We start from the raw sequence: 44843 nt of genomic DNA, 5'->3' as shown, positions 1-44843 counted from the left end.
GCTGTCCAGTAACAATCTCAAAGGAAACCTCTTGACGAGGTTCATACAATTTACTGGCTATTCGGCACGCTGTTGAGTTCTCAAAGAACACGCGCTCACCATCTTGTCCCGCGTCTTACCGCAGTTCATTCCGGGGCTTTGTGTTTCGCTCTGGTTGAAGCTTAGCTCGTTCGTTTTCGCGGTGTCAAATCGGCCGGTTTCGGCTTCTCGGCTCCGCGAAGAACTCGCTTTGCATTCATTTTGTGCTGTTTCCAGGTCGGAGGCAGCACCCTGTGCTGCTTATTCGTTCCTGGGAGCTTGACGCCGCAGAAGTCTACCCGGCCCGATTCGCGGTGTCAACCGCTCGTTCCGAGGTTCTTGCTGGCGACTCGGTAAAAGTTACTCATGACCTTCGCCGGTGTCAAATCGCCTGGTCAGCGGGCTGCGGGAGCGGTGCGGACGGGCACCGCGACCTGCGGGCCGGCTCCCTTGGCCGCCACCGGGCGTGGCCGCAGCCACAGCGAGATCGTCCGCATGCCCTCCATCGCGGCCACGATCTGCTCCGGCCCGGCGGGTTCGCGGGTCGCCACCGGCACCAGGTCGTAGCCCCAGATCCGGAACTCCTTGAGGACCGTGACCGGATCGTCGCCGAAACCCTCCGTCGCGGAGGCGGAGAACTCGAGGAACACGTGCGGGCGATCCCGGCGCAGCAGGCGCACCAGTCCGGCCAACGCGCGGTGACCACGACCCGGCGCGTCCACCCGAACGACGGACAGCTTGCGGCCCTGCAACGACGGCACGGCCTCCAGCTCCTTGTCGAGCCTGGTCGCGCGCACGCGCGCCGTGTCCTCGCCGGCGTCGTCCGGCAGCGGCGCCACCGACACCCCTCCGGTCAGCGCCGGCTGGACGGCCAGCTCGCCGGTGCTCTCCCACGCCGCCGCGTCCACCAGGACGAGTTGCTGCGCCACCCGTTCGGGCAGGTTCACGTCGACGTTGTGCCGCAGCAACGCCCGCGCCGAGGGGCACGGCTCGACCGCGACCACCGCGCCGCCGGTGCCGAACCGGCTGAGCATGCGCACGGTCTGGTACCCGACGTACGCGCCGACGTCGAGGAAGATCCCGTCCGGCTCGACCACGGAGTCGATCAGCTCGGACACCTCGGTCTCCCACACCCCGTTGCTGGACAGCATCGGGAGCATGAACGCGTCGTCGGACGGCAGGCGGAGCAGGCCGACGTCCGTGAGGACGAGCGAGCTGCGCGGCACGGCCTCGTTGTGCCGCTCGTGCTCGCGGACCACGACGCGGCGCAGCGCGTCGGCGGTCTGCTGGGCCTGGTCGGCCGCGCGCAGGCCGCGGTCGAGCTTGGTGTCGCGGTCCCGCAGCACGTCCACGACCTTGGACTCCAGCGAGTCGATCCGGTCGAGGGTGCGTTCGAGCGCGACGGCGAGCTTGTCGATGCGCTGGGCGAGGGCGTCGCCCTGCTTGGCGCGCTTGGCGGCCTCGGCGACCACCGCGTCCTCGATCTCGCGCAGCCGTCGCCCCTGGCCCGCCATGTCCGCGCGGACCCGGACCACGCCGTCGTCCACGCCGACGAGCTGGTCGGCGAGGTGGCCCTGGTGCTCGGCGTGCTGTTCCAGCTCGGCGCGCAGCACCTCCAGCTCGCCGAGGCCGACGCCGGTGGAGAGGTCGTCCTGGCGGCGGACGACCTCGGCGACCGAGCGCTCCACCCCGTCGACCAGGGAGGTCAGCACGTCGCGCATGTGGTTGTCGTAGTGGTCGAGCACGCGCAGGACCATCTTGCGCAGCTGCGGGGCCATCGGCGTGCGGCTGGCCGTGCCGACGTCGGGTTGGCGCAGCAGGGCGTGCTTCGCGGCGACGAGCGCCTTCAGCGGGTCGGTGGTCGGCGCGGGCTTGGCCCGGCGGGCGCGCCAGCCGCGGTAGGCGTGCTCGACGCGTTCGCGGAGGATCTCGCCGACCTTGGCGACGTCACGCGTGGCGCGGACGTGTTCGCGGCCCTTGACGCCGATCGCGAAGGCCGTGGGCAGGTCGTCGGCGAGTGCGCGCAGGAGCTTGGCGGCGGCCTGGACGTCCGGCTCGACGCCCTGGCGGCACGGCACGAAGATCACCGCGGACTTGTCGAACAGCTCGGCGACCGCCCCGTGGTCGGAGGTCAGGATCGGCGTGGCCCGCGCGGCGTGCGTGGCGAGGGTGTGCGCGATCCGGTCGCACGCGCCGCCCCGGTGCAGGTGGACCAGGCAGTCCACGCCGCCCAGGGTGTCGACGAGCTGGATGCGGGGGTCGGCGGCGGTGGCGAGGCGGAGCCGTTCGGCGGCCTCGGGGTGGTCGTGCGCGTGGGTGACCTCGATGCGCAGCGTGACGTCGTTGCGGTCGGGGAAGGCGGAGAGGAACGCGGAGACCGCGCCCAGCACGTTGCCCGCGCGGTCGACGGCGTGGTCGGCGAGCGCGCCGAAGATCACCCCGTCGTGGTCCTCGGGCTCGACGGGGTCGGCTTCCGGGACGGGCAGCGGGAGCACGCGGACGGTCGGGCCGCCCTGGCGTTCGAGGGCGGCGCGGGTCGCCTCGGAGGGGACCCACAGCTCGTTGGCGTCGTTCGGCTGCTCGTCGTCCAGGAGGTAGTCGACCACGAAGCGGCTGTCCGGGACGCGTGCGGCGGTGCCGACGCGAATCACGACCGGGTAGCCGGCGGTGGTGGAGGTCGGCAGGCCGGAGGCGCGGGCGGCGGCGTGGACGAGGGCGGCGACCGGGCCCGTGCCGAGGACGGAGACGCCGAGCTGGTCGTGCAGGACCGGGGCGTCGAGGCGGGCGCGGGGCACGGCGGCGACCGGCAGCCTGCCCGCGGCCACGCCGACGCCGGCGCACCAGTCGCGGAACGCCGCGGCGTCCGCGCCGAACGGGTCGGGGAACTGGGCGCGCAGTGCCGGGTCGGAGCGCCAGAGGGCGGCGGACCAGCGGGTGCTGCCGGGCAGGCCGGGCGCGGGTTCGGCGGCCCAGGCCACGAACGCCGCCCCGCCGTCGGGGCCGAAGGCGGGGGGTGGGCCGGGGCGGGCGGTTCCCGGCTGTGTGCCGGGGCGGGCGGCTGGGGCCTGGCGGGCGGTTCCCGATGGCGGGACGGGCCGTTCGGGAGCGGCTGGGCCGGATGTCCCGGCGACGGAGGCGGTCGACCGGGCGGCCGCAGTCTCGGGCGCGGTCTCGGGCGCGGTCTCGGGCGCGGTCTCGTTCGGCGGCGACGGCACGGGGGTCGCCGGCTCGGGCGAGGTCGCCGCCGTCGGGTCGGCCGGCGCGGAGGGCGGAAGGCCGGGCGGGGTCACGGCCGACTCGGACGGGGTCACGGCCGAGGTGTCGGCCGGCGCGGGGGGCGTGGAACCGGGCGAGGTCGCGGCCGGCTCGGGCGACTCCGCCCGGTCCGGTGCGGTGGCCGCAGCCCCGGAGTCGGCCGGGGCCGGTGTGGTCGCCGGGTCCGGGAGGGCCGTGGAGGTGGGGGCGAGCGGGACGGGGTCGGACCGATCGGCGGCCGGGGTGCCGGTCGGCGCGGTGGGGGTCCCGGCTGCCGGGTCGAGGGCTTCCCGGCTGGCCCCCTCCCGGATGGACCCCTCGCGGTCAACCCCCTCGCGGTCGAACCCCTCGCGGTCGAACCCCTCGCGGTCAACCCCCTCGCGGTCGAACCCCTCCGGGCTGAACGCGGAGCCCGGCCTGGTCCGGGCGGCTTCGCGGTAGTCCGCACGCAGCTCGTCCGGGATCTGGGTGCCGTCCGGGAGCTGGCCGAAGCCGTAGCGCACCCGCTGCGCCGTGTGGCCCTTGCGCACCAGTTCCGCCCGGTACGCCGTGCACAGCTCCGCCAACTGGGGGTGTTCCGACAGCAGCACGCGGGGTCGGTCGGCGAAGTCGGCCGACAGCAGCCACGGCCGGTGCGGGTCGAAGCCCGCGAAGTGCACGGTGCGGACCGGCTCGCCGATCGTCGTCAGCACGCCGTCCGGGCTCCGGTGCAGGTCGCGTTGGGCGGCGTTCCACACCGACAGGCCGACCGTCGCGTCACGCAGCACGTGCACGTTGACCAGCGCGGGGGCCATGTCGAGCACGGCCTTGGTGGCGTCCGGCGTGCGGCGGAGCTGCTCGCCCAGCGAGCGCAGGAACGGTTCCGCGCCCGGCGCGACCAGCAGGAAACCCGGGTCGAAGACGCCGGTCTCCAGCAGCTCGGTCGGCGTGGGGCGCAGGCCGTCGTCCGGCAGCGGCCGCAGCGCCCGGGGCAGCAGCACGAGCGGTCCGCGCCGGACCGCGTTCTCGACCAGGTCGGTGAGCGGCCCGAGGACCTGCACCCACGGGTCCAGGTACAGCACCGGCACGCCCTGGCCGAGCAGCTGCTCCAGCAGCGTGGGCCGCAGCACGCCGCGCAGCTGCGCCGCGGTGCAGCCGGTGGCCAGCTCGGCCAGCTCGTCCTGGGTCATCCCCAGGTCGGCGGGGGTGACCAGGCCGGGACCGGAGTTCTCCGGCTGGGCGTCGACCACCAGCGCCAGGAACCTGGCCTGCGGGTGGTTGGCCAGGAACGAACTCGACAGGACCTTCACCGCGGGCAGCTCGGCGGCGGTCGCCACCGTGCAGGCGATGAACGTGGGACGGGATTCCGAACGCGCGGGCACCTCGGTCACGGTCTGCAAACCTAGCTTCTCCGAGCGCCCGGTGTGGACGACCCGCACGGGCGTCTCCCTCACAGGACCGGCAACAGGTTGCGCAGCTCGTACGGTGTCACGCTGCGCCGATACGCGTCCCACTCGGTCCGCTTGTTGCGCAGGAAGAAGTCGTACACGTGCTCGCCGAGGGCTTCGGGGAGCAGTTCGGAGTTCTCCATCTCGGTCAGCGCCTCGCCGAGGTTCTGCGGCAGGTTGTCGTAGCCGGCGGCGCGCCGTTCGCGGTCGGTCAGCGACCACACGTCGTCCTCGGCGGGCGGGGGCAGCTCGTAGCCCTTCTCGATGCCCTTGAGGCCGGCCGCCAGGATCACCGCGTACGCCAGGTACGGGTTGCAGGCCGAGTCCAGCGACCGGATCTCCACCCGGCGGGACGACGACTTGCCGGGCGAGTACATCGGCACGCGCACCAGCGCGGACCGGTTCGCGTGGCCCCAGCACACCGCCGTCGGCGCCTCGCCGCCCACGATCAGGCGCTTGTAGGAGTTCACCCACTGGTTGGTGACGCCGGAGATCTCGCGCGCGTGCTTCAGCAGGCCGGCCACGAACATCTTGCCGGTGTCGGAGAGCTGGTAGGGGTCCTCGGCGTCGTAGAACGCGTTGCGGTCGCCCTCGAACAGGCTGACGTGCGTGTGCATGCCGCTGCCGGGCTGGTCGGTGAACGGCTTCGGCATGAACGAGGCGCGCACCCCCTGGGTGATCGCGACCTCCTTGATCACGTACCGGAACGTCATGACGTTGTCGGCCATGGTCAGGGCGTCGGCGTAGCGGAGGTCGATCTCCTGCTGGCCGGGCGCGCCCTCGTGGTGGCTGAACTCGACGGAGATGCCCATCGCCTCCAGCGCCTCGATGGCGTGGCGGCGGAAGTGGGTGGCGGTCTCGTGGCTGGTCTGGTCGAAGAATCCGCCGTTGTCCGCCGGGATGGGCTCGCTGCCGTCGTCGGGCAGGCCCTTGAGCAGGAAGAACTCCATCTCGGGGTGCACGTAGCAGGTGAAGCCCGCCTCGCTCGCCTTGGCCAGGGCGCGCCGCAGCACGTGCCGCGGGTCCGCCCACGACGGCGAGCCGTCCGGCATGGCGATGTCGCAGAACATGCGCGCCGAGTAGTGGCTCTTGTCCGGCGTCTGCCAGGGCAGGACCTGGAACGTCGACGGGTCGGGCTTGGCCACCATGTCCGACTCGTACACGCGGGCGAAGCCCTCGATGGCGGAGCCGTCGAAGCCGATGCCCTCGTTGAAGGCGCCTTCGAGCTCGGCGGGGGCGATCGCGACCGACTTGAGGAAGCCCAGGACGTCGGTGAACCAGAGCCGGACGAACCGGATGTCGCGTTCCTCGAGGGTGCGGAGCACGAACTCCTGCTGGCGGTTCATGACCCGAAGCCTAGGTAAGAGCGGCGGGCCGTGCGCTGGCGACTCGGCCGAACGCGGTGCGCCGTTTGCCACCTCCCGGCGATTGCGCAGGTCACGGGCTTGCGTCGGCGTTCGGCCGTGCGGTCGCGGCACTGGATCTACGATTCACCCATGCTCTCTCGTCGCGCCCTGATCGGGTCGCTCGTGCTCGCCCTCGCGGCGGGCTGCACGTCCTCCGGCGGTGGCGGGGGCGGGCTGCCCGACGGGCCGGAGGTGCTGGCGAAGGCGTCGGCCGCGATGAAGTCGGTGACCAGCACCCACTTCACGATCAAGGTGGACGGCGAGCTGCCCGGCGTGACCGTGAAGGACGCCGAGGGCGACCTGAACGCCGACGGCGAGTCGCAGGGCCGGGCCAAGGTGGAGCAGTTCGGCCAGTTGATCGAGGTCGAGTACGTCCTCGTCGGGCAGGACCTCTACTTCAAGGGCCCGACCGGCGGGTTCACCAAGCTGCCCGCGGCGCTGGCGGGGCAGGTGTACGACCCGACCGCGATCCTCGACCCGGACGAGGGCGTGGCCCGGGTGCTCGCGGACGCCCGCGACGCGAAGACCGTGTCGGCCGACGACGGCGACACCGTGGTGACGGCGACCGTGCCGCGGGACGTGGTCGCCGGGCTCGTGCCGGGCATCGACGCGGACGTGGCGTCGGAGTTCTCGGTGCGGGAGGAGAAGCTGCGCAGGGCCCTGTTCACGCTGCCGGGCGGGGCGAAGGTGACGATCGAGCTGTCCGACTTCAACAAGTCCGTCACCGTCTCGCCGCCGGCGTGAGCGCCTCGGCGGTGCGGGCCCGGCGGCTCGCGATCGGGGCCGGCGCGGCGGCGGTGCTGCTGGGCGCGCTGGACGCGTACGTGGTCGTCGGCGTGCTCGTGGACATGGTGCGCGACCTGGGCATCCCGGTGAACCACCTGGAGCGCGCGACGCCCGTGGTGACCGGGTACCTGCTCGGGTACGTCGCCGGGATGCCGCTGCTCGGGCAGCTGTCGGACCGGTTCGGGCGGCGGCCGGTGCTGCACCTGTGCCTGGTCGGGTTCGCGGTCGGCTCGGCGGTGACGGCGCTGGCGGGCGACCTGCCGCTGCTGGTGGCCGGGCGGGTGGTGCAGGGGCTGGCCGGCGGGGCGTTGCTGCCGGTGACCATGGCGTTGGTGGCCGACCTGTGGGAGGAGCGGCGGCGGGCGTCGGCGCTGGGCGTGGTGGGCGCGGCGCAGGAGCTGGGCAGCGTGCTGGGCACGCTGTACGGCGTCGGGCTGGCGTCGTTGTTCAACGCCTGGTCGTTCTTCGAGTCGGTCGAGCCGCAGAGCTGGCGGTGGGTGTTCTGGGTGAACCTGCCGCTGGCCGCGGTGGCGATGGCGGTCGTGCAGCTGACCGTGCCGCGGTCGGCGCCGGCCGGGGCCGTGCGGATCGACGCGGTCGGCGGCGGGTTGCTGGCGCTGTCGCTGTCGTTGCTGGTGGTGGGGCTCTACAACCCCGACCCGGCGCGGTCGGTGCTGCCGTCGTGGGGGTGGCCCGCGCTGGGCGCGTCGGTGGTGGTGTTCGCCGGGTTCGCGTGGTGGGAGCGGCGGTCGCCGGTGCGGCTGCTGGACCCGGCCGGGGTGGCGATGCGGCCGTTCCTGGCGTCGTTGGGCGTGTCCCTGGCGACGGGTGCGGCGCTGATGGTGACGTTGGTGGACGTGGAGCTGTTCGCGCAGACCGTGCTGGGGCGCGACTCGGCCGCCGCGGCGGCGATGCTGGCCCGGTTCCTGATCGCGTTGCCGGTGGGGGCGCTGGTCGGCGGGTGGTTGGCGGCGCGGACGCGGCTGGGCGACCGGTGGGTGTCGTTCGGCGGGCTGGTGGTGGCCGCGGTCGCGTACGCGTTGATCGCGCAGTGGCCGGCCACGGTGTCGTCGTTCGTGGTGGGGCGGGACCTGGCGGTGGCCGGGTTCGGGTTGGGGCTGGTGATCGCGCCGGTGTCGGCGGCGGTGCTGCGGGTCGTGCCGGCGGAGGGGCACGGGGTGGCGTCGGCGGCCGTGGTGGTGGCGCGGATGACCGGGATGCTGGTCGGCGTGGCCGCGTTGTCGGCGTGGGGCCTGCACCGGTTCCGGGAGCTGACCGCGGACCTGGACACGCCCCTGCCGTTCGGGATGTCGCCGGAGGAGTTCGCCGAGAAGGCGGCGGCCTACAAGGAGGCGCTGACGGCGGCGCTGCTCACCGAGTACCACGAGATCTTCCGGATCACGGCGGTGATCTGCGGGGTGGGCGCGGTGGTGTCGCTGTGGCTGCCGCGCCCCGGTCCCGGCTCGGGGTCCTGACCCGGTCGGGACCACTCGGACAGGTGAATCGGCCCTGCGCCGGCGGAAGGGTCGGCGGACCATGGCCGCATGACGTATCCCGATGCCGACACCGCTGGTCAGGCCGGTCGTGACGAGTCGCCGGCCGGCGAGGCGAAGTCGTTGTGGATCACCTTCGGGGTGATCACCCTGTTGATCGGTCTGGCGGTCCTGCTCTGGCCCGGCCTGACGTTGCTCACCGCGGCCGTGCTGTTCGGCCTGGAGATGCTGATCACGGGCATCTTCTGGCTGGTCGGCTCGTTCGACTCGGACACGCGCGGACGGCCGCGCTGGTTGTTGGCGGTGTCCGGGCTGTTGGCCCTGGTCGCCGGCATCCTCTGCCTGCGCGCGCCCTTCCAGACCATCGCGGTGCTGGCGCTGCTGCTGGGCGTGACCTGGGTCGTCGGTGGCGTGGCGGAGATCTTCCACGGCGTCGGCCGGAGCGGCTGGGCCGTGTTCTCCGGCGCGGTCACGGCGGTCGCCGGGATCGTGGTGCTCGTGTGGCCGGTGGCGAGCCTGATCGCGCTGGCCTGGCTGCTCGCGATCGTGCTGCTGGTCCTCGGCGCGATGGCGATCGCGGGCGCGATCGGCCCGAGGCGGCGCACGTCGAGCCGGGCGGCGGCCACCCACACCGGGACGACCGCCACCGCCTGACCGTCAGCCCTCGCGCCAGCCGCTGGTGATCGGCAGCCGCCGGTCGCGGCCGAACGCCTTGAACGTGATCTTGGTGCCCGGCGGGTACTGGCGGCGCTTGTACTCCGCCTTGTCGACCATGCGCAGCACCTTGTCGACCAGCTCGTGGGAGAACCCCATCGCGATCAGGTCGCGGTAGCCCTTGTCGCCCTCCACGTAGTCGTCCAGCACCGAGTCGAGCAGCTCGTAGTCCGGCAGCGAGTCCGTGTCGACCTGGCCGGGCCGCAGCTCGGCCGAGGGCGGCTTGGTGATCGAGTTCTCCGGGATCGGCGGCAGCTCGCCGAGCTTCTCCGCCTGCGCGTTGCGCCACCGCGCCAGGTCCCACACCAGCGTCTTGAGCACGTCCTTGATCGGCGCGAACCCGCCGACCGCGTCGCCGTAGATCGTGGAGTAGCCGACCGCCAGCTCGGTCTTGTTGCCGGTGGCCAGCACGAGGTGCCCGTGCTGGTTGGACAGCCCCATCAGGGTCACGCCCCGGCACCGCGCCTGCACGTTCTCCTCCGCCAGCCCGGTGAGCCCGAGCTGGTCGACGAAGACGCGCACCATGTCGGCGATCGGCTGCTCCTCGTAGTGGCAGCCGGTGCGCTGGGCCAGGTCGTAGGCGTCGGACTTCGAGTGGTCCGACGAGTACACCGACGGCATCGACACGCCGTAGACGTTGTCCGGGCCGAGCGCGTCCACCGACAGCGCGGCCACGACCGCCGAGTCGATCCCGCCGGACAGGCCGAGCACGACCGAGCGGAACCCGTTCTTGTGCACGTAGTCGCGCAGGCCGGTGACCAGCGCGTGCCACACCTCCGCCTCGTCGGACAGCGGTTCGGCGGGCTCCGGCACGGGCAGCGGGTCGTAGGCGGGCAGCGGCTCGTGGGTCAGCGAGCGGCGGTGGACCGCGAACCCGCCGTACTCGCCCTCGGTGCGGGGCGCGCCGCCCGGCAGGTCGAGGTCCAGCACGACCAGGTGCTCCACGAACTGCGGCGCGCGGGTGATCAGCCCGCCGTCCGCGCCGACCACCATCGTGTCGCCGTCGAACACCAGCTCGTCCTGCCCGCCGACGAGGTTCACGTAGGCCAGCGGCGCGCCCGCCTCGACCGCGCGCCGCGCCACGAGCGGCAGCCGGGCGTCGTCCTTCTTCCGCTCGTACGGGGACGCGTTCGGCGAGACCACGAGGTCCACGCCCGCCTCGCCGAGGGCGGCGACCGGTCCGCCGTCCTGCCACAGGTCCTCGCAGATCACCATGCCGACCTCGACACCGTGGACGCGGACGACGTCCAGCGCGTCGCCGGGGGTGAAGTACCGGCGCTCGTCGAACACGCCGTAGTTCGGCAGGTGGTGCTTGTGCTGCCGCGCCACCACCTCGCCCCGGTGCAGGACGGCGGCGGCGTTGCGCATGCCGCGCTCGTCGCGGTCCAGGTAGCCGACGAACGCCACCAGCTCGCCGCACCCCGCCTCGTCCAACCGGGTGGCGAGCCCGGCGAGCGCCTCCCGGGACGCCTCCGCGAACGACACGCGCAGCGCGAGGTCCTCGACCGGGTAGCCGGTCAGCACCATCTCGGGGAAGACCGCGAGGTGCGCGCCCGCCTCCACGGCCTTGCGGGACCACTCGACGACGAGTTCGGTGTTGCCGGCCAGGTCGCCGACACAGGCGTTGACCTGGGCGAGGGCGAGTCGGAGCTGAGGCATGGGGGCATTGTCGCTCACTCGGAGCAACCGTGGCGGGCGTTGTGGCACACGAGTCACACCTACGATCGACCACGTGCGCCGTTCCGTGATGCTGTTCCTCGCCCTCCCGCTGCTCGCCTCGTGCACGAGCGTGCTGTCCGGCTCGCCGAGCGCCGGGACGGCGTTGGAGCAGAGAGGGCCGGCCGGTGCGGTGCCCGCCGGGTTGGAGCGGTTCTACGGGCAGCAGCTGGGCTGGGAGGACTGCGCGCCGTACGCCACGACGGGCACGACGACCACGCTGTTCCGGAGCAAGAAGTCGATCGAGTGCGCCCGGCTCGAGGTGCCGCTGGACTACGCGAAGCCGGACGGCCGGACGATCCGGATCGGGTTGCTGCGGCAGCGCGCGACCGGTGACCGGATCGGCTCGTTGATCATGAACCCGGGCGGGCCGGGCGCGTCCGGCATGGCCGCGGCGGCGAGCATGGCGTCGCAGCTCACGTCGTCCGAGGTGGGTGCGCGGTTCGACTTCGTCGGGTTCGACCCGCGCGGGGTCGGGGCGAGCGAGCCGCAGGTCCGCTGCCTGACCGACGCGGAGCGGGACGCCGATCGGCTGGACAACGACGTGGACGCGTCGCCGGCGGGCGTGGCGGAGACCGAGGCGGAGAACAAGGCGTACGCGGAGAAGTGCGCGGCGGTGACCGGGGTGGACGTGCTGGCCAACGTCGGCACCCGGGACGTGGTGCGCGACCTGGACGTCATGCGGTCGGCGCTCGGCGACGAGAAGCTGACCTACCTGGGCTACTCCTACGGCACGCACATCGGCGCGGCGTACGCGCAGGCGTTCCCCGGCAACGTGCGGGCGCTCGTGCTCGACGGCGCGGTGGACCCGACGCAGGACCAGGTGGAGTCGCTGATCGCGCAGGGCGCGGGGTTCCAGAAGGCGTTCGACGCGTTCGCCGCGTGGTGCGCGACGCGGCAGGACTGCGCGCTGGGCAACGACCCGTCGAAGGCGAACCAGGCGTTCCGGGAGCTGACGCTGCCGCTGGTGCAGCGGCCGGTGGCGGTGGGCGACCGGAAGCTGTCGTACAACGACGCGATCACCGGGGCGATCCAGGCGATGTACTCCGAGGAGCTGTGGGCGCCGCTGAACACGGGGTTGACCGAGCTGAAGAACAACCGCGGCGACGTGCTGATGCTGTTGGCGGACAACTACTTCGACCGGGACAAGGACGGCCGGTACTCGACCATCACCGACGCGTTCACGGCGGTGAAGTGCGTGGACGAGCCGCGGGTGACGGACCGGGCCGTGCTGGACGACGTGGCGCGCCGGTACAAGCAGGCCGCGCCGTTCCTGGACGACGGGCAGCCGGCGGCGGGCGCGCTGGACGCGTGCGCGTTCTGGCCGGTGCCGCCGAGCGTGCAGGAGCAGAAGCCGGTGACGGGCCTGCCGCCGGTGCTGGTGATCTCCACGACGGGCGACCCGGCCACGCCGTACGAGGCGGGGGTCAGCCTGGCCAAGGAGCTGGGCGGCGGGCTGCTCACGTTCGAGGGCAACCAGCACACCGTCTACCTCCAGGGCAACGACTGCGTGGACGAGGCGGGCAACGCGTACCTGGTCGAGGGGAAGCTGCCGGCCGAGGGCACGCGCTGCTCGTAGGCCGCGGTCAGGGGGTGGTCGACGGCACGGCGGACCAGCTCGCCAGCAGCTTGAGGCGGTCCTCGGTGGGCGAGCCGGCCCTGGCCGTGTAGACGGCCAGCACCACGTCCGGGTCGCCGGTCGGTTGCAGGCTCTCGTAGTCCAGATCCAGGTCGCCGACCACGGGGTGGTGGACGAGCTTGGTGCCGTGGGTCTTCTCCAGCACCTTGTGCTGCGCCCACAGCCTGCGGAACGTCTCGTCCTTGACCGACAGCTCCCCCACCAACGCCGCCAGCCTCGCGTCGTCCGGGTAACGGCCCGCGTCGAGCCTGAGGAACGCCACCGTGTCGGCGGCGACCGAGGGCCAGTCGCGGTAGAAGGTGCGCGACTGCGGGCGCAGGAACGTGTGCCTGGCCGAGTTGCGGTCCTCCGGCGCCAGGTCGTCGAAGCCGTACAGAGCGCCGGCCAGCGGGTTCCAGGCCAGGATGTCCGTGCGGCGGCCCATCACGAACGCGGGCACGTCGTCCACCATGTCGAGCAGGCGGCGCAGGCCGGGTCGGACGCGTTGCGGCGCGGGGCGCTTGGTCGGCGCGGGTCGCACGAGGTTGCGCAGGTGGGCGCGCTCGGTCTCGTCCAGGCGCAGCACGCGGGCGACGGCGTCGAGCACGGCGTCGGACACCGCCGGGGTCCGGCCCTGCTCCAGGCGCATGTAGTAGTCCACGCTCACGCCGGCCAGCAGCGCCAGCTCCTCGCGGCGCAGGCCGGGGACGCGCCGCCGACCGCCGCCGGGCAGGCCGACGTCGTCCGGGCGCACGCGGGCCCGGCGGCTGCGGAGGAATTCGCCGAGGTCGTGGTTCACCACCCCAGTATGGCCACCGGCCGGCCGCGCAACCTGGGTACTGGCAGACCCAGGAACCCGGGCCCACAGGATGACCAGGGCCTCTGGTACCCCTGGCCACCAGGTCCAATGTCGTTGCCATGACCTACGACCTGAACAACCGCACCGCCGTCGTCACCGGTGCCGCGAGCGGCATCGGCGCGGAGATCGCCCTCGTCCTGGCCCGGTCCGGGGCGAAGGTCGCGCTGCTGGCCCGCCGCGCGGACCGGCTCGCCGAGCTGGCCGACAAGATCGCCGCCGAGGGCGGCCGGGCGCTCGCGGTCGCCGCGGACGTCACCGGCGACCTCACCGAGGCCGCGGAGACCGTCCACACCGCCTTCGGCCGCGTCGACCTGGTGGTGAACAACGCGGGCGTCATGCTCGCCAACCCCATCACCGAGGGCCGCGACGACGAGTGGCACCGGATGATCGACACCAACCTCAAGGGCCTGCTGAACGTCACCAGGGCGTTCACCGCGGACCTGGTCGAGGCGGGCGCGACCGGCACCGCCGACCTGGTCAACGTCTCGTCCATCGGCGCGCACCTCACCTTCCCCAACTACGCCGTCTACACCGCCACGAAGGCCGCCGTCACCCACCTGTCGGCGAACCTGCGCACCGAGCTGGGTCCGCGGGGCGTGCGGGTGACGAACGTCGAGCCCGGTCTGGTGCACAGCGAGCTGGCCGACCACATCGACAACCCGGACGTGTCCGCGGACCTGACGCGGTGGCGCGAGGAGGTGCCGCCGCTGAACCCGGCCGACATCGGCGACGTGGTCGGGTTCGCCACCAGCCGGCCGAAGAACGTGAACCTGCGGCAGCTCGTGGTGCTGCCGACCGTGCAGGTCTGACGACGGCCGAGCCGCCCACCCCGTCGGGTGGGCGGCTCACGTCGACCGGCGGTGGCGGTAGGCGCGTTGCTGGCAGGCGCGCGAGCAGTAGGCGCGGGGCCGCCCGGACGCCGGCTGCTCGACCGGCGCGCCACACACCCGGCAAGTTTCATCACGCTTTACCTCACGCCGCTCGATCAGGATCTCGATGCCGTCGAGCACCCGGGCCAGGCCGAAGCCGAACGGGTCGGGCTCGTCGAAGCCACCCGCCTCCCACAGTCGGGTCAACGTCGGGAAGGCGTGGAAGTGGGCGTACAGCGAGTCCCGCGCGCCCCACCACTCCTCGTCGCCCACCCCGGTGTCCCGCTCCGCCCGCGCCGCCTCGACCAGCGCCGCCGCCTCGGCGTCCACGAAGCGGGCGACCAGGCCGACGGACGCGACCACCTCGGCCGGGGTCAGGCCGGTGTCGGCGAGGATCGCCAGCGCGTGCTCGAAGTGGGCCAGCGCGTTCGGTCCGGGCACGTGCCGGGCACCGCGCTCCTCGGCCAGCCACGGGTGGCGTTTCCGCAGTTCCCAGGCGTGCCGGGCGAACACCTCCAGCCGGGCGCGCCACCGGAGGTCCGCCGGTGGCGCGGGCGGGTCGCCCAGCACCGCGTCCCGCATGAGGTCGACCAGGTGCGCGCGGCCGGGCACGTGGCGGTACAGCGACATGGTGGTGAAGCCGAGCCGTTCGGCGACCTTGCGCATGGACAGCCCGGCCAGGCCCTCCGCGTCGGCCACCTCGACCGCCGCGGCCACGATCGCGGGCAGGCTCAGCCCCGGCCGCCCGTCCCACAGCAGCTCGACCGAGCGGTCCGGATCGCCGGCTTTCCCCATCACGCACCTCCGCGCACATGATATACATCCGGTCTGTTTACGGCATAAACAGCTAAGGATGTGGTCATGGTCGAGTTCCACGTCTCCCCGACCGGGGACGACGCAGCACCGGGCACCGCCGAGCGGCCGTTCGCCACGCTGGACCGCGCCAGGGCGGCGGCCCGGGACGCGGGTGGTGACGTCACCGTGCACCTCCGGGCGGGCACGCACCCGCTCACCGAGCCGTTCGAGCTGTCCGAGGAGGACTCGCGGGTCGTCTACCAGGCGTTCGGCTACGGCACCGACGCGCAGGAGGAGGTCGTCGTCAGCGGCGGGCGAACGCTCACCGGGCAGCGAGGGCCGGACGGCGTGTGGCTGGCCGAGGTCGACGACCTCGTCACCCGCCACCTCGTGGTGGACGGGCGGCGGGTCGAGCGCGCGGGGATCGACGGGCTGCCCGGCACGGTCCGCCGCACGGACACCGGGTACGTCACGGACGCGACGCTGGACTGGCGCAGCCCGGCGGGCGTCGAGTTCGTGCACCGGGGCGTCTACCCGTGGACCGAAGCGCGTGCGGCGGTCGCGGCCGCCACCCCGGACGGCGAGATCACCATGGCGCAGCCCGCGTTCGCCTGGTCGCGGGAGGTCTACAACTCCGAGTGGGACGGCCACGCCTCCACCGGCCTGCCCGAGCCGACCCGGGTCGAGAACGACCCCGCGTTCCTGACCCCCGGCACGTTCGCCCTGGATCGCGCGCGGCACGTCCTGCACTACCTCCCGCGCCCGGACGAGGACGAGCCGCACGTCGTCGCGCCCGTGCTGGAGGTGCTGGTGCGGGCCACCGGCGTGCGGGACGTGGCGTTCCGGGGCCTGACCTTCGCCGACACCACGTGGCTGCGACCGGCCGGCGACCGGGGGTTCCTGCACTACCACGCGAACGGCTTCCACGACGGCGGCGCGATCGGGCGGGTCGACGTGGCCGAGGGCGCGTGGCTGACCGTGCCCGGGGAAGCGGCGCAGATCCCCGCCGCCGTGCAGCTGCACGGCACGACCGGCGTGCGGTTCGAGGGCTGCCGGTTCACCCGGCTGGGCGCGACCGGGCTCGGCGCGACCGGCGGCGCGGACCTCGTGGTGCGCGGCTGCGACTTCGACACCCTCGCCGCGTCCGCCATCGCCGTCACCGGCACGCGCAAGGCGCTGGTCGAGGACAACCTCGTCGGGCACGTCGGGCTGGACCACTCCGGCTCGGCCGGCATCACGTTCCTGCACACCGAGGACGGCGTGATCGCGCACAACCACGTGCACGACGTGCCGCACAACGGGATCGTCGCCGGCCCGTCGCGCGGCGGCACCCGCATCACCGGCAACCTCGTGACCCGGGCGATGGGCGTGCTCGCCGACGGCGGCGGCGTCTACCTGTCCGGCCCGCAGGGCGACTCCGCCGCCACCGGCGCGGTGATCAGCGGCAACGTCATCGAGGACACCCGCACGCCGTACAACTTCGGCCTCTACACCGACTACGGGGCCACGTGGGTCACCGTCGAGGGCAACCTGGTCGCCCGCGCCGACAACACGGCCGTGCTGCACGTCAACCCGCCGCTGGAGCACGTCGCCTACCGCGGCAACTTCTTCGACGCCGACCCGGTCGGCAGCGACGCCGTGCCGGACGGCGTGACCTACGAGGGCAACACCACCATCACCGACCCCGTCGAGCTGGACGCCGCCACCGCGGACCTGCGGGCCCGCGCCGGCCTGCTCACGAGACGGGCCTGACGAACGGGAACAGCACGGTCTGCCGGATCGACGCGCCGGTGAGCATCATCAGCACCCGGTCCACGCCCACCCCCAGACCGCCGGTGGGCGGCATGCCGTGCTCCAGGGCGTCGAGGAAGTCCTCGTCCAGCTCCATCGCCTCCACGTCGCCGCTGGCCGCCCGCACCGACTGCGCCTCCAGCCTGCGGCGCTGCTCCAGCGGGTCGGTCAGCTCCGAGTAGGCCGTGCCGATCTCCGCGCCGAACGCGACCAGGTCCCAGCGCTCGGCCAGCCGGGGGTCGGCGCGGTGCGGCCGGGTCAGCGGCGACACCGAGGTCGGGAAGTCGGTGTAGAAGGTCGGCCCGGCGGTGTTGGGCTCGACCAGCTCCTCGTACGCCTCCTGCACCAGCGCGCCGTGGTCGGCGTCCTCGTCCGCGTCGATGCCGTGCCGCGCCAGCAACGCCCGCAGCTCCGCCACCGGGGTGTCCGGCGTGACGGTCGCGGACAGCGCGGCGGAGACGGCGGCGTGGACGCCGACCACCGGCCAGTCGCCCGAGATGTCGACCTCCACGCCGTCGCGCACCGCGACCGGGCGGCCGTGGGCGGCCACGGCCGCGTGCTGCACGAGTTCCCGCACCAGGTGCCGCATCGTGGTGTAGTCGGCGTAGGACTGGTACGCCTCCAGCATCGTGAACTCGGGGTTGTGGGTGGCGTCCGCGCCCTCGTTGCGGAAGTTGCGGTTCAGCTCGAACACCCGGTCCACGCCCGCCACGCACAGCCGCTTCAGGTACAGCTCCGGCGCGATGCGCAGGTACATGCGCATGTCGTAGGCGTTGATGTGGGTGACGAACGGCCGGGCGGTCGCGCCGCCGTGCACGGTCTGGAGCATCGGCGTCTCGACCTCCAGGTAGCCGCGGCCGTGCAGGAAGTCGCGGAGGGCGCGCACGACGTCGCTGCGCAGCCGCAGCATCCGCGCCGAGTCCGGGTTCACCGCGAGGTCGAGGTACCGCCGGCGCACGCGGGTCTCCGGGTCCGCCAGGCCCTTGCGCTTGTCCGGCATCGGGTGCAGGCACTTGGCCGTCACGGTCCACTCGTCGGCGAGCACGGACAGCTCACCCCGCCGGGACCGGACGACCTCGCCGCGCACGCCCACGTGGTCGCCCAGGTCGACGCCCGCCTTCCACGCGGCCAGGTCCACGCGCGAGGCGTCCAGCATGAGCTGCAACTCGCCGGTGAAGTCCCGGACCCGCGCGAAGACCAGGCCGCCCAGCTCGCGCAGCGCCACCACCCGGCCGGCCACCGAGACGGTCTCGCCGAGCAGTTCCCGGGCCTGCGCGAGGGAGTGGTCGCGCGGGTAGGCCACCGGGTAGGGGTCGATGCCGTCGGCGCGCAGCCGGTCCAGCTTGGCGATGCGGACCCGCACCTGCTCCGGGCGGCGCGGCTGCCTCGGCTCGACCTTGATCGCGTCGATCCCGGCCACGGCGGCGGCGAAGTCCGTGTCCGCCTGGTCGTGGCGCAGCGCGCGGGACGAACCCCGCCGGAACAGCGACCGCAGGCTCGGCACGAACCCCTCGGCGACCCCGGCCGCGACGCTCACCCGCGGCAGGTGGCGGGCGCGGGCGAAGCACAGGTAGCGGGGCAGCCACGCCGGGCCGTACTTGGCGTTGGACCGGTACAGCGACTCCAGCTGGAAGAACCGGGACGCGAGGCCCAGCACACCCCGCCACGTCCGCAGCACCGGTCCCGCGCCGATCCGCGCGCCCTCCTCGAACACCGCGCGGAACATGGCGAAGTTCAACGACACCCGCTGCACGCCCAGCCGCGCGGCGGCGGCCACCAGCTCGGCGACCATGAACTCGTTCAGGCCGTTCTCCGCCGCCCGGTCGCGGCGCATCAGGTCGAGCGACAACCCGCGCCTGCCCCACGGCACGAACGACAGCAGGCCGCGCAGGTCGCCGTCCGCGTCGTACGCCTCGACCATCACGCACCGGCCGTCGGCCGGGTCGCCCAGCCTGCCCAGCGCCATGGAGAACCCGCGTTCGGTGGCCGCGCCGCGCCACCGCTGCGCCAGGTCGAGGATCGACGCCAGCTCGTCGGCCGGGATCTCGGCGTGCCGCCGCACGCGGGCGGTGTACCCGGCGCGTTCCACCCGGCTCACCGCCTGCCGCACGGCCCGCCGCTCCGGCCCGGCCAGGCTGAACTCGCGCACGTCCAGCACGGCCTCGTCGCCGATCTCCAACGCCTTCAGGCCCGCCGCCGCGTACACGTGCGCGCCGCGTTCGCTCGCGCCCAGCACGCCGGGCAGCCAGCCGTACCGCCGCGCCTCGGCCAGCCACGCGGCCACCGCCTGCGGCCACGCCTCCTCGTCGCCGATCGGGTCGCCGCTGGCCAGCGTGGTGCCGGCGAGCACGCGGTAGGCCAGCGCGGCCCGGCCGTTCGGGGCGAACACCACGCTCTTGTCACGGCGGGTGGCGAAGTAGCCCAGCGAGTCCGGCTCGCCGTGCGCGGCCAGCAGCCGCCGCACCGCCAGCTCGTCGGTGTCGTCCAGCAGCCGGCTGGAGCGCTCGCCGCGGAAGAACACGTACAGCGCGCCGATCGCGACGAGCATGCCGCCGAACCCGAGCAGGACGCTCAGCCAGTCCGGGCCCTGGCCGCCGCGGCGCTGCGGCAGGACCTCGCCGGTGATCTGGTTGGCCGCCCACACGAGCTTCGGCCACGTGCCGTGCAGGTGACCGGGGAACAGCTCGGTCAGCCCCCAGCCCACCAGGCACAGGGCCAGGACGCCGGTGACCGACACGACCAGCGCCTGCCGCCACGCGCCCGGCGGCAGCTCGGCCGGGAACGCCTCCCGGATCGCCAGCAGGAGCGCGATGAGAGCCAGTCCCACGACGATGAACGCGCCCAGCTCGGCGGCGACCGCGCCGCGATCGTCCGGGAGACCGCTGCCGCGGAACCGGTGCGGGTGGATCCAGTAGACGACGAGGAACAGCGACACCGCCGTGACGTTGAGCGCTTCGAACAGCAGCAACGTCCCCAGCGCGGCCCGCTTGCGCCGGCGCAGCGCCGCGCCGAGCACCACCAGGACCAGGGCGATGAACAGGTTGGCCTCGACGGGTAGGCCCAGCAGCGAGGCGACCGCGAGAATGCCCTTGGCGAGGTGTGAGTCCTCGTCGATCAGGAACAGCAGGAGTGACGCCGCGGCCGCCGCCTGGACGGTGGTCGCGACCACCCCCGCCGTCCGCCACTTCCACCTGGCCACCGCCACGACACGCTCCAAGGGGACTCGGGTTGTCCACCATGGTCGCCTCACTCGCCGGTCGGGTGCACGTGCGCGCGTCCGGGCGTGTCGACGGTCCCGCGGTGGTGCTCGGCTCGGCGTTGGGCGGCGCGTGGTTCGACTGGGACGCGGTGGTGGCGCTGCTGCCGGACGCGCGCGTGCTGGTGTTCGACCGGCCGGGCACGGGGCTGTCCGACCCCGCCCTCGCGCCGGCGACGCTGGCGCGCGAGGTGGCCGTGCTGGACGCCGTGCTGGCCGGGGTGCCGTCGGCGGTGCTGGTGGGGCACTCGATGGCGGCGCTGCACGTGGAGGCGTGGGCGCGGCTGCGGCCGGCGCGGGTGCGCGGGCTGGTGCTGGTGGACCCCGACCCCGAGCACCCCGGCGCCGGGCGGCCGTTCGACCTGCCCGCGTCGGTGGCCCGGTGGGTGCTGCGGCTCGGGCTGGACCCGGTCGTGGCGACCCTGGCGCCGCGGTTGCGCCGGTGGGCGATGCGCGGGTCCACGCTCGGGCGGCGCGACCCGGCGTCGCCGGCGGCGCTGCGGTCGGTGTACGGGCGGCCGGCGGTGGCGCGGGCCGTGCTGGACGAGCTGGCGTCCTACCCGGGACAGGTGGCCGCGGTGGAGCGGCTGCGCGCGTTCCGGCCGCTGCCGGCCGTGCCGTTCACCGTGCTCACGGCGGGTCGGCGGGTGTCGGCCGCGCACGTCGCGCTGGCCGCCCTGTCCCCGACCGGGCGCACCGTGCCGGTGCCGGGCAGCCGCCACATGGTGCCCGTGGACCGGCCCGACGCGGTCGCGCTGGCCGTGCTCGACGCGCTGCGCGACGCCTGACGTGCCGCTGGTCGGGCCGTGTGAAGCTACTCGCACTCCGTGCAATTCCCCTTGCGCTGGTGTCACGCTGGGCGGGTAACCGTGCAACAAGGCCCGGGGACCCGCGACGGAGCGGGCCTCGAGGGAGGACGGTCGACGATGACCTCGACTGAGGTAACCGCGCCCTACGGCAGCGGGGCGGGCAGCGCCCCCACCGGCAAGAAGGTGCGGATCCACCACCTGCAGGAGCTGAAGGACCGCGGCGAGCCGTGGCCCATGCTCACCGCCTACGACATGTACACCGCGGAGCTGTTCGACGAGGCGGGCATCCCGGTGCTGCTCGTCGGCGACTCCGCGTCCAACAACGTCTACGGGTACGACACGTCGCTGCCGGTCACCGTGGACGAGCTGATCCCGCTGGTCCGGGGCGTGACCCGGTCCGTGAAGCGGGCCCTGGTCGTGGCCGACCTGCCGTTCGGCTCCTACCAGGTGTCGGTCGAGCAGGCCGTGGCGACCGCGGTGCGGTTCATGAAGGAGGGCCGCGCGCACGCGGTGAAGCTGGAGGGCGGCAAGCACTTCGCGCCGCACATCGAGGCCATCGTGCGGGCGGGCATCCCGGTCATGGCGCACGTCGGCTTCACGCCGCAGAGCGAGCACCAGCTCGGCGGCTACCGCGTGCAGGGCCGCAGCGACGCGTTCGACGCCGTGGTGGAGGACGCGCGCGCGGTCGAGGCGGCCGGCGCGTTCGCCGTGGTGCTGGAGATGGTGACCGCCGAGGTCGCCAAGCAGATCACGCACGACCTGCGCATCCCGACCGTCGGCATCGGCGCGGGGCCGGACACCGACGCGCAGGTGCTGGTCTGGCAGGACATGATGGGCCTGCGCCGCGGGCGCGCCCCCCGGTTCGTGAAGCGCTACGCCGACGTGGCGGGCGTGATGAAGTCGGCGGCGGAGCAGTTCGCGGCCGAGGTGAAGGGCCACCGGTTCCCCGGCCCCGAGCACACCTTCCACTGATCACCCGAACGCGGTCGCCGCGCCGGCTCCAGTCGGCACGGCGACCGCGTGCTTTTCGGCCGCCGAATTCCGCACCGCCCGGAATAACGGCGGCTTGATCACTTCTCCCCGTTCTCCGAATTAATGCGGACGGCCCGGCGCGTCCTCGTGCCACCATCGCGGCGAAATGCACGGGGACGATGCGCAGCGGGTGCCGGTGTCCGGTGGCGGGCCGTGGCGCGCCGGTGCTCAGAGCCCGTGCCGCCGCACCATCGGCGTGATCAGCTCCGCCTCCACCCGCCACACCGGCCGCCGTGCGGTGAGGACCGTCGCGAACAGCAGCGCGCTGCCCAGGACCGCGCTGACGACCACCGTCGTCACGTCCTCGTCGAGGCCGCCCAGCGCCGCCCCGCCGAGCGCCACGGCCAGCGCCGCCGCCCCGAGCGCCGTCGTGCGCACCGGGTCCGACCAGCGGAAACCTCGACGCGCCTCGACCTGCGCGATGAGGTCGCGCGCCCGTCGGGCGAGGTGCGGGTCGACCGGTTCCAGCCGGGCGAGCCGCTCGGCCGCCCTGGCGCACGCCACGAACTGCGCCGCGCTGGTGATCTCCGGCTCGCCGTCGCGGGTGGTCGAGCGACACGTGTCCGCGACCGCCAGCAGCCGCTCCGCGAGCCGGTCGACGGCGGCGGGCGCGCGTTCCGCCTCGGCCACCTCGGCCCACCTCGCGGCGACCGCCGAGTCGATGTCTTCCTCCACGTCGACCTCCGATCGTGTCCGCTCCGAAGAAGGTTCCCATGAGTGATCCGCTCGGCGCGAAGATAGCCGAGAACCGCGAAGAAGAGCCGCCGCCGGGTGAAATGGGACCGGGAAGGACACCGCGTGCGCCCGGTTCGTTCCGGTTCGCCGCGACCGCCGCCGGGACGTGCCTGCTGGCGAGCCTCGCGCTGGGGTTCGGGTTGATCCACGTGCCCCGGTGGTTCGAGGAGCCGCCACCCCCGCCGGAGGCGCAGTCCCCCGTCCCGACGCCGACCGGCACGCCCTCGTGGCAGTGGCCGACCGACGCGACCCCGACCACGACGCGCACCACGCCGGCCGGGTACACCCGGAGCACCGGCCCGGAAGGGCTCGTCACCGTGCTGCCGGACTCGTTCGAGGTGTCGGGCGGCAACGGCTCGGGCACCGCCGTCGCCCGCGACCCCGACGACCCGGAGGTCGAGGTGCGCTTCGGCGGCGCGGCTCCGGAAGGCTACGACGACCTCTACGACACGATCGCCCGGGCCGCCGCGGACACGTCCCGCCGCCCCGGGTACCGGCAGCACGCGCTCCGGTGGGCCACCCACGGTGACGTCGCCGCGGTGGACTGGGACTTCCAGCACGAGACGCCGCAAGGGCAGACGCGCCGCACGGCCGCCCACTACTGGCGCACCGGCGGCATCGAGTACGTGCTGCTCGTCCAGGCCCCGCCGGGCCGCTGGACCGAGGCGGCGCGGCTGCTCGCCACGATGATCGACCACAGCGACACCCCCTGAGGAGCGACACCGAAGATGGCCCTGGCCGACACGCGGTCCGCCCGGCGCGCCGGACCCGCCCGCGACGAGGGCACGCGCCACCTCTGCGCCGCCGCCCACCTCAGCCGCGACTTCGCCGACGCGGCCCTGCGGGAGCTGCTGGTGGTACCGACCCGCCCGGCCGCGCCCACGCCCGGCGTGGACACCGCGGCCGTGCTCACCGAAGCGCTCGCCGCACGGCTGCGCACCGACGTGGTGGACGTGCTCGTGCTGGTGCTGCTGGCCCTCACCGTCTACTTCGTGATGCCGCTCGCGGTGCTGTGGATCACCGTGGCGCTGCTGCTGAGCCTGCCCAAGCTCATCCGGCTGTGGCTCGCGGCCCGGGCCAGGCGCGGCACGCGCCCGATCCGGCCCGTCCGCCTCGGCGTCACCGTGCTCACCGTCGTGCTGTCCCTCGGCCCGGCGCTCACCACGTTCGGCAGCGACGCCGACACCGAGCACATCGTGGAGGCCGCGTTCGAGGACGTGACCGGCCTCGTGCTGCTCGGCGCGGCGCTGGCCGTGCTGCTGGCCAACCGCCTGGTCATCGCCCACCACGTGACCGCCCGCTTCGGCCGGGCCGGCGGATCCGCGCCGCCCCCGGTCGACCGCGTGCTCCTGCGGCTGGCGCCCGCCCGCCACGCCCGCATCGCCGAGCGGCACGGCGACCGCGTCCGCACCGCCCCGGACGTGTCCGAAGAGGACGGTCTGGTGCCGCTGCTGGTCCACCGCGGCTACCAGCCGTTCGTCGGCGCGGGCGACATCCACGAGCCGTGGACGGTCGCCGTGCCGCTGGAGCGGTCGGGCACGTCGCGCACCGACGTCACCCTGAGCACCGCGACCCTCCTGGAGGGGATCACCGCCAAGGTGTCCGACCTGCGGGCCGCGACGCCGCTCGCGCCCGGCGGCAGGCTCGGCGCGTTGCGGGTGGACGACTTCGTCGTGGTCGCCGCGCAGGGCCTGGTCGACCACCTGCCCGACCCGGTGTCGGCGCACTACCTGCGCCGACCGGGCGAGGCCCCGTACACGCACGTGTCCCGCGCGCACGCCGACGAGCTGCGCGACCACCCGCTGGAGTGGTCCCGGTACTACCGCCGGTTCTCGCTGGAGACCTGGGACGGCGACCTGGTGCTGTCGGTCTTCGTGCACGTGGCGATGGACGAGTCCACGCTGTACCTGGAGTGGACGCCGTGCGTGCTGCGGCCGATCAACGCCGAGCTGCGGTCCGTGGACGCCGGGCCCGCGTCCCCCTGGACGCCGGTGGGGCGTGCCGTCAAGGACCTCGTGCTGCTGCCCGCGAGCACGCTGTCGCGGGTGGTCCGGCTGGCGAACCACCCCCGTGCCCGCGCGCGGGCGGGCACCCGCGTGGACGCCGACGCTTACGGCGCCTCCGTGACGCTGCGCGAGATGGCGGCGGACGTCGAGCTGCACAGCTACTTCCAGCAGGCCGACGTGGAGCGGTACACGCACCTGCTGCGCACGCGCGTCACCCTGGCGGTGGCCGGGATCCTGCGGGACGCCGGCTACCGGACGTCCTCGTTCGACCAGCAGGCCGCGTCGATCGTGAACAACACCGTCAACACGGTCACCGTCGCCGACGGCGGCACGCTCACCGGGCACGTGCTGCAGACCGGGTCGCTGACCGGGGACGTGGACATCACCGGCTGACCGCGCTCCGGCACAGTGGTGCCATGTACCCCGAGATCGAACCGTACGACCAGGGCCTGATCGACGTCGGCGACGGCAACCGCGTGTACTGGGAGGTGTGCGGGAACCCCTACGGCAAGCCCGTGGTGTTCCTGCACGGCGGGCCGGGCGGCGGGTGCTCGCCGGTGCACCGCAGGCTGTTCGACCCGGCCGCGTACCGGATCGTGCTGGTGGACCAGCGCGGGTGCGGGCGGTCCCTGCCGCACGCCGCCGACCCCGGCACCGACCTGTCGGTCAACACCACCTGGCACCTGGTGTCGGACCTGGAGAAGGTCCGCGAGCACCTGGGGGTCGAGCGGTGGCAGGTGTTCGGCGGGTCGTGGGGTTCGACGCTCGCGCTGGCGTACGCCCAGACCCACCCGGACCGGGTCACGGAGCTGGTGCTGCGGGGCGTGTTCACGTTGCGGCGCAAGGAACTGGACTGGTACTACGGCGGCGGCGCGGGGATGTTGTTCCCGGAGCGGTGGGCGCAGGTGGTGGCGCGCGTCCCGGAGGGCGCGGACGTGATCGAGACCTACGGGCGGCTGCTGGAGGACCCGGACCCGGCCGTGCGCGAGCCCGCCGCGGTGGCGTGGAGCGTGTGGGAGGGGGCGACGGTCAAGCTGCTGGAGCGGCCCGAACTGGTGGCGGCGTTCGCCGAGCCCCGGTACGCGCTGGCGTTCGCGCGGATCGAGAACCACTACTTCCGCCACGGCGGGTGGCTGGAGGAGGGGCAGTTGCTGCGCGACGCGGGCAGGCTCGCGGGCATCCCGGGCGTGATCGTGCAGGGCCGCTACGACGTGGCCACGCCCGCGACCACGGCGTGGGAGCTGCACCGGGCGTGGCCGGGGTCCGAGCTGGTCGTGGTGCCCGACGGCGGGCACGCGTTCGACGAACCGGGCGTGCTGCGCGCGTTGCTGGCGGCGACGGACCGGTTCAAGGGCTGAGCGCCGCCTCCAGCGCGGGCCTCGCCTCCACCAGGGACGGGCCGTACCAGGTCAGGTGGCGGCCGGAGACGTGCACCGGGCGCAGGTCCGGGAAGAACTGCGGGCCGTCGTCCGGGGTGAACAGGTACGGCTCGTCCGGCAGCACGACGAGGTCCGCGTCCTGGAGGTCCGCCAACGCGGGGCGCGGGTAGCGCTCGGGGTGGTCGGCCAGCGCGTTGACCACGCCCAGGCGCAGCAGCACGTCCCCCGCGAACGTGTCGCGGCCCAGCGCCACCCACGGCTTGCGCCACACCGGGATCACGGCCCGCGCCCACGGCGGCGTCACCGCGCGCCACCGGCGTTCCGCCTCGACCAGCCAGTCCGGCTCCACGTCCCACGCCGTGCCGAGCAGGCGGCGCAGCGAGCCCAGCGCGGCGGGCACGGTGGCGGGCGCGGCCGTGACCCACACCGGGATGCCGTCGGCACGCAGCCGCTCCACGTCCTCCGGGCGGTTCTCCTCGCTGTTGGCCAGCACCAGGTCCGGCCGCAGCGCCAGCACCCGGTCCACCTTCGGGTACTTCGAGCCGCCCACCCGGGTCACGTCCAACTCCGGCGGGTGCGTGCAGTAGTCGGTGGCACCGACCAGGACGGCGTCCCCGACGGTCGCGACGGCCTCGGTGAGCGACGGCACCAGGCTGACCACGCGCCTCGGCGGGCCGGGCAGCGGCACCGGCTCGCCGAGGTCGTCCACGGGCAGCATCAGATGTCGGTGATCTTCAGGCCGGCGTGCGCCTTGTACCGGCGGTTGATCGCGATGAGGTTGGCGGTGAACGCCTCGACCTGGTGGGCGTTGCGCAGCCGGCCGCCGTAGACGCCGCGGAAGCCGGGGACCGCGTCGGCCAGCGCGCGGACCAGGTCGGTGGCCTCGCGGTCGTCGCCGAGGACCAGCACGTCGCCGTCCACCGACTCGACGGTCGGGTCGGCCAGGGTGACCGCGGAGACGTGGTGGAACGCGGCCGTGACGCGGGAGTCGGGCAGCAGCGCGGCGGCCTGCTGGGCGGCGCTGCCCTCCGGCACCGGCAGCGCGAACGGGCCCTGCTTGTCGAAGCCCAAGGGGTTCACGCAGTCGATCACGACCTTGCCGCGCAGGGGTTCCCGCAGCGACGCCACGAGGTCGGCGTGCCCGTCCCACGGCACAGCGATCAGCACCACGTCCGCCTGCGCGGCGCAGCCCTCGTTGTCCGCGCCGCTGACGTGCCCGACCCCGGCCTGCGCCCGCAACTCCTCGGCCGCGGCCTCGGCGCGCCCGGCGTCACGCGACCCGATGACGACCTTCAACCCCGCCTTGGCCCACCGCAGCGCCAGTCCCCTGCCCTGCGCACCGGTACCGCCCAGCACCCCGACGGTGAGCTCACGAATATCAGTCACCAGGCCATCACAGCACACGCGATCGCCGCCGGCCCCCGATGGCGTGCTCGATCACGCCGCGACCGCGGACGAGAGGCCGTGGAGCCGGTCGAAGATCGCCCGCACCGCCTCGACCTCGTCCCACGCCTCGGTGAGGAACGCCTCGTGCGGGTAGGCGTAGAAGACGACCGACGAGCCTCCGGGCAGGTGGAAGATCGTGACGGGGCGCTCCACGCCCGCGCCGACGTCGCCCGGGATCACCCGGACCGTGACGTCGGCCCCGGTGACCGGCGCGCCTTCCGGCACGTACGCGGTGCAGCGCCCGGCGTCCACGCCGTCGAGGGGAGGCAGCCCGAACGGCGCGAACGTGTCGATCCGGTCGGCGGTGCGGCACAGCCGGCCGAGCAGCGCGGTGGCCTCCTCGCCCCACGGGCGGTGCACGTCCGGCGGGAGCGGCGACGGCGAACCGCCCTCGATGTCGCGCAGCCGTGCCGGCGAGAGGCGCGCCTTCGCCGCGAGTTCCTCCACGGTGAGGCCGGCCGCTTCGCGGTGCTCACGCAGCTTCCGGCCGAGCGACCGACCGCGTGAGGGTGGGTTGTGAGGCATGACAGGACGCTAAAGCTTGCCCACAAGCTTTGAATAGTCGCCCGATCGAGGGGTTCGGGAGACCACCGGCCGTGGTGCAGACTGGTCCGGTTGATCACCGAAGGAAGCGGGGACATGATCGGAGACGCGAGCCCGGTCCTCTACAAGGCGGAACTGGGCGAGGCGCTGCGCCGGGCCCGCGAACAGGTCGGCCTGGAACGCGAGGACGCGGCCCGCGCGCTCGGCTGCTCGGTGTCCAAGATCCGCACCATCGAACGCGGGCAGGTGTCGATCAGACCGGCCGAGCTGCGGGACCTGCTGGACTCCTACCGGGTCGACCCGTCCGAGCGCGCCGACCTGGAGCACCTGGCCGACCTGGCGCGGCAGCGCAAGCCGCGCACGCCGTGGGGCAGCGCGGTGCCCGACCGGCTGCGTCGGTTCTTCGCCGCCGAGGAGACCGCCGCAGTGATCCAGGTCTACCAACCGGCCTTGTTCCACGGTCTCGTGCAGACGGAGCGCTACGCCCGCGCGGTCATCGGCACGAACAGCTCATTGAGCCGTTCCGACGCCGATCGCCTGGTGCAGGCCCGGCTCGCTCGGCAGGCCGTGCTGACCGCCGAACGGCCGCCGGCGGTGCACTTGACCCTGGACGAGCACGTGCTGCGCACGCCGGTCGGCGGCCGCGAAGTTCTGGTCGAGCAGCTCCGGCACGTGCTGGACCTGGTCCGACGGGACGTGGTCGAGGTCCGGGTCATCCCGACCTCCGTCGGCGCGCACGCCGGCACCGGCGCACCGCTGTTCACGATCCTCACACCGCCCGGTCGGCCGAACGTGGTCTACGCCGAAACGCTCACCGACGGCTTGTTCATCGACGACCCCGAACGCATCGGCCGGTACGAAGCGGCCATGGCGGAGATGAACGCCACCGCTTTGACGCCTGCCGCTTCGATGTCGTTGATGGATACGGTTGTGGGACAACCGTGATCGCGGAGGAGGCGACGTGCTCGGTACGTGGCGCAAGAGCAGCCGGTCGAACTCGTCTGGTGGAGCGTGCGTGGAGCTGGCCTGCGGGAACGACGTCCGCGCCGTGCGCGACTCGAAGAACCCCCACGGCGGCGTGCTGCTGATCGGCGACCGGTCCGCCGGCGCGTTCCTGGCCGCCGTGAAGGCCGGACGGCTCGACCGGTAGTCAGCGGCGTTCGAAGACGACCTTGCGGCGCTCCGGGTCGGCTTCCACCAGCCGCACCACGACCCGTTCGCCCTCGGGCAGGTCCTCGCCCGTGCAGCGGCCCATCACCGGCGGTTGGGCGACGAACACGTCCGCGCCGTTGGCGTCGGCCCGCAGCACCATGGCGTCGAACTCCTGGCCCACGCGGTCGGCCAGCACCCACGCCTCGACCTGGTCCAGGCACGCCCGGTCGACCTTGGCGGCCAACGCGTCGGAACCGCCCATCAGCCCCGGCAGCTGCGGCAACGCCTCCAGCAGCCACGCGGGCACGTCCTGGCCGGCGGTCACGGCCAGGCACACCTCGGTGGCGAAGCGGTCCACCAGCCGGCGCAGCGGCGCGGTCACGTGCGCGTACGGCGCGCCCAGGCCCGCGTGGGTGGAGACGGCGGGCACCTCGCCGTGGAACGCCGTGTACCCCGCGCCGCGCAGCAGCCGGGTCGCGTCCACGAACAGCGCCAGCGACTCCGGCCGGCTCGGGTCCAGGCCCGCGAGCAGCCGCGACGGGGTCACGCCGTCCGGCCACGGCACGCCCAGCGCGTGCGCGGACCGCCGCAGCGCGTCCACCGCGCCGTCGTCGGCGTCCGGCAGGGTGCGCAGCACGCCGACCTTCGCCTCCAGCATGACCTTCGCCGCCGACATGCCGGTGAGCAGGGAGATCTCCGCGTTCCAGGCGTCCACGTCGGCGCGCGGCCGGACCGCGAGCTTCCAGTCGCCGTCCCCGTTGGGCACGATCTCCTGCTCCGGCAGCTGCAGCTCGACCGCGCCCCGCTCGACCGCCCGTTCCCGCCGCAGCCGGCCGAAGTCGGGCAGCGCCTCGATCGACGGGTGGGGCGTGCCCGCGTCGAACCGCGCCTGCACGCCCTCGTAGTCGAACCGCTCGGTCGAGCGCACCAGCGCCCGCCGCACCCGCACCGCGGTCGGCTCGCCGTCCGGCCCGCAGTCGAACGTCCACAGCACCGCGGGCCGGGTCTGCCCCAGCAGCAGGCTCGCCGCGCCCTCCGACAGCACCGGCGGGTGCAGCGGCACGTTGCCGTCGGGCAGGTACAGCGTCTGGCCGCGCCTGCGCACCTCGGTGTCCAGCGCGCCGCCGGGGACGACGAACGCGCCCAGGTCGGCGATCGCGTAGTGCACCCGGAACCCGGACCCGGCCCGTTCCACGAGCAGCGCCTGGTCCAGGTCCTTCGCGCCCGGCGGGTCGATGGTGACCAGCGGCAGCCCGGTGGCGTCCTCGCGGTCGTCCCGGCCGAGGTCGCGCGCCACCGCCGCCTGCGCCTCGGCCAGCGCGTCGGCGGGGAACTCCTCCGGCAGGCCGAACTCGGTCCGGATGCCGCCGAAGTCGAGGTCGGCTCGACCGGTGCGGATCACCATGGGGTGCACCCTAAGCCGGCCTCAGCGCTTGCCCCACTCCTTATCGGCCTTGTCCTCCGCCTTCGTGCGCTCCCGCGCCAGCTCCAGCGCGCGCTGCGCGGTGGCCTCGTCCGGGTAGGGGCCCATGCGGTCCCCGCCCCGGCAGCCCACGCCGCGCTCGACCGTCCGGTGGGTCAGGCAGTAGTACCAAGCGTTCGGGTCAGAAGCCATGCCCCCAGGTTTCCATGCGCGACCGCGCATGTCATGTTCACCACTGGGGCGGCGGCGCGGGCGGCCCCTGCACGGGCAGCGGACCCGACTGCGGGTACGACGGCTGCGGCACCACCGGCGGCGGCTGGGGGAACCCGCGCGGCGGGGTGTTCTGGTTGGCGTTGGCGAACTCGCCCGGGATGGGGTCGAGCACCGACACCAGCACCGTCCGGTGCTCGGGGTCGTCGATCAGCGCGCCGTTGCGGTCCCGGTAGACCAGCTCGCCGTCCGAGTCGATCTCCACGATCGCGCCGACCTCGGCCAACTGGTCCTCGTCCAGGTCGACCAGCCGTTCCACCCGGGACGGCACGACCCGGTACACCGGCCAGTTGAGGTGGGCGTACGTGCGGTGGAAGTCGGCCAGCAGGTGCGCCATCTGCTGCTGCCACGGCAGCGGCATGGCCTCGACCAGCGATCGCGGCAGCACCGCGTACGACTGGTCGGTGCCGGGCGGCCGGGTGTTGAGGTAGTCGCGCGTCGGCGTGCTCGACGCGGGCGGCCCGGCGTGCCGCTGGATGGGGTCGTGGTTGAACACCGTCGTGCCTCCCTACACGCCCGGCCGGACGGCCAGCGGCATCAACTCGTGGTAGTCCCAGTTGATCTTGCTGATCTTCACCACGTCGCCGGTCTGCGGCGCGTGGATGTACTCGTCGTTGCCCAGGTACATCGCCACGTGGTGGACGGTGACCGGGTTGGCCGGGTTGGTGGCCCAGAAGATCAGGTCACCGGCCTTGGCCTCGCGCACCGGCAGGTACGCGCCGCCGGACATGTACTGGTCGTTCGCGACGCGCGGGATCTTGACCCCGGCGGCCGCGAACGCCTTGACCAGGATGCCGGAGCAGTCCCAGGCGTCCGGCCCGTTGCCGCCCCACAGGTACGGCTCGCCGAGCTGCTGCTTGGTGAACTCGATCGCGGTGGCCGCCGCGTTCGACGCGAGCAGGTAGTCGCCGAGGCTCTCGCCGCAGCCGGCCGGGTCGGTGACGTCGCCCTCCTGCCCGATCAGGAACGCGGCCATGGCCTCCCACTTGTGGTACCGGTCGGGGAACGCCGACCGCTCCACGTCCTGCGCCGAGTCGCCGGGCCGCTGCTCCTCCCAGTTCGGCAGCTTGAGCAGCACGTCGTAGAACTTGTTGATCGCGTACTCGGGGTCGGTGACCTGCTCGGGCGTGCCCCACCCCATCGACGGCCGCATCTGGAAGATGCCCAGCGAGTCGCGGTCGCCGTAGTTCAGGCTGCGCAGGCCGGACTCGGTCATGCCCGCCTGGATCGCGATCTGCCACGCCAGCGGCGGCAGCTCGCGCTTGCGGCCGATCGAGATGATGTTCGCGACGGTGGTGCGCTGCTCCTCGGTCAGGCGGTCGGCGTCGGCCCGGCCGCGCTCCTCGCCGGCGCCGCCCCACGGCCCGATCGAGGCGTTGCAGCTCGCCATGCGGATGCCGACGGCTTCCTCCGACGGCGTGTTCTCGTTGATGACGGTGGACACGCCGTTGGTCACCGTCACGGCGACCACGGCCACCACGGCGGCGACCACGAGCCCGATCTTGAGCATGTCACCCCACCTTGTCGAACTCGTGCACGCGCCAACCCTCGGGGAGCTTCGCCACGGTCACGACGAGCTTGCCGTCCTCCAGCTTCGCCTCGAACTCCGCCGAATCGGTGAACGACTTGATCGGCCTGACCGCCTCGTCGATCACCACCGGGACGTTCGCGGGCTCGATCGAGGCCAACCGGGGGAACAGCTCCTTCGACGTGAACGGCTCGAGCCCGGCCAGCCACTGCTCCTTGGTCGTCTTGCCCGGCCGGAACGAGCTGAACGCGTCCACCCACCCGTCGGCGGCGGCCTGCGCGCCCGCGGACGTCGGCGCGGAACTCGGCGCGGGGGTGGGGCTGGGCGCCTTCGTCGGCAGCGGGGCGGACGTGGCGGTGGGCAGCACACCGACCTGGTTGCCGCCGCTGCCGCCGGTCGTGACGACCGTCGAGGCGCCCGCCGCGCCACCGCCCGTCTTCGGGCCGATCGCGTTCGGCACGACCACGCTGATCGTGGCGATCAGCGCGATCACGCCCACGATCGTGGCCACCAGGTGCCGGGGCGAGCGCAACGGCCAGCCCCACAGGCGTCGGTACACGGCCGCGCGGCCGCGATTGGTTCGGATCGGCATCAGCTGTCCCTGACCTCAAGCCCGCGTGACGGCCGGTAGATCACGTGGACCTGCCGCCCCGCCACGACCTCGGTCTCCGCCCGGCGCGGCCCCGGCACACCGGTCGGCGCCTCCGGGATCCGGCCGACCCCGTTGACGCGTGACGGCACCAGCACCGCGTCGTCCACCCGGTCGTAGTTGCGGTCCGCGATCGGCGGCGCGTCGACCACCCGCGACCGCCCGGACGGCAGCGCCGCCGGCGGCCGGTACCCGGCGGCGGGCAGCGCCGCGCCGTTCCCGCCGCCCAGCTCGCCGACGCTGTTCCCGGCCCGGTCCAACCGCTGCGCGGTCGCCGCGACCGGGTTGGCCGCCTCGGGCCGCACCCGCCGCCGGTCGCGCTGCGGCACCTCGACGCCGTCCGGGTCCGTGTCGCGCACGGTGTCCCAGAACTCCTCCTGCGGCGACGGGCCTTCCTTGCGCTTGCGGAACCGGGACAGGATGCCGCCGCGCATCGGCAGCGCGTTGCCGACCGTGCCCACCGACATCTCGACCATCTGCCACATCCGGCGCACCGGCTTGGCGACCATGAACGCGATCACCGTCAGCATCAGCCCGAGCAGCGTCCGGGCCAGCAGGGACAACCCCGTCGCGCTGAAGATCGCCTGGAGCAGCCACGCGTGCGCGCCCGCCAGCACGGCGAGCAGCAGCACGTTGAACACCGTCGCGCCGGCCGCGCGGGCGACCTTGCGCAGCAGGTCGTGGTGGATCAGCGCGACCAGGCCGATCAGCGGGCCGGTCAGCGTGAGCACCCGCAGCAGCAGCTGGGCCAGCAGCACGGCGGCCTTGGCGAAAAGCTGGAACAGCGAGAACGCGATGGCCTGCAGCAGCGACAGGAAACCCGCGCCGGTGCGGCCGCCGTCGTCGCCGCTGAAGTAGCCCTTCGTCGGGCCGAGCTGCGCGTAGATGTTCTTGTACTCGGCCTTCTTGGCGTCCAGCGCGGCCTGGTCGCCGTCCTTGTGCTCGGCGAGCTCCTGCACCGTCCACGCCTGCGCGGCCAGCAGCCGCGGCCCGAACTCCGTCGCCTGCGGGGCCTCCGGCGCGCCGAACTCGCCGCGCAGCCAGCTCTGGTAGACCACGGAGTCGTGCAGCCGGGACGGCAGCACGTCGAGCTGGTCCTTGCCCTCGTCCACGTCGATGAACCCGGCCTGGATCTCCGAGGTCTTGGTGACCAGGGTGTTGTCCATCAGGTCGTAGAACTGGGGCAGCGCGAGCGTCGAGGTGGCCAGCCACATCGCGGCCAGCGCCCACAGCCCCCGTTTGCTGATCGACGCCAGGTCGCCCTGCCAGATCTGGCGGAACATCAGCACCGCGAGGATCAGCGCGACCAGGCCGAACCAGCGCAGGTAGACGTTGTCGTAGACGCGCTGGACGCCTTCCTTGACCGCGTCGTCCAGCGGCTTGAGCAGACCCTGGCCGACGACCGTGTAGTGCAGGGCGTTCGTCGCGCCGACGATGTTCTTGGCGACGTTGAACAGCTCGTTGCCCATCCAGGTGTCCAGCACCGGGGTGGCGTTGGGCACCAGGCACTTCTCCTGGTAGGTGTGCCACACCATGCCCGCGTAGCCGTGGGTCAGGTACGGCGTGTCGGGCAGGCCGTTGCCGATGGGCGGGTCGATCGCGCCGACCATGCCCGAGCCGGGCCGCTCCGGGTTCGGGGCCTCGCCGCACGGCGCGGCCTGGGCGGGCGTGGCGCCGATGACGACCTGGAGGCCGACGAGCGCCACCACGACGGCCATCGCGCGCCACCGCGCGCGGCCCGGACGACCGTGCGCCGCGGCGTGCTCTTGGGCGCGTCTGAACCGCCGCCGCGCGTAGAGCGCGACGGCGATCAGCGCCACCAGGACGAGGGTGCTCATGCGGGCTCCCCGGGGGCACCCGCGCTCGTGCGGCCGCTCATGCGCTGCCTTCCCGCCCCGGTCGGCGGTTTCCTCCCTCGGCGTGCGCCAGGTCGACCAGGTCGTCGGTCAGGCCGACCTCCAGGTCGGCGGCCAACTCGTCGTCGTAGTCGTCGGTGTACTGCTCGGCGTAGGCGAACGGGTCCTGCGGCGGCGACGAGACCTCGACCTCCGCCTCCCCGCCCTCGCGCAGGGCGTCCGGCGTCGTGTCGAGCGCGTTGCGCAGGTGCTCCAGGTGCGGCCCGGAGAAGTCGATCCGGATCCGCTCCACGCCGCCCGCGCCGTCGGCGAAGATGAACTGGCGCGGCGCGCGGTCGCGTTCGACGTTGTTGCGCACGCCGCCGGGACGACGACCCAGCGACGCCACGACCTGCTCGTAGCCCGCGCCGACCGGCACCTTCAGCAGCCGCAACGCGTCCGCCTGGGCCTGGTCGTCGTCCAACCGGCCGACGAACACCGAGTCGAGCAGCGCGACGAAGCCCTGGATCTTCAGGAAGTCCGCCGGGATCTGCGACGACAGCAGCACGCGGACGTTCCACTTGCGGGAGTCGCGGGCGAACCGGTTCATCAGCACGCGACCCGTGGGCACCTCGGACAGGAAGAACGCCTCGTCGATCCAGACGCCCTTGCGCAGGTCCTTCGGCCGCTCGTAGATCGACCGCTGGGTCAGCCACGCGGCGAGGTTCAGCATCTCCACGCCCAGCGCCTCGGCGTCCGTCCAGTGCTCGCGGCCCACGCCGTCCTTCGGCAGGTTCAGCCCCGCCATGGTCAGCACGGTCAACCGGTCGTCCCGCGCCTCGTTGTACGGGTCCAGGTCCTGCTCCGGGATGAGCAGCGACATGCGCTCCCGCATCTCGTCCAGGAAGTCCGCGACGACGACCGCGTGCTCGTGGTGCTCGCTCGCGTCCCGCCGCAGCGCCTCGAACACCATGCCGGGGTGCGCGTCGGGCCGGCCGCCGACCGTGCGGACCGCGCGCAGCAGCACGATCCGGGTCTGCGGCAGCCGGGCCACCTCGAACGGCAGCAGTCCGGTCAGCACGTCCAGCACGAGCCGGCGCCGGGTGGCCGCGGCCAGCGCGCGCTCCCGCCGCCAGGCCCGTTCCGGGTCGTCCTCGTCCATGAAGTGGTCGAGCTGCGGCTCGGCCACCACCCGGTACGGGTTGAGGATGCCCGCCTGCGCGTTGAGCAGGTTGATCGGCCGGGCGTACGGCTTCAGCTCCGGCAGGTCGCACAACGCGGCCAGCGGGCCGGACGGGTCGAGCAGCGTCCAGTGCGCGCCGGACCGCAACGTCTTGTAGACGATGCCGCCGCCGAGGAACGACTTGCCCGCGCCCAGGCCCGCGACCATCGCGGTCAGGCCGGACGAGTCGCGCAGCTCCTGCGCCATCCACGGGTCCCACGCCACCGGGCGGCGGGTCGCGGTCACGGTCTCGCCGAGCAGGATCCCGCGCCGGTCGCCCACCTCGGCGGTCGCCGTCGGCACGGCCGAGGCCGCCCACAGCACCGACCCGCGGCGCAGGTAGGCCGAGGACGACAGCGGCTCGCCGGGGATGAACTCGCGGGCGATCGCGTACTGCGCCTCGGGGTGCTCGATCGCCACCTTCGGCTTGTAGAGGTCGAGCAGGCCCTGGGCCAGCCGCAGCGCCTCGCGCTCCGTCGGCCCGGACACCGCGAGCCGCCACCAGCTCCGCACCCGCGTGCCCAGGGCGGTGAAGCCCGAGGTCATCTCGTCGTCGATCTCCAGCACCCGCGACGCCTGGCGGGCCAGCGACTGCGGCGGCTCCAGCTCGTGCTCGTCGGTGTAGTGGCGCACCTGCGAGCGGACCTTGCTCATCTGCCGCTGCAGCTCGCCGGACACCTCTTCGGGACGCCGCACGTAGATCCGCGCCGACCACTCGACCGCGGCGGGCAGCCGGTCCGACCGCTGCACCCACGGGTCGTCCTGCTCGGGGATCTGCAGGCCGTGCATCAGGCCCACGGTCAGCACCGCGACGTGCCGCTTGATGCCCGCGTTCGACCCCGTGCGGCCGCGCACGGTGACCGTCGGCGAGTACGGCTCCTGGTGGAAGTCCGCCGCGTCGGTGAACGACGCCAGGTCCTCCGGCTCCCACGGCGCGCCCGGCACCGCGGGCAGGTTCCGCGGCGCGGGCAGGCCCAGCGAGCACGACCGGTGCATCAGCCAGGACATCTCCTCGGCCGTGGCCGGGCGGCCCTCCAGGCCCGCGGAGCCGATCACCTGGTCGAGGTGGTCGATCTCGGACTCGATGGCGACCAGCTCGGCGTCCACCGCGTCCGGGAACACCTTGCGCAGCACGGGGGCGGCGCGCTCGACCGCGCGGTCCATCATGTTGCGGGTCTGCACCTGGACGCCCAGGTAGACCTCTTTCTCCGCCATGGACCGGCCCATGAGCTGCTGCTGCTCGCCGACCATGTAGTCGTCGAAGCTCAGCGTGCCGGGGGTGTCCGGGAGCCGGCGCACGGCGTTGTGCACGTGCGCCTCGGCCCACATCCGGATCGGGTACGGCCGGGTCGTCACGCGCAGGTGCATCCAGCGGCCCTGCAGCTCGGCGTACTGGCCCGCGATCGCGGCGATCAGGTCCTGGCGCTGCGAGTCGGACCGGAACGACCAGCGCTGCGGCGCGAGCCGGTACCAGGCGTAGACCTCCTGGCCGGTGCGCAGCAGGTGGCCGTCGATGCTGCGGGCCGCGATCGACGGCGTGTAGCTCGGCACCGCCTGCTCGCCCGGCAACCGGCGGCCCCGCTTGCTGTAGACCTTGCGGTCGTCGCGCGCGGCGGCCGCGTGCTGGGCCACGTGTGCGGCGGATCGTCGGTCACGGTCACGCCGGCGTCCGAACACCGCGCACCTCCTTCTGACGGCGGTCTTGCTGCCTGCGGTGCTGGGATCGGGTGGGGGCGGTCGCGCGTTTCGCCCCCTTCTTGTGACGTTTGCGGGGGCGCTGCGGGTTGACGCGGATGCGCGCGGCACTGGCCGCGCCGCCCCGGCCGGACGTCGTCTCGCGCGGCGCGGTCAGCTCGCGCACCCACATCGCCAGGACCGACGACAGCGGGCGCTCGTGGCTGATCCGCGAGCAGATGAACCGGGTCAGCGCGATCGTGATCACGAAGCCCCAGCCGGTGTTGATGAAGTCGAAACCGAAGCCGACCTGGCGCTGGACAGCCGTGACCAGCAAGAAGACCACGATGCCGACGCCCCACGCGACGTAACGCGCGCGCCACGGGAAGGTCGCTTTGGGCGGGCCGAGCCAGACGGCGTCGACCCGGTAGACCTCGTCGTCAGTGCGTACCCGCAAGGGTCACCCGCCGGTGAACAGGCCGGCGATCCACTGGCCGATGTTCGCGCCCGCGTTCGTGGTCACGGCCAGTCCGATGATCGCCAACGCGATGATGACGCCGCCGAGGCGGCGCATGACCCCGGCGTTGTCGCCCTTGCCGCCGCCGAGCCAGAGCAGCAGCACGGCGACCGTCAGCAAGAGGAGGGGAACCAGGTTGTCGAGGATCCACTGGCGCACCCCGCCTGTGCCCAGGGCGGGCTGCTGCTGGGCGAGTGTTACCAGGGTCATGGCGGTCATCTCGTACTCCTGAGTACGCAGGACTTCGCCGGGCGGGCCGAGGGGTGCCCGTCCGGTTGGTGCGCTATCGAGTAGAACACGTCTTCGTCACGAGGTGTATCGGGCGACTAGCGGTGGGTAGATCAATAACCGTTCCCCTGGCACTCGAATACGTCTAATCTGACCACAGACATCATGGTTCGGGGCGAGCCGGTGGAGAACCGACGTCCCCGGTTTCTCCCGATTGCTGAGATAGTTCACTCGACTGCGAACCCCCTGGTCACGCACAGTGTGCACGACCTCCAGCCCTCTCCCCGCCGGTCACGCGGAATCCCCCGACCGGCCGAGCGACGGGCACCCGAACGGTCCGCATGCCGGAGTGACGACGCCGAGGAGGCTCGCCGATGACCCAGCCGCCCGAGGCCGTGCCCGAACCAGCCACCGGAGTGAACGAGATCACCGTCTCGGTGGCCGTCTCGGGCGGTGATCAGGTTACCGGTCAGGACCGGCAAACCGGGCGGCGGGTGCAGCGGACGGTCAACTTCGACCAGGACGTGCTGGAGCGGGCGCGGGCGGCGGCGACCTACCTGGCGGCGTACGAGGCGGAGGCGGGCGTGCGCAGCCTGGCCGACATCGTGAACCCGGCCGTCGCCGCCTACGTGGCCGAGCTGGAACGCCGCTACAACGGCGGCGAGGCGTTCCGCCCGGTCTTCCGCATGCCCCCGGGCCGCCCCGCCCGCCGCACCTGACCCCACCCGCGTGTCCTACCCCCAAAACCCGCGTGTCCTACCTCCAGAACGCGCGTGTCCTACCTTCAGAACGCGCGTGTCCTACGTTCGGAACGCGTGAGTCGAACGCTCGGGACCCGTGAGTTCAACGCTCGGGACCGCGTCGGGCCGTCCTGGACGTCGAACTCGGGGTACCCGGGCGTTCGACACACGGGCCCTGGAGGTTCGACACGCGCGGAAGGGGCCCCTTCCGACCCCCAGGTGCGGGAGGGACCCCTTCGCGTCACGTGCCCCGGGTCAGCTCAGGCCCGAGATCCGCCAGTAGCCGAACGTGGGCAACGTGTCCGGGCCGACCGGCCCCTTGTTCCAGAAGTAGTCGTTGAAGTTGGCCAGGCCGCCGAGGCCGATCGGCCCCATGGTCGCCCACCGCACGGACGCCGGCTGCGTGTCGATCGACGCCTGCGCCCACGCGTCCCGCACCTTCATCGGCTTGTTCCACCACAGGAACGGCGTCCGCAGCAGGTAGTTCGCGAACTTCCCGCCGTGCACGGCGCTGTGGTACGAGACGGTGTCGAAGCTGTTGATCTGGTGCAGCCCGCGGAACGCCTTGCCCCACCGCGCCGCCCAGCTCTGCCCGCCCGAGGTGCCCTGCAGGATCGAGCAGGTGAACAGGCTCATCCACTCGACGTCCCGGTTGCCCCACCGCGCGTCGTTGTTGGACAGGAACGTGTCGGTGTTGCTGCTGCACCCGGCGAACGAGAAGCCGGTCGGCGAGCCGTGCCCCTGCCAGTACGTCATGTCCACGTCGTCGGCGTACAGGTGGTCCTGCCCGCCGGGGAACGCCGGGTCCTTGAAGTCTCGCTCCCACGCGTTGGCGTTGAGCCAGCTGAACTGCACCGGCACGCCCGCGGCGGTGAACCGGTTGTTGAACGACGCCAGGTTGTTCGCCGTCCACGGCAGCCCCGAGCACGGACCGGTGCCCTCGCTGCCGACGTCGACCCGGGTGGTCCACTGCGGGGTGAACGCGCTCTCCTGGCGCGGCGGGTCGGCCGGGCCCGGCTCGGGCAGGCGGGCGTCCACGGCCGCGCCGACGATCACCGACTGCACGGCCGCGCCGTCGGAGTTCACCCCGTCGCACCGCAGGCCCGGCTCCAGCTTCGCGACCTTCTCGGCCAGCGGCGGGGCCTCGTACACGTAGGACGCGCCGGTCGGCCGCACGCTCGTGCCGAACAGGTCGGCGCACCGCTTCAGGCCCTCGTCGAGGCCGACCACGGGCACGCTGCCGGTCTTCACCACCTCACGGGTGGCGTAGGTCAGGCCCGCGACCGCGCCCTGGCCGTCGAACGCGACCCGCAGCTTCGCCCCCGGCCCCTCCAGCGGCACGCCGTCGAGCGCGAACGCGAACGACACGGCGGTGTCCAGCGGCGCGGTCACCACGGCCTTCTGGTTGGCGTCGACGACCTCGAACGTCGTCTGCCCGGCGGTGGGCGTGGCGTTCGCGGGCAGCAGCCCGACGCCGCGCAGCGCTTCGAGCGTCTTCCTGGTGGCGTCCTCGACGGGCACGGCGCGCAGGCGCTTGAGCCCGTCCAGGTCGAGCGCCGTCGCCGTGGTCCCGATCCCGTCCTCGTCGGGCTTGCCCGCGCCCTGGTCCAGGCCGGGCACGCGCAGGTAGGTGGACTCGTCGGCGAACGACACCGAGCCGTCCTCGGCCAGGCGCACGTCCTTGAGGCCGAACGCGCGCTGCAACGCGGCGGCCTGGTCCGGGGTGAGCCCGGCGGACCGGACTTCGTACACCGGCAGCTCCGCCGGTGCGGCCGCGGCGGTGGCGGCGGCCCCGGTGATCGCCGTCGCACCCATCAGGCCGGTCAGGGCGAGCCAGGCGCCGGCTCGCCGCTTGGTGGTGGACATCGGTTCCCTCCCTCGTGGCACCGCGGGGCAGGGCCCGCGGTCTGCGAGGAGGATCCGGGCCGGACGGGGTTGATACCGACAACCACTCGAACGGCCTCACTTGTGTAACACCGTTGGCGCGCAAGGGATGTATAGGCGGGCGAGTGCGCCTCGCAAGCGGGGAGCGCGCGGACGGGTGCGCCCGGACGGCGGCCGGAGCGCCCGAAGGGCGGAGAGGGGCGGATGAGCCGGCATGTAAGCCGGATTCTGTTCCCGGGCGCCTCGCGGCGGTCCCGTTCGGCGGCCATCCATCTCGGCCTGCCGTCGCCGACAGGCTCTTGCGGCCTACCCGCAGGCATCGGACGGGCCGCCCTCGATCGCCTGCGCAGGTGCCCTGGGGCACCCTCTTGGCCTTGCTCCGGGTGGGGTTTACCGAGCCGTCCCCGTCACCGGGGACGCTGGTGGTCTCTTACACCACCGTTTCACCCTTACCCCGGCTCGCGCCGGGGCGGTCTGTTCTCTGTGGCACTGTCCCGAGGGTCGCCCCTGGTTGCCGTTGGCAACCACCCTGCCCTGTGGAGTCCGGACTTTCCTCGGCGACGGATCCGGGGACCCGTCGACGCGGCCGCCCTGCCGACTCATCCGCCCCACCAGGATACCGGCGGGTTCCCAGGAGGTGGAACCCGGGCCGCGGAACCTTGTCGCGATGTGGGCTTGCTGCTCTACTCGAAACCATGCCAGGAATCGGGGGGCTCACCCGCCGCCGGCACGTCGACTTCGGTCGGACCGCCGCCGCGATCTGTTGTCGCTGACCGATTTTATGTCGCACCCAGAGCCTTTTCCCGAAAGGGGTCAGCGAGCCATGTCGTCCATTCTGATGATTTCCGGCGGTCCGTCGCCGACGTCGCGCACCGGCGTCGTCGTGTCCCACGTCGAGGCCCTGCTGCGCGAGGCCGGGTACGGGGTGCGGACCCTCCACGTGCGCCAACTGCCCACGTTGCCGCTGCTCACCGAGGACCTGCGCGACCCGGACATCGGGGACGCGGTCGCCTCGGTGCTGCGCGCGGACGGCATCGTGGTCGCCAGCCCGGTGTACCGCGCGGCGTACAGCGGGCTGGTGAAGGCGCTCGTCGACATGTTGCCGAAGAGGGCGTTGCGCGGTCGGGTGATCCTGCCTTTGGCGACCGGCGGGAGCCAGGGGTTCCTGGTCGCGATGGACTACGCGCTGAACCCGTTGCTCGCGGGCAAAGGCGCGGATTCCGTGCTGCGCGGCGAATTCGTGCTCGACCACGACATCGAGAACGGCGTGATCGCGCCGAAAGCCGCCGACGCGATTCGCGCGGCGGTGGACCGGTTCGCGATGGCCGTGCAGGACGCCCGGTTCCGCCGCGAGCGGCCCCGGTTGCGGCCGGCCGGTTAGACCAGGTGCGAGGTGTCGTTGACCAGCCGCACGGACGCGAGGCCGTCGGGGTAGAACTCGACCACCGACAGCGACGCGAGGTCCAGGTGCAGCCGGAACAGCAGCGACGGCCCCACGTCCAGCGCCATCCGCAGCAGGCACTTGATCGGGGTCACGTGGCTGACCACGACGACGTTCGCGCCGCCGAAGCGGGACACGAGGGCGTTGCGGGCCCGGCGGACCCGGTGGTGCACCTGGTCGAAGCTCTCGCCGCCGGGCGTGGGCACGGACGGGTCGCCCAGCCACCGCCGGTGCACGTCGGGGTCGCGCTCGGCCGCCTCGGCGAACGTGAGCCCTTCCCACGCGCCGAAGTCGGTCTCGATCAGGTCGTCGTCCCAGGACAGCTCCGCGCCGGTGGCCGCCGCGACCGCCCGCGCGGTCTCCCGCGCCCGCCCCAGCGGCGACGACACGACCGCGGCCAGGCCCTCGACCTTGGCGAGCCGGCGGGCCGCGGCGTCGGCCTGCGCGCGGCCGACGTCGGTCAGCGGCGGGTTGCCGCGCCCGGAGTAGCGGCGGGCTGCCGACAGCTCGGTCTGGCCGTGCCGCAGCAGGTACAGCCGGGTCGGCTCGCCGACCGCGCCGGTCCACGACGCGGGTGAGCTGATCGCCGCGTCGGGCTGCTGCGGCTCGGGCCGGGCGGGCCCGGACTTCTCCGGCCGGCCGACGCCCGCCTGCTCGTCCATCGCCAGGTTGGCCAGCCGGTCGGCGCGCCGGTTGCGCTCGCGCGGGATCCACGTGTAGCCCACCCGGTCGAACGACCGCGCCACCTCGCGGGCGCGGGCGGCCAGCGGCTGCATGGCGGGGTGCTTGACCTGCCAGCGCCCGGACATCTGCTCGACCACGAGCTTGGAGTCCATGCGCACGTCCACGGCGGACGCGCCCAGCTCGGCCGCCGCCTCCAGCCCGGCGATCAGCCCCTGGTACTCGGCGACGTTGTTGGTGGCGACGCCGATCCCGGCGGACCGCTCGGCCAGCACCGCGCCCGCTTCGTCCAGCACGACCGCGCCGTAGCCGGCGGGCCCGGGGTTGCCGCGCGACCCGCCGTCCGCCTCGACGACGACCTTCACAGACCCGATTCCCCGGTCCGCACCATGATCGCGCCGCACTCCTCGCACTGCACGACCTCGTCGGCCGCCGACTCCTTGACGTGCGCGATCGCGCTGCGGTCCAGCTCGATCCGGCACGCGCCGCAGCGCCGTGACTGCAACAGCGCCGCGCCGATGCCCTTGTGCGCCCGCACGCGGTCGTAGAGGGCGAGCAGCGGCTGGGGGAACTGGCCGGTCAGGCCCTCCCGGTCGGCGGTGCGCTTGGCCTCGGTGGACTCCAGGTCGGCGAGCGCGGCGTCCCGGCGGCGGGCGGCGTCGGCGAGCGACTCCTGCGCCTTGTCCAGCTCGACGCGGGCGTGCTGGAGGTCGGCTTCGACGGCCTCGCGGCGTTCCATCAGCTCCAGCAGGTCGTCCTCCAGCGCGCCGCGGCGGCGGCCGAGGGTGGCCAGCTCGTGCTCCAGGTCGGTGAGCTGCTTCGCGCCGACCGCGCCGCCCTGGAGCAGCGCGCGGTCGCGCTCCTCGCGGGCCCGCACCTGGTCGATCTCGGTCTCCTGGCGCCGGACCTCGCGGTCGAGGTCGCCCAGGGTCGTCTCGACCGTGGTCAGCGCGTCCTGCTTGGCGCGCACCTGCTTCTCCGCCTCGGCGATCTCGGCGATCTCCGGCAGCGTGCGGCGCCGGTGGGTGACGCGCGACAGTTCGGCGTCGACCCGCGCGAGGTCGAGGAGCCTGCGCTGCACGGCGGGATCGGCTTTCACTGTGGACCTCTCATCGGGATGCTCCTGTTCGGCTCGTCACGCCGACGGTCCACGGATCGGTCCGGCGGGTCGAGACGAGGACTTCGACGGTACCGCCGAACGCGGTGCGCACGACGTGCGCCGCCTGCGCGCACCACGGCTGCTCGCTGGCCCAGTGCGCCACGTCGACCAGCGCGGGCCCGCCCGCGGCCAGGTGCTCGCCCGCCGGGTGGTGCCGCAGGTCGGCGGTGACGTAGGCGTCCACGCCCGCGCGGGTCGCGTCGGCCAGGTAGCCGTCGCCCGCGCCGCCGCACACCGCGACCCGCCGCACGGGCCGGTCCGGGTCGCCCGCCGCGCGCACGCCCCACGCCGTCGCCGGCAGCGCGTCGGCGACGCGCCGGGCGAAGTCGCGCAGCGGTTCGGGGCGGTCCAGCTCGCCGATCCGGCCGATGCCGGTGGCCGCGCCGTCCCCGCCGGGCACGAGCGGGCCGGTGACCCGCAGGCCGAGGGCCTCGGCCAGGGCGTCGGACACGCCGGGGCTGGCCGCGTCGGCGTTGGTGTGGGCGGT

General features: G+C 73.4%; 38 protein-coding genes and 1 other RNA gene (1 of these 39 running past the window's edge). 15 read left to right on the top strand and 24 right to left on the bottom strand.

What is annotated here, in order from left to right; genetic code table 11:
- Positions 1–413: 413 nt before the first annotated feature.
- Positions 414–4691 (bottom strand): FkbM family methyltransferase, encoded by a 4278-nt coding sequence (locus tag ACWEFJ_RS13725; protein ID WP_449713923.1) that lies wholly within the window; start codon positions 4689–4691, stop codon positions 414–416.
- 11 nt (positions 4692–4702) lie between these two features.
- Positions 4703–6046, bottom strand: a complete 1344-nt coding sequence (locus ACWEFJ_RS13720; protein ID WP_378084580.1) for a glutamine synthetase family protein — start codon at positions 6044–6046, stop codon at positions 4703–4705.
- A gap of 150 nt (positions 6047–6196) precedes the next feature.
- On the opposite strand from ACWEFJ_RS13720, the gene ACWEFJ_RS13715 reads away from it, so the two are divergent.
- The 3 genes from ACWEFJ_RS13715 (at position 6197) to ACWEFJ_RS13705 (ending at position 9039) form a co-directional block, all read left to right on the top strand.
- On the top strand, positions 6197–6850 hold the full coding sequence (locus tag ACWEFJ_RS13715; RefSeq protein ID WP_449713922.1) for an LppX_LprAFG lipoprotein: 654 nt from the start codon (positions 6197–6199) through the stop codon (positions 6848–6850).
- Positions 6847–8367, top strand: coding sequence for an MFS transporter (locus tag ACWEFJ_RS13710; protein ID WP_449713921.1), 1521 nt, complete (start codon positions 6847–6849; stop codon positions 8365–8367). The genes ACWEFJ_RS13715 and ACWEFJ_RS13710 overlap by 4 nt, the downstream gene beginning before the upstream one ends.
- Before the next feature lie 69 nt (positions 8368–8436).
- On the top strand, positions 8437–9039 hold the full coding sequence (locus tag ACWEFJ_RS13705) for an HdeD family acid-resistance protein (protein ID WP_378084575.1): 603 nt from the start codon (positions 8437–8439) through the stop codon (positions 9037–9039).
- A gap of 3 nt (positions 9040–9042) precedes the next feature.
- On the opposite strand, the gene ACWEFJ_RS13700 is transcribed toward ACWEFJ_RS13705, so the two are convergent.
- Positions 9043–10758 (bottom strand): NAD+ synthase, encoded by a 1716-nt coding sequence (locus ACWEFJ_RS13700; RefSeq protein WP_449713920.1) that lies wholly within the window; start codon positions 10756–10758, stop codon positions 9043–9045.
- An 88-nt stretch (positions 10759–10846) separates the two neighbouring features.
- Between ACWEFJ_RS13700 and ACWEFJ_RS13695 the strand changes: the two genes are divergently transcribed.
- On the top strand, positions 10847–12394 hold the full coding sequence (locus tag ACWEFJ_RS13695) for an alpha/beta hydrolase (protein WP_378084585.1): 1548 nt from the start codon (positions 10847–10849) through the stop codon (positions 12392–12394).
- A gap of 7 nt (positions 12395–12401) precedes the next feature.
- Here ACWEFJ_RS13695 and ACWEFJ_RS13690 read toward each other — a convergent pair whose 3' ends face one another.
- Positions 12402–13232 (bottom strand): helix-turn-helix transcriptional regulator, encoded by an 831-nt coding sequence (locus ACWEFJ_RS13690; RefSeq protein WP_378084572.1) that lies wholly within the window; start codon positions 13230–13232, stop codon positions 12402–12404.
- A gap of 119 nt (positions 13233–13351) precedes the next feature.
- Here ACWEFJ_RS13690 and ACWEFJ_RS13685 point away from each other — a divergent pair, with 119 nt between their 5' ends.
- Positions 13352–14101 carry an SDR family oxidoreductase gene (locus ACWEFJ_RS13685; RefSeq protein WP_378084571.1) on the top strand — a complete coding sequence of 250 codons (750 nt, stop codon included), beginning with the start codon at positions 13352–13354 and terminating at the stop codon, positions 14099–14101.
- A 36-nt stretch (positions 14102–14137) separates the two neighbouring features.
- Here the strand turns inward: ACWEFJ_RS13685 and ACWEFJ_RS13680 are convergent, their stop codons facing one another.
- Positions 14138–14956 (bottom strand): TetR/AcrR family transcriptional regulator C-terminal domain-containing protein, encoded by an 819-nt coding sequence (locus ACWEFJ_RS13680; protein ID WP_449713919.1) that lies wholly within the window; start codon positions 14954–14956, stop codon positions 14138–14140.
- Positions 14957–15022: 66 nt separating this feature from the next.
- On the opposite strand from ACWEFJ_RS13680, the gene ACWEFJ_RS13675 reads away from it, so the two are divergent.
- The gene (locus ACWEFJ_RS13675; protein WP_378084568.1) at positions 15023–16708 is read left to right on the top strand and encodes a right-handed parallel beta-helix repeat-containing protein; all 1686 of its coding nucleotides are present in this window, start codon (positions 15023–15025) and stop codon (positions 16706–16708) included.
- Here the strand turns inward: ACWEFJ_RS13675 and lysX are convergent.
- A complete protein-coding gene (lysX, locus tag ACWEFJ_RS13670) occupies positions 16692–19952 on the bottom strand; it encodes a bifunctional lysylphosphatidylglycerol synthetase/lysine--tRNA ligase LysX (protein ID WP_449713918.1) in 3261 nt (1086 codons plus the stop codon). The two genes, ACWEFJ_RS13675 and lysX, sit on opposite strands and share 17 nt — an antisense overlap.
- 32 nt (positions 19953–19984) lie before the next feature.
- Between lysX and ACWEFJ_RS13665 the strand changes: the two genes are divergently transcribed.
- Positions 19985–20791 carry an alpha/beta fold hydrolase gene (locus tag ACWEFJ_RS13665; RefSeq protein WP_449713917.1) on the top strand — a complete coding sequence of 269 codons (807 nt, stop codon included), beginning with the start codon at positions 19985–19987 and terminating at the stop codon, positions 20789–20791.
- A 138-nt stretch (positions 20792–20929) separates the two neighbouring features.
- A complete protein-coding gene (gene panB, locus ACWEFJ_RS13660) occupies positions 20930–21784 on the top strand; it encodes a 3-methyl-2-oxobutanoate hydroxymethyltransferase (protein WP_378084563.1) in 855 nt (284 codons plus the stop codon).
- A gap of 228 nt (positions 21785–22012) precedes the next feature.
- Here the strand turns inward: panB and ACWEFJ_RS13655 are convergent, their stop codons facing one another.
- Positions 22013–22519: a hypothetical protein gene (locus ACWEFJ_RS13655; protein ID WP_378084562.1), complete on the bottom strand. Its 507-nt coding sequence runs from the start codon at positions 22517–22519 to the stop codon at positions 22013–22015.
- Between the two features lie 38 nt (positions 22520–22557).
- Between ACWEFJ_RS13655 and ACWEFJ_RS13650 the strand changes: the two genes are divergently transcribed.
- Genes ACWEFJ_RS13650 through pip form a run of 3 tightly spaced genes read left to right on the top strand, consistent with a single transcriptional unit; the run spans position 22558 to position 25943 of the window.
- A complete protein-coding gene (locus ACWEFJ_RS13650; protein ID WP_449713916.1) occupies positions 22558–23292 on the top strand; it encodes a hypothetical protein in 735 nt (244 codons plus the stop codon).
- A gap of 15 nt (positions 23293–23307) precedes the next feature.
- On the top strand, positions 23308–24978 hold the full coding sequence (locus ACWEFJ_RS13645) for a hypothetical protein (protein WP_449713915.1): 1671 nt from the start codon (positions 23308–23310) through the stop codon (positions 24976–24978).
- A gap of 23 nt (positions 24979–25001) precedes the next feature.
- Positions 25002–25943: a prolyl aminopeptidase gene (gene pip / locus ACWEFJ_RS13640; RefSeq protein ID WP_449713914.1), complete on the top strand. Its 942-nt coding sequence runs from the start codon at positions 25002–25004 to the stop codon at positions 25941–25943.
- Here the strand turns inward: pip and ACWEFJ_RS13635 are convergent.
- From ACWEFJ_RS13635 to ACWEFJ_RS13625, 3 genes are read right to left on the bottom strand one after another with little or no spacing between them, the layout of a single operon-like run.
- Complete coding sequence (locus tag ACWEFJ_RS13635; protein WP_449713913.1) at positions 25933–26682, bottom strand: helical backbone metal receptor; 750 nt, start codon at positions 26680–26682, stop codon at positions 25933–25935. The genes pip and ACWEFJ_RS13635 overlap by 11 nt on opposite strands.
- Positions 26682–27350 carry an NADPH-dependent F420 reductase gene (gene npdG / locus ACWEFJ_RS13630; RefSeq protein WP_378084554.1) on the bottom strand — a complete coding sequence of 223 codons (669 nt, stop codon included), beginning with the start codon at positions 27348–27350 and terminating at the stop codon, positions 26682–26684. Before npdG ends, ACWEFJ_RS13635 begins: the two co-directional genes overlap by 1 nt.
- A gap of 51 nt (positions 27351–27401) precedes the next feature.
- Positions 27402–27935, bottom strand: a complete 534-nt coding sequence (locus ACWEFJ_RS13625) for a Scr1 family TA system antitoxin-like transcriptional regulator (protein ID WP_449713912.1) — start codon at positions 27933–27935, stop codon at positions 27402–27404.
- A gap of 114 nt (positions 27936–28049) precedes the next feature.
- Here ACWEFJ_RS13625 and ACWEFJ_RS13620 point away from each other — a divergent pair, with 114 nt between their 5' ends.
- Positions 28050–28898 carry a helix-turn-helix domain-containing protein gene (locus ACWEFJ_RS13620; protein WP_449713911.1) on the top strand — a complete coding sequence of 283 codons (849 nt, stop codon included), beginning with the start codon at positions 28050–28052 and terminating at the stop codon, positions 28896–28898.
- A gap of 16 nt (positions 28899–28914) precedes the next feature.
- Positions 28915–29103: a DUF397 domain-containing protein gene (locus ACWEFJ_RS13615; protein ID WP_378084548.1), complete on the top strand. Its 189-nt coding sequence runs from the start codon at positions 28915–28917 to the stop codon at positions 29101–29103.
- Here the strand turns inward: ACWEFJ_RS13615 and ACWEFJ_RS13610 are convergent, their stop codons facing one another.
- Genes ACWEFJ_RS13610 through ACWEFJ_RS13570 form a run of 9 tightly spaced genes read right to left on the bottom strand, consistent with a single transcriptional unit; the run spans position 29104 to position 38442 of the window.
- Positions 29104–30510 (bottom strand): RNB domain-containing ribonuclease, encoded by a 1407-nt coding sequence (locus ACWEFJ_RS13610; protein ID WP_449713910.1) that lies wholly within the window; start codon positions 30508–30510, stop codon positions 29104–29106. It abuts the gene before it with no gap.
- Between the two features lie 21 nt (positions 30511–30531).
- Complete coding sequence (locus tag ACWEFJ_RS13605; protein WP_141978995.1) at positions 30532–30720, bottom strand: hypothetical protein; 189 nt, start codon at positions 30718–30720, stop codon at positions 30532–30534.
- A gap of 37 nt (positions 30721–30757) precedes the next feature.
- On the bottom strand, positions 30758–31294 hold the full coding sequence (locus tag ACWEFJ_RS13600) for a hypothetical protein (protein ID WP_378084544.1): 537 nt from the start codon (positions 31292–31294) through the stop codon (positions 30758–30760).
- A gap of 12 nt (positions 31295–31306) precedes the next feature.
- Complete coding sequence (locus ACWEFJ_RS13595; protein WP_378084542.1) at positions 31307–32308, bottom strand: C40 family peptidase; 1002 nt, start codon at positions 32306–32308, stop codon at positions 31307–31309.
- Position 32309: 1 nt separating this feature from the next.
- On the bottom strand, positions 32310–32918 hold the full coding sequence (locus ACWEFJ_RS13590; RefSeq protein WP_378084540.1) for a hypothetical protein: 609 nt from the start codon (positions 32916–32918) through the stop codon (positions 32310–32312).
- Positions 32918–34813 (bottom strand): hypothetical protein, encoded by a 1896-nt coding sequence (locus tag ACWEFJ_RS13585; protein WP_378084538.1) that lies wholly within the window; start codon positions 34811–34813, stop codon positions 32918–32920. The genes ACWEFJ_RS13590 and ACWEFJ_RS13585 overlap by 1 nt, the downstream gene beginning before the upstream one ends.
- Before the next feature lie 37 nt (positions 34814–34850).
- A complete protein-coding gene (locus ACWEFJ_RS13580; RefSeq protein WP_378084536.1) occupies positions 34851–37664 on the bottom strand; it encodes an ATP-binding protein in 2814 nt (937 codons plus the stop codon).
- Between the two features lie 25 nt (positions 37665–37689).
- Complete coding sequence (locus tag ACWEFJ_RS13575; protein ID WP_378084534.1) at positions 37690–38163, bottom strand: hypothetical protein; 474 nt, start codon at positions 38161–38163, stop codon at positions 37690–37692.
- A gap of 3 nt (positions 38164–38166) precedes the next feature.
- On the bottom strand, positions 38167–38442 hold the full coding sequence (locus tag ACWEFJ_RS13570; protein WP_378084532.1) for a hypothetical protein: 276 nt from the start codon (positions 38440–38442) through the stop codon (positions 38167–38169).
- Between the two features lie 383 nt (positions 38443–38825).
- On the opposite strand from ACWEFJ_RS13570, the gene ACWEFJ_RS13565 reads away from it, so the two are divergent.
- Positions 38826–39170, top strand: a complete 345-nt coding sequence (locus ACWEFJ_RS13565; RefSeq protein ID WP_378084531.1) for a hypothetical protein — start codon at positions 38826–38828, stop codon at positions 39168–39170.
- Between the two features lie 276 nt (positions 39171–39446).
- Here the strand turns inward: ACWEFJ_RS13565 and ACWEFJ_RS13560 are convergent, their stop codons facing one another.
- On the bottom strand, positions 39447–41057 hold the full coding sequence (locus tag ACWEFJ_RS13560) for a DUF6345 domain-containing protein (protein ID WP_378084529.1): 1611 nt from the start codon (positions 41055–41057) through the stop codon (positions 39447–39449).
- A 219-nt stretch (positions 41058–41276) separates the two neighbouring features.
- Positions 41277–41677, bottom strand: an RNA gene (gene rnpB, locus ACWEFJ_RS13555) — RNase P RNA component class A.
- Positions 41678–41898: 221 nt separating this feature from the next.
- Between rnpB and ACWEFJ_RS13550 the strand changes: the two genes are divergently transcribed.
- A complete protein-coding gene (locus tag ACWEFJ_RS13550; protein ID WP_378084527.1) occupies positions 41899–42456 on the top strand; it encodes an NAD(P)H-dependent oxidoreductase in 558 nt (185 codons plus the stop codon).
- On the opposite strand, the gene ACWEFJ_RS13545 is transcribed toward ACWEFJ_RS13550, so the two are convergent.
- The 3 genes in view from ACWEFJ_RS13545 to ACWEFJ_RS13535 are tightly spaced (at most 10 nt apart) and all read right to left on the bottom strand, a layout consistent with a single transcriptional unit that may run on beyond the window.
- Entirely contained in the window at positions 42453–43562 is a 1110-nt protein-coding gene (locus tag ACWEFJ_RS13545; RefSeq protein ID WP_378084526.1) for a bifunctional RNase H/acid phosphatase, read from the bottom strand. The genes ACWEFJ_RS13550 and ACWEFJ_RS13545 overlap by 4 nt on opposite strands.
- Positions 43559–44296 (bottom strand): zinc ribbon domain-containing protein, encoded by a 738-nt coding sequence (locus ACWEFJ_RS13540; RefSeq protein ID WP_378084524.1) that lies wholly within the window; start codon positions 44294–44296, stop codon positions 43559–43561. The genes ACWEFJ_RS13545 and ACWEFJ_RS13540 overlap by 4 nt, the downstream gene beginning before the upstream one ends.
- A 10-nt stretch (positions 44297–44306) precedes the next feature.
- On the bottom strand, positions 44307–44843 hold the 3' portion of the coding sequence (locus ACWEFJ_RS13535) for a Nif3-like dinuclear metal center hexameric protein (RefSeq protein ID WP_378084522.1). The gene runs 291 nt beyond the window's last position; 537 of the gene's 828 nt are visible here — the last part of the coding sequence; its start codon lies beyond the right edge, outside the window; it ends in the stop codon at positions 44307–44309.

Source organism: Actinosynnema sp. NPDC004786 (assembly GCF_053601135.1).
The sequence above is the reverse complement of the archived record's forward strand: the minus strand, read 5'-3'. Positions and strand labels throughout refer to the sequence as shown.

Excerpts from the sequence above, each read along its gene's own strand:
- ACWEFJ_RS13635 (WP_449713913.1), bottom strand. The coding sequence starts at position 26,682 with ATGCTGCCCGTGGACGACCTCGGCGAGCCGGTGCCGCTGCCCGGCCCG.
- ACWEFJ_RS13675 (WP_378084568.1), top strand. The coding sequence starts at position 15,023 with ATGGTCGAGTTCCACGTCTCCCCGACCGGGGACGACGCAGCACCGGGC.
- panB (WP_378084563.1), top strand. The coding sequence starts at position 20,930 with ATGACCTCGACTGAGGTAACCGCGCCCTACGGCAGCGGGGCGGGCAGC.
- ACWEFJ_RS13550 (WP_378084527.1), top strand. The coding sequence starts at position 41,899 with ATGTCGTCCATTCTGATGATTTCCGGCGGTCCGTCGCCGACGTCGCGC.
- ACWEFJ_RS13610 (WP_449713910.1), bottom strand. The coding sequence starts at position 30,510 with ATGGTGATCCGCACCGGTCGAGCCGACCTCGACTTCGGCGGCATCCGG.
- ACWEFJ_RS13650 (WP_449713916.1), top strand. The coding sequence starts at position 22,558 with ATGAGTGATCCGCTCGGCGCGAAGATAGCCGAGAACCGCGAAGAAGAG.
- ACWEFJ_RS13700 (WP_449713920.1), bottom strand. The coding sequence starts at position 10,758 with ATGCCTCAGCTCCGACTCGCCCTCGCCCAGGTCAACGCCTGTGTCGGC.
- ACWEFJ_RS13715 (WP_449713922.1), top strand. The coding sequence starts at position 6,197 with ATGCTCTCTCGTCGCGCCCTGATCGGGTCGCTCGTGCTCGCCCTCGCG.
- ACWEFJ_RS13590 (WP_378084540.1), bottom strand. The coding sequence starts at position 32,918 with ATGCCGATCCGAACCAATCGCGGCCGCGCGGCCGTGTACCGACGCCTG.
- ACWEFJ_RS13685 (WP_378084571.1), top strand. The coding sequence starts at position 13,352 with ATGACCTACGACCTGAACAACCGCACCGCCGTCGTCACCGGTGCCGCG.
- ACWEFJ_RS13680 (WP_449713919.1), bottom strand. The coding sequence starts at position 14,956 with ATGGGGAAAGCCGGCGATCCGGACCGCTCGGTCGAGCTGCTGTGGGAC.
- ACWEFJ_RS13695 (WP_378084585.1), top strand. The coding sequence starts at position 10,847 with ATGCTGTTCCTCGCCCTCCCGCTGCTCGCCTCGTGCACGAGCGTGCTG.
- ACWEFJ_RS13705 (WP_378084575.1), top strand. The coding sequence starts at position 8,437 with ATGACGTATCCCGATGCCGACACCGCTGGTCAGGCCGGTCGTGACGAG.
- pip (WP_449713914.1), top strand. The coding sequence starts at position 25,002 with ATGTACCCCGAGATCGAACCGTACGACCAGGGCCTGATCGACGTCGGC.
- ACWEFJ_RS13605 (WP_141978995.1), bottom strand. The coding sequence starts at position 30,720 with ATGGCTTCTGACCCGAACGCTTGGTACTACTGCCTGACCCACCGGACG.
- ACWEFJ_RS13720 (WP_378084580.1), bottom strand. The coding sequence starts at position 6,046 with ATGAACCGCCAGCAGGAGTTCGTGCTCCGCACCCTCGAGGAACGCGAC.
- ACWEFJ_RS13645 (WP_449713915.1), top strand. The coding sequence starts at position 23,308 with ATGGCCCTGGCCGACACGCGGTCCGCCCGGCGCGCCGGACCCGCCCGC.
- ACWEFJ_RS13625 (WP_449713912.1), bottom strand. The coding sequence starts at position 27,935 with ATGCCTCACAACCCACCCTCACGCGGTCGGTCGCTCGGCCGGAAGCTG.
- ACWEFJ_RS13585 (WP_378084538.1), bottom strand. The coding sequence starts at position 34,813 with ATGAGCACCCTCGTCCTGGTGGCGCTGATCGCCGTCGCGCTCTACGCG.
- ACWEFJ_RS13620 (WP_449713911.1), top strand. The coding sequence starts at position 28,050 with ATGATCGGAGACGCGAGCCCGGTCCTCTACAAGGCGGAACTGGGCGAG.
- ACWEFJ_RS13665 (WP_449713917.1), top strand. The coding sequence starts at position 19,985 with ATGGTCGCCTCACTCGCCGGTCGGGTGCACGTGCGCGCGTCCGGGCGT.
- ACWEFJ_RS13560 (WP_378084529.1), bottom strand. The coding sequence starts at position 41,057 with ATGTCCACCACCAAGCGGCGAGCCGGCGCCTGGCTCGCCCTGACCGGC.
- ACWEFJ_RS13595 (WP_378084542.1), bottom strand. The coding sequence starts at position 32,308 with ATGCTCAAGATCGGGCTCGTGGTCGCCGCCGTGGTGGCCGTGGTCGCC.
- ACWEFJ_RS13570 (WP_378084532.1), bottom strand. The coding sequence starts at position 38,442 with ATGACCGCCATGACCCTGGTAACACTCGCCCAGCAGCAGCCCGCCCTG.
- ACWEFJ_RS13565 (WP_378084531.1), top strand. The coding sequence starts at position 38,826 with ATGACCCAGCCGCCCGAGGCCGTGCCCGAACCAGCCACCGGAGTGAAC.